We start from the raw sequence: 57671 nt of genomic DNA on the forward strand, positions 1-57671 counted from the left end.
CACGCCTTAATCTTTTCTCTTTACCCTTTTCTTCTGCAATAAAATTATTCTTATTCTCCTTGTAAACAACTCCTATACAAACATAGGATGACGTGTCGATGGGGAGTTGTGATGATGCGTCAGCAAAACAGCTTCGGGCGAAAGCGAGCAGAACGATGGTGGCCTTGAGCGGGGCAAGGGCATAGCAATACTTGCCCGAAGCGCAGGGGCCAGGTGCGAACGAAGTTGAGGCAAGATTTTGCAGCCCGTGGTTCTGCCTGCTTTGCGGGACAAATGCCTTGTGCGGCACAGAAGCCTTTTTGCTGACTTGATCTTTGGTTACTTTGTATCAAGACAAAGTAACAGCCCTCCGCGGCAATTGAGCGGACTACCGTTCATGAAAACACAACACTTTATCTGTTGTTCGTTAGCAATGGGCCGACCTTCGGTCTGTCAGGGCTCCTATTGGTATAGGGTTGGGTTATCCCTAATCATTACATATTATTAAAATACTAAAAACGCCCCCCTTTTAGGGTGAATTACTCTATAAAACCGAACATAAATATATTTTTGCAATATTAAATCCGATAAAAACTAATACTTTAGCTTTTATTATGCATGCATATCAATTAAACTATTAACATATGAAAACTCTTTACGCTGCTGTACTCATCAGCAGTATTGGCGCACTGGCCTTTAACAGCGCATCTGCGCAGCAAACCGCAGCACCGCAGGAAGATCCTGCAATGAAGATTTACCGCGAAACAACGCCAAAGATCAACGACCTGGTACATACCAAGCTTGATGTACGTTTCGATTACAAAAAACGCTATATGTATGGTAAGGAGTGGGTTACCTTAAAGCCGCATTTTTACGCTACCGACTCGTTACATTTAGATGCCCAGGGTATGGATATTAAAAATGTATCTATTGTAAAAGCGGGCAAAAATACTCCGCTTAAATTTACATACGATAGCTTAACCATTGCTATTAAGCTTGACAGGGTTTATCATAACAACGAAAGCTATACCGTTTATATTGATTATACATCAAAACCAAACGAGTTGAAAGCGCATGGCAGCGCCGCCATAACCGACGCTAAGGGGCTGTACTTTATTAACCCGGATGGTACTGAAAAAGATAAGCCAACCCAGATATGGACACAAGGCGAAACCCAGAGTTCATCGGCATGGTTCCCAACTATTGATAAGCCAAATCAAAAAACGACCGACGAGATCAGCATGACGGTTCCAAAAAAATATGTTACGCTGTCGAATGGTCGTTTAGCTTCGCAAAAGCTAAATGCCGATGGTACCCGTACCGATACCTGGAAAATGGAATTGCCGCACTCGCCATATTTATTTATGATGGCCGTTGGCGATTTTAAAATAACTAAGGATACCTGGAAAGGTAAAGAAGTGAGCTATTACCTTGAGCCTAAATACGCCCCTTACGCAAGGGATATTTTCGGCTTTACACCCGAGGTGATCGATTTTTATTCGAAAACCCTGGGTGTTGATTACCCATGGAACAAATACTCGCAGATTGTTGTGCGCGATTACGTAAGCGGCGCTATGGAAAATACCAGCGCTACCCTGCATGGCGATTACGTACAGGCTACCAAACGCGAACTGATAGATGCTTATTACAGCCAGGGCCGCAGCACTATTGTACACGAGCTGTTTCACCAGTGGTTTGGCGATTATGTTACTGCCGAAAGCTGGAGCAACCTTACCGTTAACGAATCGTTCGCTGATTTTAGCGAAACCCTTTGGGCCGAGCACAAATATGGTAAAGATGCCGGCGACGCGCACATTAACGGCGACAGGCAACAATACCTGAGCCAGCCTAACCTGAAAACCAAGGACCTGGTACGTTTTCATTACACCGATAAAGAAGAGGTATTTGACGCGGTTACCTACCAAAAAGGCGGCAGCATACTTTACATGCTGCGCAACTACCTGGGTAACGCGGCATTTTACAAAGGCTTAAATATTTATTTAAAAACAAACGCATTCAAAAACGGCGAAGCGCACCAGCTGCGTTTGGCAATGGAAGAGGCCAGCGGCCGCGACCTGAACTGGTTTTTTAACCAATGGTACTTCGGTGCAGGGCACCCTATTTTAAACATTACTTACAAATGGGATGACGCTACCAAAACGCAAACCGTTTACCTGAACCAAACACAGGATGGTAATGTATTTATTTTACCGCTGGCCATTGATGTTTACGCGGGTGGCAAAATGGACCGCCGCAAATTCTGGATGCGCAATAAGGTTGATAGCCTGGTTTTCCACTCGGCTACTAAGCCAAGCCTGGTGAATGTTGACGGCGACAAAATGCTGCTGGCTAAAAAAACAGACAATAAATCGCTTGACGAATTTGTTTTCCAATATTTTAACGCGCCGTTGTATTTAGACCGTTTTGAGGCTATTACCGCCGCCGCCAAACAACAATCAAACGCCGGGGCGCGAAAAGTGATCATTGCCGCCTTGAATGATAAGTACTACGAGCTGCAGATAAAAGCCATTAAAGCGGCTGATATGACCAACGACGATGTGCGCAACGCCGCCCAGCCAATATTAGTTAAACTGGCGCAAACCGACCCAAATACTTTAGTTAGGGCCGCTGCCATTAGTGTATTAGGTAAATTAAAGGCATCGGGACTTTCCAATTTGTTTAAAGAATCATTAAAAAGCCAGTCGTATGCGGTACAGGGCGCTGCTTTAACAGCATTAAGCCAGCTAAACCCTGCCGATGCGGTAGCTTTAGCCAAAACATACGAAAAAGACAGCGAAGGCGCTTTAACCCAGGCCATACTAATGGTATATGCAACCGGTGGCACCGATGCCCAGTACGATTATGTATACAACGCCTTTAACGAAGGTGCACCGCAAACTCAATTTAACATTATGTCGAAGTTTGCGGAATTTACCGGCCGTGTCAGCGATCCGGCTAAAGCACAAAAAGGCATTAAAGCTATTGCCGATTTTGGTGTTAAGTACAAAAAATATGGCATTGCCCCCCAGGTGGTGCAAATATTAAACGGCGTTAAAGAAAGCCGTGCCAAACTTAACGATACGGCATCGGTTGCCGCTATTGATAAGGCTGTTGCCGAATTAAAATAAACCGCGACAATAAATTAATTCTATTCAAAGCCCCTTCAAATAACGGAGGGGCTTTTTTTGTACCCCGTATTGTAGTATTATTGAATGATGAACGCAATAGTAGATATCATTAACCGCAAAACGCTGCGCGAATTGCTGGTTACATTGGATGCGGGTACGGCCCCCCTTTGGGGTAACATGACACCGCAGCAAATGATCGAGCATTTGATAGACCAGGTGCAGTACACGAACGGTACAAAAACACCAACCTGCGATGCATCTCCCGAGCAGGCGGCGGCTGCCAAACAGCGGGGAATATATACCCCCGAGCCAATACCCCGTAATGTAATATTGGGCAAGCTTCCAGATTCTCTTCTTTATCCGGATATGCGTACTGCTATCGATCAACTAATGGCCGAGCTCGAAAGCTTTGACAGCTTTTTTAAAAAGCCCGGCGTAACCGTGCTGCATGGCGGTTTTGGCCCGATGAATTATACCGAATGGCTGATATGGCATAACAAGCATTTCACCCATCATTTAACACAGTTCGGCTTAATTTCTTAGTGCCCGCTTTCGTCTTTCGGTTAAATATCTCCGCACCGGTGTATCATAAAATACCATTACCAGCCATGCCACACCTACCAGAACGATGATACCGGCTATAATAATAAGGGCTAACTGGCTGGTGCCGGGTTTGTGGCTGCTGTAATAGTTGCCGAACATCCATATCACGGCGTAATGGGTCATGTACAGCGGATAGGATATGTTACCCGAGAAGTTACACAGCGTTTTAAGCCCCGGCGACAGGGTAGCGCCCGCCCCTAATGCTACAATCAGCGGGAAATAAAAAAGCACCACCAATGGCTCGGTGATCCAAACCAAATTATTAAAAGGCATCACAAATGGCAATGCCAGCAATATGCTTAAAACGCCAAACCCCAGGTTAGATTTAATGATCCATTTTGAACGGTAAACAAGCAAGCCTGCCAAAAACGAATAAGAGATGCGGGCGCTGCCGTCCCAAAAGTTTGGGCCGCCCCACCCGCCCATGATATTGCCGGCGCGGTAAGTAACCAGGCAAAGCGCAACTGCCGATACTATTGTTAACACAAGCAGCCACCTGCGTGCTAAGCGGTAAAGTACCAGCGCATACACAATGTTGGCCACGTACTCCCAAAACAACGACCAGGCAGGGGCGTTAAAACTAAACAGGTTAAACGCGCGGTCGGCCACTACCGGGTAAGGGATAAGCAAAACAGAACTTATAAACACCAGCATGATCTTTCCGGCGCTGTATAATTCAAGATGGCCGCCGAAAGGGTCGAACAGGAAACTAAGCAGACCCAACACCGAACCCAGTATAACCAGCGGGTGCAGCCTGATAGCCCTCGACTTAAAAAACGCTATCGCGCCCATTTTACCAATACGGTCGTCATAGGCATAACCAATTACAAAGCCCGATAAGCAGAAAAAGAAATCGACCGCCAAAAAACCATGCGCCAAAAAATTTTGCGGAGGGAGGTAAACCATTTCCATAAAATGAAAAGCTACTACCGCCAGGGCCGCCAGCCCCCTTAACCCGTCAAGAATTTCGAAATGTTGTTTTGTTTTTAGTATACTGGGGGTTAGCTTTTCCATACAGCTTCAAGGATACCGAATTATAATTTTTTGAGCAAAAAAGCCTGCAACTTTCGCTGCAGGCTTACACTATTTAGTACTTATTGCAGAAATTAACGCCGGATTGCCGGCGGTTTCAGCTGGTAGTCATAAGGCGCTTCGGCCCCTAAAAGGTTCTTCACAAAATAGTCCCAACGGCGGCGCATCATATAGCCCGAGTACTGCCCGTAGCCATGCGCGCTGTTAGGAAATATCACCAGGTCGAAGCTTTTATTGGCTTTTTCAAGCGCCTCTACCACCAATAGGGTGTTGTATGGCGGTACATTGTTATCCATCATACCATGGGCAAGCATTAGCTTACCTTTAAGGTTTTTGGCGATGTTCTGGTTGGCCTGCGCATCGTAGTCGGCGTTTTCAACCAGGCCGTTATACCGCTCGGCCCAATCATCCTCGTAGTTACGGTTTTCGTGGTTGCCCGATTCCGAGATGCCCACCTTAAAGAAATCGGGATAACGGAACATAGCCGCCGCGGTAGCAAAGCCACCGCCCGAATGGCCCCATATACCAACTTTGGTAGTATCTATGGGGTATTGCGCGGCCAGTTGCCTGATGCCGGTTATCTGGTCGGGCAAGGTATTTTCGGCCATGTTGCCGTAATTCATATCATGAAAGCTTTTTGAACGCAGCGGGTTGCTGGTACCCTCTATCACAACCACAATAAAGCCAAGCTCGGCAAGCGCCTGGTGGTCGCCCCTGGAGGCCACGAATGACCAGCTGCCAACGCCCCCGCCCTGCGGGCCCGGATAAATGTAATCGATAACCGGGTACTTTTTGCCGGCATCCATTTTTGTTGGTGTAAATACAAGGCCGTAAATATCGGTAGTGCCGTCGTGCGCTTTAAGTTTAACCGGGATAGGCGGTTTCCAGCCTGTGGCAACCAGCCTGGAGATATCTGTTTTTTCGAGTGTTGCTATCAGCTTGCCCTTTATATCGCGCAGCACAGTAACAGGCGCCACATCGGGTTTAGAATAGCTGTCTAAAAAATAATTGTAATCGGGCGAAAAGTTTACAGTATGGTTACCATCTTCAGGGGTAAGCAGAGTTAAGCCCTTGCCGTTAAAGCCAATTTTATACAGGTGCGAAAAATATGGATTTCCCGGCTCGCGGCCACCTGCGGCAAAATAAAGCAAGCGGTTCTTCTCGTCAACCTTCAGCAGCTTGGTTACAACCCAATCGCCTTTGGTTATCTGGTTTTTTACTTTGCCGGTGGTAGCATCATAAAGGTATAAGTGCCCCCAGTTATCGCGTTCCGAAAACCAGATGATCTCTTTTGAGGCCGGCAAATACCGCCAGTTGATAGCACCCCAGCCAGATTCGTACTGCGTTTTAACGTTCTCTTCAAACACCTCGCGCACGGCGCCTGTACGGGCATCCGCTATACGGAACTTTTCGTTCTTGTGGTCGCGCGAGGTTGATACGAACGCGAACTCCGAACCATCATCCTTCCAGTCGGCGTCATCAAAAGTACCGCTGCTTGATATATCATCGCTCAGCGTTGCCCGGTGCGGGTCGGGCGGGATATTAAAACGGATAACCTTTGCATTGTCTACATCAACAATAACCCTTTGTATGGTAATGATCTCCTTATCGCCGGGCAGCGGATATTTCCAGGCCCTGAGGTTTGGCTTGCCCACATTGGTGGTAACCAAATACATATCGCTGGCGTTACGCTGGTCCTGCTGAAAGGTGGCCACCTTTTTTGAATCGGGCGACCACGATACAATAGGCCTGTCGCTCATTGTCCACCCCGCGTTATCTGTAGCATAGCCAAAATCCTTAACGCCATCGGTGGTAAGCTGGGTTTGCTTGTTGGTAGCAACATCGCGCACCCAAAGGTTATAATCTTTAATAAAAACGGCACGTTTACCATCAGGCGATAACACCTCGTTACCACCTCCACGCGCGGCGCGGCCGGTAAGCCTTTCGGCACGGGCAGGTTGCTCCGTCGATGTATCGGCACTTAACTGGTTGTTGGCAGGGTTGTAAGCCCACTTTTTGGCATCGGCAGTAAACAAAACCGATTTACCATCGGCCTTATAATTGATGGATTGAAAAGGCAGCCTGTTGGCATCATACGTTTTACCGGTTGCCGCTGATAAAGCACCAGCCAGCTTTTGCGCGTCGAAAGCAACGGTACGCGTTTTTTTAACCGGGTCAACTAATACGTATTCGCTGCCCTGGGCTGTATAAACCCGGTACCAGAACTTATCGCCCTGCAGCCAGTTTGGCCTTACGTTGGCGCGGTCTATAAAGGGCTCGGTGTTGTAGCTTAAAAAGCTTTCGGCATGCGCGTAATCCTTAGCGGTAAGCGGGGCATGCTGCTGGGCATTAGTGCCATAAGCCAATGCCAACGCTGTTACCGTTAGTAGGTATTTGTTCATATCAATAATATTGGTCAGTAAAATTTAAAGATACCAAGGTAAGGCAAATTACGAATTTATAAGGCAACCAAAAGTATAATGATTGTTACATACATTTTGGTATTTATAAGGTATGGCTTAACCCGGATATCATTTGCCGGCTGGCCCGAGCGAAAACTTAAAGCCTGCACTTACAGGCAGCGTCCGGCCGCCAATGTGTACCCGGTGCCGTTCGGCCTTGTTAACTTTTTCTTTATTGACGATGTACGACCGGTGTATACGCACGAATTTATCTGCGGGTAAAAGTTGCTGTACCTCGGCCATGGTAAGGCGCGAAAGCACCTGCCTGTCGCCGGTGAGTTTTAGCGTCATATAATTTCCGCCGCTTTCCAGGTAAAGCAAATCGTCAAAACTTACCCTCAGCTGCTCGTAACCCGATTTGATAAAAATGCTGGCAGGAGGATTGTCATTTTTTGATTCGCGATCAGCATTCAGCACTTCGCGTGCTTTGTTGCAGGCCTTTAAAAAGCGCGCGAAAGAGAATGGTTTAAGCAGGTAATCCACCGCGTCGAGCTCATAGCTAAGCACCGCATGTTCGGCATAGGCGGTTGTAAACACAACCAGGGGCTTTTGCCTCAGGCTTGCCAAGAGCTCCATGCCGTTAATATCGGGCATTTTTATGTCCAAAAATAAAAGATCTACCGGGTGTCCGGCCAAATGGTCAATCGCTTTAAAGGCGTTGGTAAAACTTTCCTGCAGATCAATAAAAGGCACCTTTTCTGCAAGGGAGCGGATCACCTCGAGCGCCAATGGTTCATCGTCAATTGCTACCGCCTTTATCATCATTTAAGTATCCTTCTATCTGCTTGTATAGTTCGTCCAGGTCGCTTGGCCGTTTGGCATCCGTTTTCACCAGGGCACCGTTTTTATCAAAAATAAAGTAAGTGGGATAATATTGTATTTTTTGGCCGGGTTTTAATTCATTCCAGAACGATTGAATATCCTTATTGCTTTTGCGCAGGTGCAGACCGGTTAACCCGTTTACCTTTATAAATTCGCGCCATTGGGCATCTTTAGCGTCGTCATCCATATCAAGGTACACAAAAACAACATCTTTACCTTCAAAGTGGGTTTTTAATGCAGCGTTATACTTCAACTCTTCTTTGCAGGGGCCGCACCAGGTTCCCCATATATCCAGGTAAACTATTTTACCCTTAAGCTTTTTTATCACTTCGTGGATGGATGTCATTTTTTCAAATCCATCCGCTATCACAATCTCCTTATTTGCTGCGTTTGCTGCCAATATCTTTTCCAGCTTATCTGCTTTAAGTTTAAAAGCGGGCAGGTAACCGCTGTGCGGATAATATTGCTGAAGCCCGGCAAGCAGCGGCCGGGCCTGCGGCAGGTCCTTACTTAAGAACTTCGTGTCTATGGCTTGGGCCAGCCAATGTTCGGCAATGGTTTTGTTAAACTCGTTTCTAACCAGTACCCAGTGTAAAAACGATTTTCCTTTTTGTTTGGCAATGCGGTTGCCGCTATCTATAGTTATATTATAATATTTTACAAAAGTTTGCGGGTTTTTAGCGGCATCATCCGGCAGGTCCTTAAAGGCGAGGGTTTCCAGGTAACTGATGTAGCTATTTGCAAATGCATAATATTTTGGCCCTGCAAGCAGTACCTTCGGCGCTAAAGGCGAGTCTTTGTAAATTTCAAGCACCAGGTCAAACACCTGTTTGCGCCCGGCCTTTAATACTCCTCTTGCAAAATCGTTCAGCGCTACAATTGTACTGCTCCTCACTTCTTGGCTGATCAGCTCTTTATCCGCGGCAGACAGATCACTTTGTTCAATGCGGTTCAGCTTTTCATCGCGCATAGCAAACCATTTTTGCAATACCTGCTGCTTTAGTTCGGGCAGGCTAAACCTTGCATAAACCGTATCCTTAAAAAAGAAAGGCGTCTCTTCAAGGCCAAGACCGTAAAGCAGCTTGTTTTCTTTTGCGGCGGTGCCCTTAAACCCGTTTATGGTAGTATCGGCCATGTCAATGGTTACATCGAGTGATTTACCCGGCGTAAGCAGCAACGTATGCTCTTTGCCGTTAATGTTAATGGTTGCAAACCGCTGCGTGCTGATGTTTATTGTTTTGCCAAAATAACCATTAGGGTTTGTACTAACGGGGGTGGTGTTTTCGGCATAATAACCATACACAAACGGCACGTTTATAAAAACCGAATCTGGCGGTGTACCGCCAATAACCTTACCGGTTATTTTGAACTGCGCGAAGATATGGGTTGCGAGCAAAAGCAGCAGCCCGGTTAATAACGATCTCATGACAAGTGAAGGGTTAAATGAATAAAAAAATCTTCTTTGGTTTCGCGTATTTGAAGCACATGTTTTTCGGGATAGAGCAACTTTAAACGCTGCTTTACATTGTTAAGCCCAATACCCGGTTGGTCGTTGTCCGGGTTGTTTTCTGTGCCGCCATGTCGGCTGTTATACACCTCCAGGGTTAGCTGATCTTGCTTGATTTGCAGGTTAATGGTGATGAACGACGGATTTTCAAAGCTGATACCATGCTTATACGCGTTCTCGATAAAGGGGATCAGCAGCATCGGCACAATTTGGAGTCGGCTGTCGCTATCCGCAATCTCTGTTTTTATGGTAACACCCTCTGACGATGCGATGCGGAGGTTTTGCAGATCGATATAATTGCGCAGGTATTCGATATCCCTGCTTAGCGGGATAGTTTCCCTCATGTTTTCGTGCAGCATAAAGCGCATCATATCGCCCAACTTTTGGATGCCTTCGCTGGTGCGGGCAGCGCCCTCTACCAGCGCGGTGCCATACAAGGCGTTAAGGGCATTGAACAGGAAATGCGGATTGATCTGCGACCGCAGTAGCTGCAGTGTGGCATCTGAAGTACCCAGGGCTGTTTTCAGGGCGGACAACTCTAAATATTTTTCCTGGTTTACAATATAAACCCGCCACGACACGATAACGGTAATTACCAATGGGATAAACCAATAGAACAGTACATATACATCTACCGAGAAAGATGGTACGGATTGCAGCAGGAAAGCGTTTTCGATAAAGCCGAGGAAGGCTGCAATACCCAGCAGTTGTAACGCGTAAACCACCCCGGCGTGCCGCCCGCCCTTACGGTAGCGCGGTATCATCAGATACAGGTTTAAAAAATAAATGCAGAAACAAAACGGCAATGCAAACAGGTAAAACGACCCGGCCGTATAAAAAAAGCCGGTAACGTTGGTTGCTATCAGCAGCAGTAAAATAAGCAGCCAGGTACCAACAAGCATAATTGCCTCGTGGGTTATTTGCGATGCGAGGGTTGGCCTGCGGCTATGAAGCCGGTATTGATATACAACACCGCGCCGTAACAGTAAATAAATACCGTAAACAAAAAAGGCTATCGCAGCTATGTCGAATCCCCTGCTTACAAACCTGGTAGCGGATAAGTCTGCATTACCATACTGCAGGTATATCCAGCTGCCCAGATAGCTTTGAACCGAAAAAATGATACCGGTAATAACAAAAACGACAAGCATGATGGTACCAGCGGCTAAGTAACGCTTTGCCCGCCAAAACCGTGGGATAACATAAAAATGAACAGCTAAAAAAGCGACATATAAAACAGCTATAGCTGCCAGGGCAGGCAGCAAAGTATAAAAGAGCATCTGGTTGCCGGTGTACCCGCTATCATCAGCAACATTGTATTGGCCAAGGCCCTGGTAAAGCCTGCTGAAGAAGATGATGGCAAAACAGGCGGTAGCTATCCAGAATTCTATTTTATTGTACTTCATCGTCGCGTTTATTTGATGCAAGATTAGTTAGCCGCCGTATATCCATAAAATAAATGTGACGAAGCACGCAAAATATGTGCTGGATAAGCCCCACGAGTGCTGAGCGCGAATGGTACTATACCGATAGACAGGATTATAATATTTTACGAAGCTGAACTGCTGCTTTGTGAGTGCCGGTCGCCAAAAACCAAGAGCACGGTTATAATGCCTATCACAAAATAGCTGATTACAAGCGGGAACACACTTTTCACCAGCAGTTGACTGATCACGGAGCCTAAGGTCGACCCTATAAAAAAGAAAATGGTGCCATAAACTGCTGAGGCCATCCCCGCCGTTTGGCCCATTGGCTCCATAGCCAGGGCGCTGCTATTAGGCTCAATGGCCAGGTTAAGCGACATTAATAGCGCTATTGCAATAAAAAAGACCAACATATCCGGCCGGCTTTTAGCCATCACCGTGATGATCAGTAACACGGTAGCCACCAGGAGATAAATGAACAGAAGTGCCCTAATGGTTCGCCTGGCTCCAAACCTGGACGACAAATAGGAGTTGAGGAAGGTGCAGCACGACATCAGGAAACCCATACTGGCAAATATTGCAGCAAAGGCTTTTGGTTTGCCATAAATCTCTCCAACTATATGCTCTGAACTTGCCACATACGAACTTAAAGCCGTAAAAAGCGCGGTAGTAATGGCAGTGTACCTTAAAAAAGCGCGGTTACTTAAAACCCTACGGATGGATTGAACAAGGCTTGCCCACCGTAGCGAGTTGCGCAGGTGGCGTGGCAGCGACTCCTCCAGTCTTAACGACCATAAAAACACAATAACAGCAAATAATGGCGGCGTTAGCATTACCATTTGCCAGGATGCTACAGACATAATAGCGATACCCAAAAAGGGCGCAAACACCGGCGTGCACAAAAAGATGGTAAAAATAAGTGACATGGTGCGCGCCATCTGGTCGCCAACAAACCGGTCGCGCACGCCCGCGATGGTCGTCATGAAAACCGATGAAGCACCTACGCCTGCTACAAAGCGTGCAGCGCACATGAGCGGTAAGGTGGGGGCAAAGGCTGCGGCTATCCCGCTAACGATATATAACGGAAACCCTATTCGAAGGATAGCCAAACGCCCGAAACGGTCTGAAAGCGGCCCGAAAATAATTTGAGCCACCTGCCCCATGAAAAAGAACGAGATAACCTGCGCTGTTGCGGTTGATTGCGGCGGCAAGCCAAAATGCCTGCGCAGCTCGCCAAACGCCGGCAGCATAATATCAATTCCCAGGGCTGTAAGCATCATGGTGCATGCGCACAGGGTGATAAACTCGGCAGGTTTCATTTTCATGTTGCCTGTAAATATATTATTATTATTAAATCCCCAAAAAGGCCCCGCCCCTCATGTTTTTATCCAAGTTTGAGCAGCTAACAGCATAATTGTACGCGCCGATTTAGTGAGGTGATTTTTTGTTTAACAGCACCTCCAGGTTTTTCAGCTTAGATTTCCAGAATTCATCGAAATAAGCCAGCCAGCTTTCCAGTTCCTTAAAGCCATCCTGTTTAAGCGTGCAATAACGCTCGCGGCCAATATCCGTCATCGAAATAAACCCCGAATTATGCAATATCTTCACATGTTTTGAAACCGCGGGGCGGCTCATATCAAAATGCTCGGCCAGGCTATTGATAGACAGGCTATCTGATGACAACAGCATCAGCATTTTGCGCCGGCTTGGGTCGCCTATCACCTGGAACACATCAAGCGCCGGTACTGCCATGTTCTACCGGGTTTAAAAGGTTATCAATATTTTGCAGTTTTTCCACCCATCCGTGCAACAGGCCGTTATAAAAGTCAAGGTTCTCCTTTTTAGCAAAGCCACGATGGTCCAGAAAAACCTGTGTGCCGTTTTCGCGGGACTCCAGTCGCCAGGTAACCACCGATTCCAGTGTGATCTTACCATTGCCCGGCCCGCTGCTCCAGGAGTAGCTTAGTTTTTTTTTCGGCACTATTTCTAATACCCTGCAATGAAAAATGCCGTCGAAGTCCAGGCTGGGTATGGGGCCTGTCCTGAACTGAAAGCTGCGGCCTACTACCGGCTCAAAGTCGTTCTTCATGAGCCATTGTGCCATAAGGTCGGGTTTGGTCAGATACTGCCAAACGGTAGCTGCCGGATGGGCATAAAAAAATTGATGTTGAATGATCTGTTCCATAATATTTTAGTTTTTGATTTATGTTTAGTTGATTGCTGCCAATGCTGTATCCAGCCGGCTTATTAACCGCCTGCCTATTTTGAGCCAGCCTTTGTTCATGATCAGGTAAGGTAAATAGTTCTTCAGCCCCCTGAAACCGCTATGCTCCAGGCGCAGGATGGTGCCATTATCCTTTGGTGTAAGCGTCCAGGTCACTACGGAATCGAGTGAGGGCTTATCCTTCGACATGCCGCCCTTCCACGAGTACACCAGCTTTTCGTTGGAGACAATTTCCAGCACTTCGCAATAGATTGTGCCGTCGAAACCTATCGGGATCTTAGGCTTGGTTATAAACCTAAACTTGTGTCCCTTTTCCAATTTAAAATCACTTGGCATTAGCCATTGTGCCAAAAGATCAGGCTCCGTCAGGTAGGTCCAAACATCAGCCGGTGCGTGGGCGAAGAAAAATTCATGTACGATAGCTCTTTCCATAATAGGTAACTTTAAAGTTACCCAAATGTATAGGTAACTTTTGAGTTACGCAAATATTTTTTAAAAATTACGCGTAAATGGGTCAGAAAAACCCGGAAAAAAGTCAGGAATTTTTAAGGATGCACCACCGCCCACCCATCGTATTGCCTCAGGATGATCTCGCCATTCCCGCTTGGCACAAATGAGATAAAGGGAAAAAGTTCGGCTTTATCTATCTTCCGTTCTCGGAGGGTGTTATTGCATTGGGCCAGTATAACTCCCTTGGCTTTCAGCGCCAATAGCAGGGGTTCGTAGGCGCTGTTTTTCATATAAACGGCCGTGCCGTCGCCAAAGGCTATCAGTTCGAGGTGCAGTTTGCCGGCAAGGCGGGGATCTTGCAGGGCATTGGCCATATTGCGGAGGGTACCCCTTATCCGTTTATCATCATTGGAGTTAATGATATACAGCGCGTTATAGCTTTTTAAGGTAGCCTTAGCGCCCGTAAATGTTGTATCCGTTTGCGCGAATACAGCTGATTGTGCAAAGCTAAGAACGATTACTATCGCTAAAATTAAACTATGTTTTTTCATATTTATTTGTGCTTATGGGCTGCCTTTATGGGTGCAAAGGGGCCGTATTTATGTTGTTTTTCGCTAAAGTTATCCGCGTAAGGGCCAAACGGAAAGTCAATGGGTTTGGTATGCAGGTTTTGCCAATCCTGGTGCTGGTCTTTATGAGGGCGCGGCTGTGAGTTTATAAATGCTGCCACGTTCCAGGCTTCTTCATCGGTAAGCCGGGGGTTTTGGTAAGTTGCCCCAAAGGGCATATTATTTTTTACAAACCCGGCCAGGTTGCTGATGCGGTACATTCCGGCGCCATCATTATAGCTGTGATTTCCCCATAACGGCGGATAGGTGTACGATATTTTGTCGGGTGACAGGGTGCCTTGGCCGTTTTTGCCATGGCATTTCTGGCATTTAGCTACAAATACCTGCCGGCCCTTAAGCGGGTCGGCTGCATCGTCCATAAAGGCAAGCCTTTCGGTAGCGCTGCCAAATAACTTTTGATCTTTTTTTACCCCCTGCCCTATCCACTTCAAATACGCCAGCATAGCTTTCACCTCTCTTTTGGTGGTATCTGGCGATGTACCACCCAGGCTGCGCTCAAAACAATCAACAATGCGCTGTGCTGGCGGCTGGTTCTTGCCCGACCGCTGGCTTATTTTGGGGTAGCCGGAAATGAAGCCCGCGTAATTATTGGCGAAAAGCCTGCTGCCGCCGTCCAGGTGGCAGTTTTGGCAATTCATGCCGTTCGAAATGCGGGCTATGCTTCCCTGCGGACCAAAATATTTAGCAGTATGCATTAATACTTCGCGGCCATAGCGGATCATTTCACCGGCATTCCCAGGCGGAATAGTGTTTACGGCGGGCGCTTCCCAGGCATCAGCAGGGATCGTACGCCGTGCAGTGCCGGCAACCGCACTTACTTTTACTGACGCGGTATCAACACCTCTTACTGCTTTACCCTGCCCATTATGGCTGTTAAAAAATGCGGCGTACGCGGCCCAACATACCATAATGGTTAGCGCTATTATCAAAATATATCGTATTCGTTTAGCCACTATTTCGCTCTGTTGGTTTGTATCAATTAACAAACGCTTTTAATTTACAGGCAATATCGCAAACTTCAGATCAGTATCCGTAATTATTTATGACAAAGCCCCATGCCGGAACAAAGGGCTTAAGGTATACCGGCTAATAAGCGGTATAAGGTTAAATATATCATCCAACAAATAGCACAATTACTGCGAAGCCAGCAGCGCAATTTTCAGCCCTTCATAGGCATCTTCAATACTGATGGCAAGCTTGTGATCCTTATCCTCTATCTTTTTGATAAGGTCGATTAAGATAGATTGTACGCATTTACCATAAACCTGCCCCTTGGTTTGCCGGATTTCAAAGGTACCTGATACCATTTCTTCTACATCGTAAGCTTCACCGCCGCAATATATCGCATCATCGTTAGTAGCGGCGGGTGCCTCTGCACCCCATCCCTCAGGCCGCGATACATCGCGCAGCTCAGATAAAGCGTTAGCCTGTGTTACCGTCCAGCCGGGAATGCTGCTCAGCTGTTCTTTAGTTTGCCCGTTAACCATTGCCTTAATCGTTCCCTTCATAGGCATCCAGCCCTCAATTTCAATCCGGGCAAGGTCATAAGCCAGGTGTATGGTGGTTTGCTCAAAAAGACCCGGGCCCGAAAAAGCGTGGTAATAGCTGGCAATAAGCCCCTGGTTGTATAATACCAGGGCAGCAACCCGGTCGCGTTGCTGCTCGTTACGGCTATGCGAGGTCCCATACACCTCGGTATATTGCTGGCCGGCCAGCGCATTAATAATGTCAAAAAAATGCACGCCATGCTCTACAAAAATACCGCCTGACAATTCTTCTTTCCAAAACCAGTGATCGCGTGGTAAAGCCGCGTCCTGCGCATAATTGTTAACAACCGCGTGCCTTAGCTTCCCAAAAGCGCCGCTTTCACCCAAAGCCATTAAACTACGGACAATAGGGTTATAGCGTATCATATGGTCAACTGTGATAACCATACCGGTTTCCTGCTGTGTATTTAAAATTTGCTGCGCTTCCTCATCAGTAGTTGCCACAGGTTTTTCGAGCAGTACATGTTTACCCGCTTTCATGGCCTCGCAAGCCATTTCGGCATGCAGGCCAGGCGGGGTAACAATGCTTACAATATCTACCTGCGGGTCGTTAACCAGGTCCTTCCAGTCGCGGTATGTGCTGCAATTTTCAAGGTCGGCAAATTTATCGTGCGGGTCGGCAACGGCAACCACTTCTACGTTCGCCAACTTAGCCCACCAATAGTGAAGGAACTTACCAAATCCGCCGTAGCCAATGATACCTATTTTGTACTTTTTCATGCTGTGTCAATTATTTCAATACCGTTTAATGGCTGTAAAACCATGCTGAAATAACAACACCCGAATTGGATAGTTTTAACTACAAGGTAAAAAAATATCGTTACACTAACTATTGTAAACATTGAAATCACCGGCTAATTTCCAAAAAAAGCCTGCTATCAGTAAGAGCAGGCTTTAAAATAATATAAAAAGCGTAAAAATTGCCGCTTTCTTGTTTGCAAATCGCTGTTATAAATTAGGGTCAAATTCCACGATCCATTCAATACCATACTTGTCCCTGAACATGCCGGCGTACGTACCCCAGGGGCCGTCACCGATTGGGCCTTCAATCGCTCCGCCTGCCGATAATCCGTTGAATATTTTATCGGCCTCTTCCCTGCTTTCTGCGCTTACCGCTATTTTAGACCTGTTCTCGTTCTCGTTTACCCGCCCCATAAACCCGGGTACATCGTTAGCCATTAACGCATTGTTTTTGCCTATGGGTAAAGCAATGTGCATTATTTTGTTAGCCTCACTTTCCGGAACCTGAAATTCGGCGCTTGCCAGGTCACTAAAGCGGATGATCTTTGTGAATTCGCCGCCAAAAACTGATCTGTAAAAAGTGAACGCTTCTTCGGCATTTCCGTTAAAGTTGATCCATGGGTTAATTGCTCTCATAATTTTTATTGTTTAAATGGTTATTTTTATTTGTGTTTTTATGATAAGGTGGCCAACAGTTCCTCCAGGTTTTTCAAGGTAATGGTGAAACCGATCTTGAAGCCTTCTAATAATTTTTCGAGCCGCTCAAACGATTCATTATAAATAACAATGTCTACTCTGGTAACTCCATTTTGTTCGCTGAAGTTATAATCCCAGTCAGATCCCGGCAGCTCGCGGTTTTCATCCTTATCCGAGAAGGCGTTGTACATTTTAAAATTGGACTTTGGTGTGATAGAGGTAAACTCTTGAACCGCCCAACGCTCCTGTCCGTCGGGGCTTATCATCGCGTAAAAGCGCCGGCCGCCTTCCTTAAAGTCCATATACTTGGTTTTGGCGCGCATTGGTGCAGGCGCACCCCATTGGTCAAGCAGTTCGGGTTTGGTAAAGGCATCCCATACCAATGATAACCCTGCGTTAAATTCTCTGGTGATGTATACCGTTTTGGCTGCCTTGTCAACGTTAAAATCAAATAGTAGATCGTTGCTCATTTTTTCTATTCTTTTATGGTTGTTAATAATTGGTCGAGTTGATTAAATTGAGTTTCCCAGCTTTGCCTGAACTGGGCTAACCAGTGGTCAAATTCCTGCATCTTTTTGGCATTAAAGTGATAATAAATCTCCCTGCCGCTTTGCTCCGGTTTAATCAGATCACATTCTTGCAGTACCTTAATATGCTTAGATACTGCCTGCCGGGTCATGTCAAATTTTTGGGCCATGGCATTTGGCGTCAACGCCTGAATGGCAACCAGCGTTAAAATTGCCCTTCGTGTCGGGTCGGCAATAGCTTGAAATATGTCCTGTTTCATATTTAAATTCTAAATAAGCAACCTGTTGGTTGCAAATATATATGCAACTTTTTAGTTGCGCAAATTTATTTGCATTTATTTTTTAATAGAGGATACGGGTATGAAGCAGATAGTTCCCAAAAAACAGCCCGATAAAAACCTGATTATCAGGCTATTGTATTTGAATTTGCGAAGAGGGAGGGATTACAGACAAAACTTAATATCATTTTGACCTTTTGCATTTGCTAAAGTGAATTACTGTAGAAATTCAAGCATTACACATTTTTGTAGTTCGATAAAATTCGTCTCAATTTGCTCTTCCCGAAGCATAAAAATTAAGTGGATGGGAAGATAATCAATATTGCTTAGCAATCGCCTGATTACATTTGGTTGCCATTCTTCATCATAAACTATCAGCAAATCTATGTCATTGGGGTTCGTGTTTGAACGTGTAGCCGAACCAAAAGCAAAAATGGACATAGGCTGGAGATTTCGCTCAAACTGACCACCTGATTCCGATTTAAAGTGACCACCCATTCCGGTTTCAAATTGACCAGGGTATTCCGGATGAAACTGACCACCTTTTTTTGCAGATATTCTATAAACACTGGCTGTCCGGATTTAAATGCCAAATGCAGTCGCCGTATGAACGAGCTGATTAGAAGCCTCATTGTATATGCAAAGTTGCACTATAAGGCCTCTATTAATGCGGTAAACGGCCATCACTAGGGAGGGATATCCGGCAATTACCTTACGTATAAAGCTTCGAAAAAAATAAAGAGGTTATAGCTGGAGCAACACCAGGCTAAATAGAAATTGGTAAATAATTATCTTTGTTTATGCTGCTAAACCATAGGCTGCATTTCTTTGCCAGCAAACAGGTGGTCAGTTTTGCCACGGAACAGAGTGTAACATATCTCCGAAACGCCCAGTAAGACTATTGCCGACCCCGCGTGTGGCACGGGTGGCTTCTTTTTGGCCGCTTATGACTTCATTGCCGACACGAAAAATTATGAGCTTGATAAAGAGCAAAAGCAATTTTTAAAATACGATACCTTCTTCGGTAACGAGATAGTAGCCGGCACCCGAAGGATGGCCCTTATGAACTTGTTTCTGCATAACATTGGTGATACAGATAGCGATAACAATATTTCCCCTGCTGATGCACTGATAGCTCAAAGCAATACCACTTACGATTATGTTTTAGCTAACCCGCCATTCGGTAAGAAGAGTAGTCAAACGTTCACCAACGAAGAGGGAGAACAAGAGAAAGAAGACCTTACTTATAACCGCCAGGATTTCTTTGCTACTACAAGTAATAAGCAGTTGAACTTTGTGCAGCATATCCGCACCATGCTAAAAACCACCGGCATGGCTGCAGTAGTATTACCCGACAACGTTTTGTTTGAAGGCGGGGCCGGAGAACTCGTAAGAAAGAAGATTTTAGAAACCACCGACCTGCATACCATTCTGCGTTTACCTACCGGCATATTCTACGCTAATGGTGTAAAGGCAAACGTGATATTCTTTGATGCCAAGCCATCGGCAAAAGACCCATGGACAAAAGAGATCTGGTACTACGATTACCGTACCAATGTACACCACACCCTTAAAAAGAACCCGCTAAAGCTGGAAGACCTGCAAGATTTTATTGATTGCTACCAACCGAACAACCGCCACACCCGTAAAGAAACCTACAACGCCGAAACCAACCCCGAAGGACGCTGGAGAAAGTTCAGCTACGATGAGATTGTCGGTCGCGATAAAACCAGTTTAGATATTACCTGGCTTAAAGATAAATCACTTGCTGATTTGGACAACCTACCGGATCCTGACGTTTTAGCCTTAGATATCATGGAAAACCTGGAAGCTGGGCTGGAGAACTTTAGGTCGATCATTAAGCAGTTGAGGTAAATGCAGTTTCAGTGGGTATTTGTTACTTAATTTGAAGATTATCATTTAAAAAATTATCCAATATTCCTACAGAATGGCATGGTAAATAGCATGAAAATTATCATCATGCTAAATTCCAACATAATTAAAGCGTTTACCCTTTTAGGTATTGCACTTACATCACTAAATGCATCGGCTCAAACTAAAACCGGATTGCACATCTTAAAAAAACATTCTATTACAAGCAGTGGTGGTTGGGATTATGTTACTGTTGATGCCGCTGAGAAAAAAATCTATGTATCTCATGGTACACAGGTTAATATTTTAAGTACTGCCACAGGTGATTCTATTGGCGTTATCCCAAACACAAATGGTGTGCACGGTATAGCCTTGGTTAAAGGTTTAAACAAAGGCTATACAAGTAATGGACGCGATAACAGTTGCACCATCTTCGATTTAAAAACCAATGTCGTGGTTGGTAAAATTGCCGTAGGTACTAACCCCGACGCCATATTTTATGATGAATTCTCTAAAAAGGTTTACGCATTTAATGGCCGTAGCAGCGACGCTTCAGTTATCGACCCGGCTACCGATAAGGTTGTTGCAACCATCCCACTTGGCGGTAAACCGGAGACCGGCGTGTCTGATGGCAAGGGTAAGATCTTTGTAAACTCCGAAACTACCAACGAGGTTGTGGTTATTAACGCTAATAACTACAAAGTTATAGCCCGTTATAAAATAAACGAAGGTCATGAACCGTCGGGCTTGGCTATTGACAAGGTTACCAACCGTTTGTTTATAGGCTGCGGAGGCAATGCCATGCTTGTTGTAATGGATGCCGCCAACGGTAAAAACTTGGCGAAGTTTAAAATAGGCGATTGTGACGGTGTTGCTTTTGACCCGGCTTTGAAACTGGCTTACACATCAAACGGAGACGGCAATATATCGGTTATCAAAGAGGTAAATGCCAATAAATTTGTTTTTATAGAGAATATTCCGACTGAAAAAAGCGCCCGCACTATAGGTATAGACGTGCTTACCCATCACCTGTTTTTACCTGCCGCGCAAATGGAGGCTACACTGCCGACAGCAGCAAACGCAAACCCGCGCCCGCATATGATAGCCGGCTCATTTCACATAATCGAGATCGGTAAATAAATATCCCTAACATCTGTACATTGAAGAAAATTATCTATCTTTTACTTTGCTTTGCAGGTTTAAGTGCCTCAGCACAAGTAACCGACACTACTAAGAAAATAAATATTGCGGACACCTTAAAAAAAGACCTTTTTACCGCACCCGATACCGTTAAGCATTTACGAAGTAAAAGTTGGGCTTTGGTGCCGCCATCAGTGCTGGTGGCATATGGCGCAAGCAATTTCTTTTTTAAGCCGGTAAGGCGCCTTGATGTAAGCATCAATAATGATATCATGGAAGATGCGCCAAACTTTAAACATCACCCCGAAAACTTTTTCCAGTTTACCCCGGTAGTTTTGGTTTATGGGCTGAACCTGGTAGGCGTGCATGGTAAAAATACGTTTATAGATCGTACAATGATCTTCGCTATGGCCGAAGTGATGATGAGCTTAACAACTTTCGGTATTAAAAAGGTAAGTCACAGGCTTCGTCCGGATGGCTCTGACTATTATTCGTTTCCATCTGGCCATACCGCAAACGCGTTTTTGGGTGCAGAATTTATGGCGCAGGAGTTGGGCGATAAATCTTTAGCTTACAGCGCTATAGGTTACAGCTTCGCAACTGCTACCGGCATCCTCCGCATGTACAACCGCGACCATTGGTTTAGTGATGTTGTTGCCGGCGCGGGTTTCGGTATCCTCTCTACAAAAGCTGCTTATCTGCTTTATCCGTACATACGTAACCGCTTGTTTAAAGCGGGCCGCGAGAAAGAAGATAATCGGGACGTACCTGCTGAATTAAAGAAAGAGCCTAAGACAAGTTCAATTCTGTTACCATCTTACAGCCAGGGTTATTTAGGAATGCAGTTTTCAATGCAGTTTTAATCTATTCTTACTATTTGACGAATACATGGTCGCGGTAAAATATCCGCAGCATACTTGGCAGGACTATCAGCAATAACGGTAGTGCCGCTAAAAAGCCGCCTATAACCGCAATTGCCAACGGCTGGTGCAACTGCGCGCCTGCACCAATACCTAACGCCAATGGCATTAATGCTATAATTGCACCCAAGGCCGTCATTAATTTGGGACGAAGGCGGGTTGATATGGAGTAAACAATTGCATCGTCCACATTGCTGGTTTTAGCGCTTTCGCGGAACTGCCAAAAGGTGAAGATGGCGTTTTCACCAATGATACCCACTATCATAATAAGACCGGTATAGCTACCCACATTAAGTGGTGTATTGGTGAGGAATAGCGCCAGCAAACTACCGCCAATACCTAAAACCGCTACAACCAGTACCAGCAACGCTATCCTAAATTGCTTAAACAGGAACAATATCACTGCAAATACCAACAAACTTGCGGTAACCAGTATCATTAAAAGCTCTTTAAAGCTTTGCTGTTGCTCGGCATAGGCACCGCCGTATTCCACGTGGTAGCCGGGGGGCAGGTTTATTTTTTCGGCTATGCCTTTTTGTACGGCCGGGATAACGCTGCCCAGATCGCTGTTATCTAAGCGGGCGCTTATAACGCCCATGGCCTGCAAGTTCTCGCGTTCTATCTCTGCATCGCCGGTGCGCAAGTTTATGTTTGCCAATTGGGTAATAGGAAGCAGCCTGCCATCGGGCAAAAATAAGTTGAGGCGTTTTATACCTGCCACATCCAGTACACGGTTACCCGGATAAACCATGCGAATGGGTGACTGTTGCTCTCGCTCGAAAAGGTTGCCAATGATATTGCCTTCCAACGCCGATTGTACCTGTGTTTGCAGCGCCGCCGGGGTAATGTTATATTGTGCCAGTTTGGTGTAATCGGGCACCACATCCACGGACGGCCCGGCGATCACGATACCATCGAATACATCGGCCGTGCCTTTAACATTGGCTGTTATGTCGGCTATTTGTTTTGACAAGGCCTGCAGTTTTGCTTGGTCGTCGCCAAAAACTTTTATCTCGATGGGTTGGGTAGAGGTCATTAAGTCGCCCAACATATCGCCAATCACCTGGCCAAAATCGACACGTAAAGCAGGCTGTGTTTCCTCGATATGGGTACGCAGATCGCTGATAACTTCTTCGGATGTTTTGCTATGGCCTTTTTTTAACTGAATAAGGTAGTCGCCTGTATTAGGTTCGGTAATAAAGAAACCCATTTGTGTACCTGTACGGCGGGAGTATGCAGCAACGTCGGGATTTTTGATAATAACCTTCTCTATCTCGCGCAGCATGCGGTCGGTTTCTTCAAGCGAAGTACCCGAAGGGGAGGTGTAATCCAACACAATACTGCCTTCATCCATATCAGGGAGAAAACCGGTTTCTAACCTGCCAGGAATGAATATAATAACAACAACAAGCGTTACTATCAAAATAATACTCACCACCGGGCGCAGGATAAAGAACGATACCCACCGCTGCCTTTTTACCTCGTGTGCCTCTTCCTTTTTGCCAACAGTATTTAGTTCAGAGTTTTTGGTAAGCAACAGGTAAATAACCGGGAGGCCTATCCAGGTTACAAAAAAGGATGATAAAAGGGTGATAATCATCGTATCGGTCATCACTTTAAAGTAGGCGCCGGCCACACCCGTCATCAGCAAAAAAGGTATAAAAATAACAATGGTACTCACCGATGAGCCCACCATCGCAGGGAATAAATAGTTAATAGCTTTTTGCAAAAGCGTTACTGTTGGCTCTTCAGGATGTTCCTCATGCGTGCGGTGAATTTGCTCTACTACTACAATAGCATCGTCAATAATTAAACCTATGGCTGCAGCAATAGCGCCCAACGTCATGATGTTCAGCGTATAACCAACCGCGTATAAAACAATGAGGGTTAGCCCAAGTGTAACCGGGATAGTTATTAAGATAGTAGCGCTCGCTTTTATCGACCGCAGAAAAATTATGGCTACAATTATAGCTAAGGCTAAACCTATCCATAAACTATCGCTCACGCTTTTTACCGACTCATTCACAAAATCGGCTTGTACATAATAAGGTTTTATAGATACACCTTTTGGCAATACCTTTTGCAATTCGGCCACCTTAGTCGTCATGGCGGCAGAAAGATCCACCAGGTTGGAGTTGGGTTGTTTGATAACTGCAATCAACACGCCCTCGTGCCCATTGGTGTTTATCTTAGTGTATTCGATGCCCGGGTTTATCTGGATCTCGGCTACATCTTTAAGCTGGATTACGCGCTTTCGATTGTTGCTCACCACCAGGTTTTGCAATTGTTCGCTGGTGTTTATGCTGGCATCGGTAACGGTTAGGTACAGCATTTTAAAATCAGACAGATACCCGTTTGATTTGATGAACGCCGTTTGTGCCAGTGCATTAGTGATCATCTCCGGCGTAAGGCCAAGCGTGCTCATTTTTTGGCGGTTAAGCACCAGCCAATATTCTTTTGTTTTACCGCCGATAACCCGGATCTCCGACACGCCGTCAACCTGCGAAAGAAACGGTTTTACGGTATAGGTTGCCAGTTGCTTTAACTCAATAGGCGAGAGGTTATGGCTTTCCAGCGTGTACCCGCTAACCGGCAGGATAGATGGGTTCATCTTCTCTACCGTTACGTTTGCCTCGGGTGGCAGCTGGTTTTTTATCTGCGCTATGCGCGATTCGATACGTTGCTGGCTCAGGTCGATATCGGCATCCCAGTTCATATAGGCCGAGATCTCACAGCTACCGCGGCTGGTAGTACTACGCACGTAATGCAGGTCGGGCACTTGCTTAACCGCGTTCTCTAATGGTTTTGTCACAGTTACCATCATCTTATTAACGGGCTGCAAACCGGCATCAGCAATGATCTTGATCTTAGGGAAAGTAATTTCGGGGAATAGGGATGTTTGCAGCCTTGAATATCCAAAGCCACCACCCAGCAGCATGATAAAGAGCATCAAACTGATAGGCTTTTTATGGGTGATGAAAAAGTTATTCAGCTTGTCCATTAATTTACAATTTTAATCTTGGCAGTATCTGCTAAACCATAATTGCCGGTCACTGCCACGCGATCCGATGGATTAAATGTTGGGGATAGAATCTCGATCCTGCCACCCGACTCAATACCTTTTTTAACAGTGGTTTTTATTGCCGTGGTGTCGTTTATCAATTTCATTACCCAAAACTCGTTTTGCGTTTCGTTAGACAGTACTGCCGATTTTGGTAGGGATGGCGCGCTGCTTTTTGCTGTTTTAATAATGAGTGCTTTAGCGACCAGATTTTCAGGAATAGGATGTGTGTTATTTACTTTAATAACAATGCCCTGCGTTTGCGAAAGGGTATCAACCGATGGCATCAGCGAAGCAATATGGCCGGCAAGTTTTTCGCCATCTGGAAGGGTGAGCGTAAGGTTTTGGTTGTTGGCGATAACGCGGCGCAATTCATAAGGCAGCTGCAGTACAAAGGCAAAGCTCTCGCGGTCGCTGATAATGGCCAGCTGCTCGCCGTCCTGTACATAATCGCCAACCTGGTGCAGTAACTGAGTAACAAAACCACTGCGCGATGCCCGGATGTTATTTATGCCTGAGAATTTAAATGTAGTATCCAGTACGTTAATAGTATTGCCGATGCTTTGCGCTTCCTTGGTTTTAAGGGTGAACATGAGCTGCCCTTTTTCTACATAGTGGCCTGGCTGAATATTTACTTTTTGAATGTAGCCGATTGCGTTCGCACTTACATAATTCTTTTGCAGGAACGATGAGGTAGCATTTAATTCAATTGTATCTGCCAGTGCACTGTTGCCAATGGTAGTAACCGTAACAGGTGTATGCGATTCTATAGCCGCTTCTTCATCAGCTGGCTTTGCGCCTCTGCAGGAGTAAAGTACCGTCATTATCAAACAGCAAAGAAACAGTGCTAATGGCTTGCAATATCGTGTCATATTATCGGCTCCAGTAGTTAAGTTGGTTAATGAGTTGGAGCCTGCTTATGGTATTTTGTGTAAGCAGGTTTTTTATAGTAAGGTAATTGTTGACTGCTAATATCAGGTCGGCAATTTTAAGGTCGCCGGTTTGCAGCAGTTTGGTATCCACTTTTATTAAGCTTTCGGAATATTTGAACTGGTCATTTATCTCAGCTATCAATTTATCATATTCGTTTATCTGCTGGTTAAGCTGGTTTACCTGCTGGATATATTGATTATTAAAAAAAGCTTTGTAGCTGCGGCTGGTTTCCTGCTCAAGTGTAAGTTTTTTGTACAGCAGCTTGCGCTGGCCGCCATCATACAAAGGCATGCTAACGGTAAAACCCACGCTGGTGCCAAAGTTTTTATAAAACTGCGCGGTAAGGTCGGAGTTATAACCACCATCTGCAAAAACGTTTAATCTTGGGCGGTAACTGTAATCTATAAGTTTGCGGCTATTGGCTAGGCGAATGCTGTCTAACTGGAATTGTTTAAAAAATATACTGGTGCTGCGGTCTGTATTGGCAATCGCCCGCTGTAGTTCGGGTTTGGTAATCTCAAAAATGTTGGTATCGGCTACGCCGGATAAGTAATTGAGCGTGGCATATTCTGTTTTATATTGGAGGCGTGTTTGTGAGAGCTGCAATTGGGCTTGTTTTAGGGTCACCAGAAAAGTTAGGTAGTCGCTTTGGCGATACACGTTGCTGCGGGTAAGGCGTTTGAGCAGGTCTTCTTCTTTACTCAACAGGTCAACCACTTCCTGGTTAAAGCGTTGCTGCTGCAGGCTGCCGTAAGCGGTTATATACTGGCTGATGATGGTACCGCGGAGGTCTTGTTCAGATAATCTGATGCTATTACGTAGCGAGTCGCTTTGAATGCCGAGCGATGCAAACTGTGCGTTTAAATAACCTTTGCCAATAAAAGCCATACTTACAGTTACCAGTCCGTTTAACGATTGCCCGTTGGTAATAGCCGATGAATAACCATATCCACGAATAACAGGCGCATATAAACCCGCGCTGCTGGCAGTAACCTGTGGTTTAAAGCCTGCTTTAATACGTACGCTATCTAATTGAGCTGATAAGATCTGGTTGTTAAGATCTTTGATAAGCGGACTGTTATTTACCGCCTGTTGCAAATAATCGTCCAAAGTTTTGGTTTGCGCGAAACAGGTTGTGCCGATTAAAAGAAGTAAAAACAGGTTGATAAAATATCTCATTCAAATATGGGCCACAGGTTATTAAGTTAAATTTTCAATTGTAAATTTCCCAACCAATTCTGTAAACATTTTGTGGGAAAAGCAGATGTTAAAAATGCTGCTGATAATTACCAGCAGCATTTTAACCGGCCACAATCCCCCGATGAATGGTCTGGGTTTAATATTAGTCTTGCGCTACTTTTATGAACTTGCCTGTGCTGTCAAAAAGCAAATCTTTACCTTTAACCTCGGCTTCATAATTTACTTCACCCGTAGTGGTTTTGGTGATCTTTGCCGCTTCTTTTATAGCTGCGCCCTTGTAGTTTTGTTTAACGTAGGTAACAATACCTGCAGGCAAGGCGGCGGTTTTTATCTCCATTTCAGATTCTGTCTGCTTACCATCTGCCTTGAATACTGCCGACATTTCGTTGGCGCGCTGTTTAAACCCTGCTTCAAAATCGCCCTTTTCTTTTTCCCATTTAACGGTTTTTACACCAGGGTATGCTTTTTCAAAAGATGCCTTTACCGCTGCTGGTACCTGGGTTGAATTGATGTGCTGGGCCATAGTTGCTACGCCTGTTGCTATTAAAATAGCCGCTGTTGTTTTGATGAATTTCATGTTTAGTAATTTTTGCACTAAACTACCCACCTAATCTGTGCTCAATTTGGAGTAAAACTGTAGGGAATTAGGATAATTAAAATACAACCGAAAAAGCGTGTGTTTTGCTATGTTGCTTATGGCTTAAAGTAAAGCCGTAATTATCACAGATCTGCTTGCAAAGTGTTAAACCAAGGCCTATCCCTTCAGATTCATCCGATTTGTGAAACCGTTTAAGCACCTGATCAAAATTGAATACGTTCTTACCGGTATTGCTTACAGTTAATTTTGCCGTGTCGAGCACTACTGATAAACTACCGCCAGTGTAATTGTGTCTGATAGCATTACTCAGCAGGTTGTTCACCAAAATTTCCATAAGCGACCTATTGGCATTTAGCTGTTTATTACCGAGGCTGATATTTAGCGTGATATCCAATTGCTGTATCATCTCCTCGTGCTGATAGATGCCATGCTCCAATATTTCCTTTACGTCAATTAGTTGGCTATCCTGTATCAGGCCGTTCTCTATCTTGGCTAATAGCAACATGGATTTATTCAGTCGCGTTAAGCGGGTTACCGTACAATAAATATCGTTCAGTAAATTACTTTGTTTATCGGTAAACTCATCGGTTTGCACCAGGGTGTCCAGTTTGGAGTTGATGACCGAGATAGGGGTCATTAACTCGTGCGAAGCATTTTCAGTAAAGGCCTTCAGGTTATCATAATCGCTTTTTACCCGATCGGCCATGCTGATAACCGCCTGGTCAAGTTCAGCAAACTCCTCAATATTTGAAGGGGTAGAATGAATATTAGCGTGATTAGCCAAACTAAATTCTTTCAGCTGCAGGAGTATTTTGTAAAAAGGCTTCCAAATACTTTTCAATATAACCCGGTTCAGAAGGAGTAAGATAGCAAGCAGGCTTACGATCACCCCAATAGTGATCAAAAAGATGATTTGAATGAGATCCTCGGTTTCTACCTTGCTTTGTATTACCAGTATACTGTAATTATGCCCTGCTAATTTTACCGAACTGATCAGCGCACGACCGGCCTCTAAATCCTTTTCGTCCGAGTCATGGTAGGTGGTGTCTAAAAAGCGTCGCTTTATTTTCTTTTGTCCCGACGGGGTAAACACTATTTGCTGATGGTTGCTTTCGTAAACATCAGGCAAGCGGTGATTTTTGCTTACATAGCTAAACACCTCATTCTCTTCCAACACCAGGTCTTTATCTATTTGACCCGTTAAAATATGGCTGATGGTGTAATAATAAACAATGCCGGTAACCAGCATGATCACAATAGTTACACCAACGTTAATACGATTGTATTTTTCAAATAAGTTCATCCATCGGTAAATTTATAGCCCATGCCATAAGCCGCCTGTATGTAGTCGCCCGCGCCGGCCTCAACCAATTTTTTGCGGATATTTTTAATATGCGAGTAGATGAAATCAAAATTATCGGCAATATCAATATTATCACCCCAAAGATGCTCGGCAATGGCACTTTTAGATACCACTTTTCCTTTATTGGCAATGAAGTATATTAGCAGCGAATATTCCTTACGGGTAAATTTAACCACCGCCTCATTCACCTTTACCGCTTTGGCATCCAGGTCGATATTAATTTCATTAAATTTAATTTGGCTGCTTCCGTTAAATGATCTTCGCCTCACAATGGCCGTAACCCGCGATTTCAATTCAGACAAATGAAATGGCTTTGTCAGATAATCATCGGCACCCAGGTCAAGCCCGGTGAGGCGGTCATCCAATGAATTTTTAGCTGAGATAATGAGCACACCGTCATTATGATTATGCTCTTTTAAATGCTTTAAAATATCAAGACCGTTGCCATGCGGCAACGTAAGGTCGAGTATAACGCAATCATAACGGTATACGCTGACTTTAGCCAGGGCGGACGTAAAGTCGTTCGCGGTTTCGCAAACGCTGTCGCCACCGGTAAAGTACGACTCAATGCTATCGCGCAGGCCGGTTTCATCTTCTACTATCAGTATCTTCACTTTATAAAAATAGTACTTATAGTGGGAGAAATTCTGTAGCACTTACCATATTAAACTAATAACTTATCAATATTGGCAACCTTTAGTTCCTGCAAGGCGGTTGGCTATTAACTACACTTAGAAGATTCGTCAGCCTGACTAATCTGGTTGTGTAACGTTATTATGAAATTTTTTGCAATTTAAAAAATCTATTGGTGGAATCTGAAGACTGAGAAATTTCAATCATAAATGTAACAAACAAATCAAACTCGCTACCATATTTGCTACCAATAAATTTAACCCAATATAAAAAGCGCCATTCAGTTATATATAAGGCATTTTTTGATTTGGGTTTGCGGAGAGGGAGGGATTCGAACCCTCGATACACTTTTGGCATATACACACTTTCCAGGCGTGCTCTTTCGACCACTCAGACACCTCTCCGTATTTTTGAGGAGTGCAAATGTAAAAATAAACCTGCACAAAAAAAGCGGGACCTTACGGCCCCGCTTTAAAACGAAAACTTTAACTCACAAAAACTAAACTTATATGCAGTTATTACTAACTTATAATAATAGAGTGTGAAACAGGGTTAAGGTTTAATCGGCGTAAAAGTATTTGCGGTTTATGCATATATATTTTTTTAAGCTTATGTTTGCTGCGGATTGCCGGTACAGGTGATTATATAAAGCGTGTTTTGTTTTAATGCTGAACATCAACGAAATTAAAAAACCTATTGCTGCAGAAATTGATGTGTTTGAAGAGAAATTCAAAACATCAATGAAAACGCCTATAGCCCTTCTGGATCGCATCCTTTATTATGTTGTTAAAAGTAAGGGGAAAAAGATACGGCCCATGTTCGTGTTTTTTTCGGCGAGCATATGCGGCGGCATTAACGAGGCTACGCATCGGGGCGCAGTATTGGTAGAGCTGCTGCATACCGCAACCCTGATGCACGACGATGTGGTTGATAACTCTTACCAGCGACGCGGCTTTTTTTCGATAAATGCCTTATGGAAAAATAAGATAGCCGTTTTAGTGGGCGATTACCTGCTGAGCAAGGGCTTGCTGCTGTCTGTAGATAACGGCGACTTTGGATTGTTAAAGATAGTTTCTGAAGCGGTTAAACAGATGAGCGAAGGTGAATTGCTGCAGATAGAAAAGGTGCGCAAAATGGATATCAGCGAAACGGTTTATTACGAGGTTATCCGCCAGAAAACCGCTTCGCTGATCGCTTCATGCTGCGCATGCGGGGCGGCATCCGCCAATGCTGATGATGCCACGATTGAAAAGATGCGCCTGTTTGGCGAAAAAATAGGCATCGCTTTCCAGATAAAGGATGATATGTTTGATTTTGGTACCAACGACGTGGGCAAACCGCTGGGCATAGATATCAAAGAAAAAAAGGTGACCCTGCCGCTGATATACGCGCTTAACAATAGCGATGGAACGGAAAAAAAGCGCATGATAGGCCTGGTGAAAAATCATAACGACGACCCGAAAAAGATAGCCGAGATCATCAGTTTTGTAAAGGCAAAAGGCGGACTTGAATATGCCGGCACACAAATGAAAAAATACCAGGAAGAGGCTTTTGCAATACTTAACACCTTCCCCCCCGGCGAGGCACGCACCGGCCTGGAGCAACTGGTACGCTTTACTACCGAACGTAATAAATAGAGCGTAGTTTTTACTTTACTTTTACCCTCTTTGCCCAGCAGAGAGGGTCGACGAGCGCAGCGTAGTCGGGGTGAGTAAACTAACCGATGCTATACAGAACTTTCCTAAAACTTATTAACTTCGTAACATGCACTCCTTTGATTTCAGCAGCCTTAAGGTAACGCCATTTGCCATCCTGGATATAATTCTGCTGGCAATTATTATTTACCAGTTGTATAACCTGATAAGGGGCACCATCGCTGCTAATATCTTCATCGGGCTGGCCATTATATACATACTGTATTTTATCGTACCCGAATCAAAAATGCCGCTGCTGGCAGGTATACTTAAAAAGGTAGCAGATGTAGGCATTATAGCGGTTATTGTATTATTTCAACAGGAGATACGCCGCTTTTTACTGTTGGTAGGTAAAAACGCGTCGTTGCAGCGTAACAAAGCCTGGTGGCGCTACTTTTTTGGCAAGGCCGAAACTGAGAAGAATAATTACGCTCGTATAAAACCTATTATTGATGCCTGTAAAAGCATGAAACAAACCCGCACCGGGGCGTTGATAGTTTTCGCCAAGTATTACGACGAGCAGTTTTACCAGAACAGCTGCGAGGTGCTTGATGCCAGGATATCAAAACGGGTGTTAGAGAGCATATTTCAAAAGAACAGCCCCCTGCACGATGGTGCCGTGGTGATTTCAGAAAACAAGATAAAATCGGCCAGTTGTATACTGCCCGTGACAGAAAAGGCCGACCTGCCCGCGCAGTTTGGGTTGCGCCATCGCGCCGGTATTGGCGTTACCGAAGCCAACGATGCTACCGCAATTATCGTATCAGAAGAAACCGGCGAAATATCCTACGCGAAACAAGGCCGGATAAAAATGGATATCAGCTTTGCCGAGCTTGAAAAACTGCTGAATAAGGACTTTTAAGCCCTTTCCAGCTGCTCTAATTTCCCGGTATACCTATAAGCCATATACAAAGGAATGATACCGATTACCCCGAAAGAGCAATCTACCAATTGCCAGGACAACGGGATATGCCGGATAGGCCCTGCAATAAATGCCAGCGGGAAAATGAGCACGCAGGCGATCATACCAAATTGAAGCACCCATATATTTCGGACAGGATTGCGCAGCGGACCAATGAACGCTATCGCGATAACAATGTGGGCAAAGGCCAGCCAGTCGGTACCGTAACTGAGGTAAGGGTATTGCGCGTTAGTGGTTTTTACCGCCGCGTAAATGGTGGTAAGCCAGTGCTGCATTCTGGGCGAGAAAACATCAAGGTTATCCATCGCGATAGTCAGTTCGCTCTCAATAGGGAATGCGGTTATCCCGCTCAGCACCAAGCCGGTTATCAGGAGGATAAGCCAGTATTTGATGCGCTTTTTTAATTGTGTTTGGGTAAGGTTCATGGCGTTATAATCTGATACTCAATATATCTTTAATGGCGTGTTCTACCCTGGCAAACTGGAACTGGAAACCGGCATCGAGCAGGCGTTTGGGCACCACCCAGCGGCTTTTTAATATCAATTCGGTTTCGGTGCCGATAAGGGCGGCGCCTATTTCCAGCATCCACGCGGGCGCAGGTAAGCCAAATGGTATGCCGCAGGCTTGGCGCAGGGCTTTCATAAAATCGGCATTTTTTAAAGGGTTGGGGGCGGTACAGTTGATAGGCCCACTTATTTCGGGGTGGTGCAGCAGCCATTCGGTACATTTCACCACATCCTGTTCATGTACCCATGATACGTACTGCTGCCCGTCGCCCTGGTGGCCGCCCATGCCGGTTTTAACCAGGTTAATTAAGCGGGGAAAAGCGCCTTCGTTGTGGCTTAGCACTATGCTTATCCGCAAAGCCACCTTACGGGTATGCGGCGTTGGTATATCAAAAAAAGCATTTTCCCATTTTTTACAAACATCGATAGAAAAGCCATAACCGATCTCCCCGGTTTCTTCGTCCTGCGGGCGGTCTTCAGCATGGCGGTATATAGTAGCCGATGCCGCGTTTATCCAAAGCTTGGGCGGGTTAATCAGTCCATCAATAACCTTTCCGAGCAACCGGGTAGGCTCCACCCTCGAGCGGATGATCTCTTCGCGGTTTTGTTTGGTGTAACGGCAGTTAACGTTTTTGCCGCAAAGGTTTACCACCAGATCGGCGCCTTCCAGTTCCTTAGCCCAATCGCCAGGCGTACGGCCATCCCAAACCAAGGTTTTAATATTTCCGTTATCCGGTTGGCGCTTCCTGCTAAGTACAATAACCTCTTCGGCTACATCTTTATAATGGTCGGCAAGGGCCTTGCCCAACTGCCCGCTGCCGCCTGCCAATATTATTTTATAATATTTCATGATCAATAAGTGTTAAATGAATAAAATAACCGCTAAAACAAACGCCCTGTAAAAAGCCCAGGTGATGGTAAGCGTCCACCCTATGTTTAATATTTTGCTCCTGCGGATATGCTCTAAAAACATCAGCCCGGCTACCAGCATAAAATACCCCGCGTAAAATATGGGGTGCTGCCCTATCAGGCCGGCCAGCAGCAACAAGGGCATCAATAATAAGCCGCCTCCAAAAGAAATGGTCATCATATTACCCAGGTAATCCCATTTCTTTTCGTTGGCTATCAAACTGATAATTATCCCCTGGAAAATTACCTGACCGCCGCATATCAGGCCTTCGCGGTACAGGCTGCCCACCGGCATAATGCCTTGCAGCAAACCTGCGTAAAGGGTTAATATGTACGAAGTAACCGCCCAGGTAAATACCAAATAGGCTAGCCGGTATCTTAACAAGAACGTTGGCTGCAGGGCAAAGCCATCGCCGGCGGTTGGTATAATAACCCCGCGGTTGTATGATACAAAGGCGTAGGCCTTGCCCATTAACCAAACAAACGGCGCGAAGCCAAACAACGGCCTGAATACCGGCATTGCGTTCGCCAGTATTTTGAACAGGCTTTTTATACCATAAGTTACTTCGCCGGTTTTATTATTTACCAGCGCTATCTCGTTCACCGCGCGCTGCCTGTTTACCATTGGACAGTTTTGCGGCCCTAATTGCTGGTATGCCGCCCGGCCATGTGCGTCAAGCAAACGCGTTTTTACAAAGGCTTTGGTGTACAGGTTGCACATGGGGCATTCGGCATCGTAAAGTATGGTGTGGTCGTTCAGGGTTTTCATTATTATAATATTTGAATTTTCAGTAATTTTTGAAATATTTTCTCAAAAAAAATGCTACTTGAACATTTTAAAAATAGATCCCCAAAACCAGTTCTCTTCAGCTTTTAACATGGTATCCAAAGTTCTATCTACGTTTTTAGCCATCCTGTTTATATCGGTTACGGATTTATTAAAGGTTGCAAAGTTCACGTCTTTGCTATCCCCCTTAACCTTTACCAGCTCGTCTAATATTTTCATAACGGGCTCCAACTCGCGTTTGCGGCGCTCTTTGGCTACCTGGCGGGCTATGTTCCAGGTATCTTTATCCGCAAAAAAGTATTCTTTACGTTCGCCGGCCTTGTGCCGTTTTTCAACCAGTCCCCAGCCTATCAGTTCGCGCAGGGTCATGTTGGCATTACCGCGCGATATGCTCAGGCTTTCCATGATCTCTTCGGTGGTTAGTTCCGTTGGGGTTACCAGCAGCAAGGCATGTACCTGCGCCATGGTGCGGTTTATGCCCCACTCGGAGCCCAGCTTGCCCCACGCTTCGATAAATTTCTGTTTTGCTTCAGGTAATTCCATGCACAAATATAAGTATGTTTTCAAACTTTCAAAACTTTTTGAAAGTTTATTTAAAATATTGTTTCAGGTTCCCACTAAATAATTTTTATCTTCCGCTGCATACCTCCATATTTACGATAAATGAATATTTTAGTGACAGGCGCTACCGGGTTTATTGGCCGGAAACTTTGTTTTGAGCTTGCTCAAACGGGCCATCATGTAAAAGCGCTTTGCCGGAATACGGAGCACCCCTACCTGATGAGACATCCGAATATTGAACCCGTAAAAGGTGATATATTGCTGCCCGATACGCTAAACAAAGCGATGGAAAGCTGCACACAGGTATACCATACTGCTGCTATGGCCAAAATGTGGTGCCGCAATCAGCATGATTTTCTGGAAACGAATGTTACCGGCACCCGCAACGTACTGCTTGCCGCGCAGCAGGCAGGTATAGCGCGGGTGGTTTACACTTCAACCTGCGGCGTTTGGGGGCCGACCTTAAAATATCCTTTGACCGAAGATGAGCCGCGCATTGTGGGCTTCCCTATAGCATACGAGCGCACGAAGTACCTGGCCGAACTGGAAGTGAATAAATTTGTTGAACAGGGTATGGATGTGGTTACCGTTAATCCGTCACGGGTGTTTGGCGAGGGGCCTATTACCGACAGCAACACCGTAAGCAAAATGATTAGCGGGTATTTAAAAGGTAAATGGCGTATTATCCCCGGCGATGGCGGGCAGGTATCCAACTATGCCTACCTTGATGATGTGGTGAACGGGCATATAGCGGCTATGGAAAAAGGCCTTACCGGCAACCGCTACATTTTGGGTGGCGAAGATATAAGCTTTGATCAGTTTTTTAGCACGCTGGCAGAAGTATCTGGCGTGCAACGAAAGATGTTAAAACTGCCGCAAAAATTAATAAAATTTTATAGCCATCTCGAAGCGTTGAAAACCAGGCTAACGGGCCTTGCCCCTGTTTTTTTACCCGAGTTTGCCGACCGCCTTCTCTTTAACCAAAAGTACAGCAGCCAAAAAGCGGCAGAACAATTGGGATATACCATAACCCCTTTTGATGAAGCCATGCGTCGTACCGTTAACTATTTAAAAGCACACTGATGCCGCAATTAACCGCCATAGTAACCGGGGCCAGCGAGGGGTTGGGCAAAGCATTCGCCATTGAACTGGCTAAACGGAATATTAACCTGGTATTGGCAGCCCTACCGGGTCCCGGGCTTGATAACCTGGCAAAATACCTGGTAAAAAATTTTGAGATTAGGGCCGATGTTTTAGAAACGGACTTGACCAATACGGATAGCTGCCACCAAATTTTTACGTATTTAACAGAACATCGCATAACCGCCCACATGCTTATCAATAACGCTGGTATTGGCAATTGGGATTGGTTTACCGATAAAGGCACCGCCTTTTACAAAAAACAAATAGATCTTAATATCACCGCGCCTGTTTTGCTCACGCGATTGTTTTTGGATCAGGTGGATGTCACTATTACATCTTACATTTTAAATGTAGGCAGCATGGGTGGCAAGTTTATAGTACCGCGTAAGCAGGTTTATGGTGCAAGCAAGGCCTTTATCAGTTATTTTACAAAATGTATGCAGCTGGAACTTGCAGGTACTAATGTTAAGATGAGTTTGCTTAGCCCGGGTGGGATAAACACCAAGCCGGAACTGCTCGTGTTAAATCAACAGCTTAAAGGTATTGCCAAAGCCACCATATTTGAAGCGGAGGATATTGCCCGTATCGCTATCGACGGTTTGTTTAAAGGCAAGCAAGAGATAGTACCCGGTGCTGCCAATAAATTTTTAGTCGCCCTGAACAGCTTACTGCCGCAGTTTATCAAGAACGCTATTATTAAACGAAAGTTAAAGGGGCACGGGTAATTTTTATGCCAAGGGGTGATAAGTAATAATTGCGAATTGAACCCTTCGTTCGCTTATACCGACAAATCATTTTCCATACCAAACAAAACACAAAAATCCTACCTTTAACATATATGCTGCCGTTATTGATATCCAAGCAAATCCGCGAAGCCGACGCTTACACCATCGCTAATGAGCCAATAAGTTCTGTCGACCTGATGGAACGCGCATCAAAAGCTTTTGTAGGATGGTTCGTCAATCATTTTCAGGACAGGAAGCAAAAAATAGCCGTTTATTGCGGCACCGGCAACAACGGCGGCGACGGACTGGCCATCGCCCGCATCCTGGGGCATCACGGTTATAACCATATAGACGTAAAGATATGCCGCTTTAGCGATAACGCCAGCGATGATTTTACCACGAACCTGAAGCGGTTAAAAACCTCAAAAATCCCTATAAAAGAATTAAAAAAGGGTTTTAAGACCTTTAAAGACAGCGCTGATCTGATTATAGATGCCATGTTAGGCACAGGCCTTAACAAGCCACTGGCAGGCGACTACAAAACGCTTGTGGAACACCTTAACAGCCTGGGAAAAACAGTGGTTGCAGTTGATGTGCCAACGGGTTTATTTACAGACGCCGAATTACCTGAAGGTGCCGCGGTCCTTAAAACCGACCTGGTGATCACCTTTCAGCAACCGAAGATAACCTTCCTGCTGCCCGAGAGCGGCCCCTACATTAACTGCTGCGAAGTAGTAAAAATTGGATTAAGCGAAGATTTTATAAACACAGCCGACACCCCATATTATTACGTCGAGGAAAAAGACGCAAGGCAGCTGATAAAACCGCGCAGTCGGTTCAGCAACAAGGGCACATACGGGCATGCCCTGATCATTGCCGGTAAGGACGAGACCATGGGAGCGGCACTGCTGGCCTCATCAGCATGTGCGCACGCGGGCAGCGGGCTAACAACCGCCTGTATACCCCTAAGCGGATTGGTAGCCCTGAACAGCTCGATGCCCGAAATAATGGCTTTGATACGCGGGGAAGAAAAAACGCCTGATATTGATGGGGACAAATTTAATGCCATTGGCATCGGCCCCGGTTTAGGTAAAGAAACAGGCACTTTAAAACTGCTAAAAACTGTTATAAAAAATTATAAAAACCCGGTGGTGATTGACGCAGATGCGCTTAATGTACTGGCAGAGCATCAAAACCTGCTAAAAAAGCTGCCAGCCGGGAGCATTTTAACGCCCCATATGAAAGAGTTCGACCGTTTGTTTGGCAAGCATACCAATTGGTGGCAGCGGCTGCAAACCGCCAAAGCAAAGGCCAAGGCGTTGGGCATTTATATTATCCTAAAAAATGATTACACCATAACAGCTACGCCGAAAGGGCAGCTTTATTTTAACTCTACAAGCAACGCGGCTATGGCAACCGGCGGCATGGGCGATGTGCTAACCGGTATCATAACCTCGTTATTAGCGCAAAAATACCCGCCGCGGGATGCCTGTATATTGGGGGTATATGTTCATGGTAAGGCGGGCGACGAACTGGCGCTGCCACACCGTATGAACGTGGCGTTACCAAGCCGCATTATTGCCCAGTTGCCGGTTACCATGGCAAAATTAAAGGCATAAAAAAAGCGAATGTAAGTATTGAACATTCGCCTTTTTAAACTATTAACTGATCTTATAAAGAACTAAATACTTCTAACTAATTGTATATATATGACGTGCGCCACATATAATAGTTACAATAACAACGCGAAATATTTAATTGTTTGATAATTGATACAGTTTTTAACAAAACTTTAACATACGGCAGTTTTTCCCGGATTAAAAAGTGCCTATAACCACCATCTCGTCCATAGTAGGATTTATGCTGCCGCCCATGGGTTCTAAGGTTACCGCAAAGCCCTGAGCAGAAGCTATCGCCTTCATTTCTTTTACCCCGGCGGTATCTGCATCAGGTGCATCAAATACCCCCATATCTACCGGTTTGCCGTTAACCAGCGCCCATAGCTGGTATTGGTGTTGTTTATCGTTCTTAGGCAGCTTTACACTCTGAACATCAACCATTACCTTTTTGCTCACGGCGTTCCAGGCCAGTATCATGGCGGCTGTTGGTGTTTTAGCGGTGCCCTTTAATTTTAGCACTTTGTACGATGGGTCGCGGTACATATCCAGCTGGTTATCCATTAAACTAACCTGGTTGGCAAAATGCTGTTTATCCAAACGTAAAGCGGCGATCTGAGCATTTGAATCCTGCAGCTGGCTGTATAGGTTTACCAGGCCATAAATGCTTATCAGCAACAGGGTAAGGCACGCCGCAAAGGCGTACTTGTAAAAGCTGTTTACGCGTGCGGCGGGTAATTGTGGTACATTGTCATCGTCACGGTGCGTAACGCTTTTGGTAAAAGTATTGTCGTCGCCAAGGTTTACAACCATGCTATTTAAAACCCGGTTACGCAGATTTTCAGAAGGTTCAACGGCCTGCGCGCGGGCATAAAGTTCAAGCGATGTTTCTATTGCATTGATCTCGGCCGTTATTTCGGGGTATTTTGAGGCCATACCTTCAACCTGCAACTTTTCTTCCGCGCTCATATCGCCCAGAACGTAAAGTTCCAAAATTCCCGATTCGATATATGCCTTAACGTCTTCCACGCTTAATTAAAATGTTTTCTGAGTTGAAGTATCCCCATCCGCAACCTCGTTTTAACAGTGCCCAATGGTATGCCAAGTTCTTCGGCCGCTTCAACATGGGTATAACCTTTAAAATATACCAGGTCCAGTATTGATCTTTGTTCGGGTTTCAAGGTGGTTACTAACTCCTTAATACCCAATAACTCGGGCTTGTAAACTGTATTTTTCTGTTCATCAACGAAAGTTACGTTATTTTCAAGCTCATGGTTTTTGCTTTGATTTTTAAAATCCTTTGATCGTACTTTATCGATAGCCAGGTTTCGCGCGATATTTACCATCCATGTAAATAAGCGCCCTTTATCGCTGCTGTAACCGCCGAACGAACGCCAAATTTTTACAAAGGTTTCCTGCAAAACGTCTTCGGCGATAGCTTCGTCGGTGATGATCCTGGAAATAACGCCGAATAAAGAAGAAGAGTACATATCATATAAAGCCTCAACCGCAATTTTCTCGCGGTTGCGCAAAGCAAGTACTAATTCTTCCTCAGATAACGATATTTTGCGTTGGGGGCTCAATGTGATGAAGATAAACAGGAAATATCACATTTCAAACAGATGTTTTTCGGCATGGTAAGATGAGCGCACCAGCGGCCCGCTTTCTACATACCTGAAGCCCTTTTTCAACCCCCATTCTTTATAATTCGCAAACTGGTCGGGGTGTATCCAATCAATAACCGGGTGATGGTTACGTGTTGGTTGTAAATACTGGCCCAGCGTAAGGATATGTACACCTGCTTCCAACAGGTCGTCCATCGCTTCAAGCACATCTTCTTCACGTTCGCCCAGGCCAAGCATAATGCCCGATTTGGTGCGCACGCCGGCAGCCGACGTTCTTTTTAGTGCCTCAAGGCTACGGTCGTACTTAGCTTGTATGCGTACTTCGCGTGTCAAGCGGCGTACGGTCTCTAAATTATGCGATACCACTTCGGGCCGGGTTGCCAGCACACGGTCAAGATTGTCCCATATCCCACGGAAATCCGGCAGTAAGGTTTCAAGTGTGGTTTGCGGGCTTTCGCGACGGATAGCATTGATGGTTTCGGCCCAGATGATAGAGCCGCCATCCTTAAGGTCGTCGCGGTCAACCGAGGTAATTACGCAATGTTTTACCTGCATCAGCTTAACCGAGTTTGCTACACGGTTTGGCTCATCCATATCAACAGCCAATGGCCTGCCGGTTGCAACCGCGCAGAACGAACAGGACCGGGTACAGATATTGCCCAGTATCATAAAGGTGGCAGTACCTGCTCCCCAGCATTCGCCCATGTTTGGGCAATTACCGCTTTCGCAAATAGTGTGCAGCTTATGTTCGTCAACCAAACCACGCACGTGGGCGTATTCCTTCCCTACCGGAAGCCTAACCCTTAACCAATCGGGCTTACGCTGCGGCTGGCTGGCGGGAACTACAGGCAAATCTATCATGGTACAAAATTAGTTAAAAATGTTATAAATGTTGTAAGGGTTGAAATGGTTACAGTGGTTTGACTTTTAAACCAAACCGCACAAAAAATCCGCAGCATAACTCGTGCGGATAATCTCGTTTGTCCCTCTTCTTCCGCCGTTGTTGGTGTGTCACGATAACTTCCGGAAATTTCGATTTGCCTCCGCGCGATTTTACTCACCCGGTCTTTGCTACGCTCGACCACCCTCTCTTCGCTGCGCGGAAAGAGGGTTTTACTTTTTGTTTCTCATCCTCTTTGCGAAGCAGAGAGGGTCGCGCACGAAGTGCCCGGAGTGATTTATTATGAAGCGGCAGGTTCCGGCGCCGATTTTACTCACCCGGTCTTTGCTACGCTCGACCACCCTCTCTTCGCAGCGCGGAAAGAGGGTTTTACTTTTTTTCGCCGTTGTTGGTGTTGTCACCAACAACTTTTAGGACGGTAAACTTATGGGCACTGGATGCATGGTGCTTGTTGGTGACAACACCAACAAGGGCTAAAACGAAAAAGACATCGTGGCGATAAATAAAAATCCGCAGGATAAACCTGCGGATCATATTTTTTGCCTATAAATCCTTAATTTGATTACACCAATACGCTCATAGCCTCATCCACCGAGATAGAGCCGTGCGATTGATCCAATATACATTCGCCGTCCTTTATAAGCAGCATCTGCGGCGACTCGTGGTACACACTAAAATCCTGCGCTATTTTGTTTGACAGTTCGCGATATTTGATCAGGTCTAAAAAGTAAAGCGGCATATCAGCCGGCAAGTTCTGCCAGTCCATTTCAAAGCGCCTTTTTGCCATCATACTGATAGAGCAGCGGGTGCTATGCTTAAAAATCAGGCTATAACCCTGCTGTTGTTTAATATTTTCCAGCTGATCAGCCGTTTCCAACGATATCCATTCCATACAACAAAAATAAAGTAATGCGCCTGTTCAAACGTAAAAACAGTGTAAAACCGCTTTTAGTTTTTAGCTAAAGGCAATAAAATGACAAATGAATGTTAACGGTGGTTGGGGTACGAACCGTATGCAGGGCATAATTTGTTTGAGCACGAGGCCATTGTGCCTAATGCCAACGTGATAACTGCAATGTATAATATCTTTTTCATCTGCTTTAAACTTACTATTTATACGGGTTTAACCAATTAAAGTTTCGTTCAGTTTAGCCATCTTAATGGCTGTTACCGCGGCCTCATCGCCTTTGTTACCATGTTTACCGCCGGCCCTGTCAATGGCTTGCTGCTGGTTATCAGTGGTTAATACCCCAAATATAACAGGTTTTGAATATTTTATGGCAACATTGGTTACACCATTTGCAACAGCGGCGCAAATAAAATCAAAATGGCGGGTTTCGCCCTGTATTACGCAGCCCAGGGTTATTACGGCGTCGAGTTTTTTGTTTTTAAGCAACAATTCGGCGCCCGTGGTTAATTCAAAACTGCCGGGAACCGGATACGAGTGAATATTTTCGGGCCTGGCGCCATATTTTACAAGGCTGTTGTAAGCGCCCCGGTATAGCGCGTTGGTAATTTCGGCGTTCCACTCGGCAACTACAATACCAAAGCTATAGCCTTCGGCCGACGGTATTTCGCCCGCGGTTGAAAAATCAGACAGGTTTTTTAGTTGCGTAGCCATGGTTTGATTTCGGATTTTAGATATACAATTTCGGATTTGCTGTTAACTAAAAAGTCCGATTCCTAATTTATCCGGTGAATATAGTTACTCATAGGATAAATCCGAAATCGAACTTTCGAAATCCGATAATAGGTTAATTAATTACTTCGCTTCGGCGCGGGCTATATATTCGTCAATATTTTGTGCTTCCGCGCTGTCAAAATAATCAGTTTTGATCTTTTTATAAGTATCAACAGCCGACTTGTAATCTTTCTTTGCTTCGTAAACCAAGCCAAGCTTCTTTAGATAAAAAGGCGAAAGAAATTTATTGCTTGCTTTATCGGCGGCTTTTTTAAAGTAGGTTTCGGCTTTATCGTAATCTTTCAGTTCAACGTAAGCGTCGCCGGTACTGCCCAGCGCTTCGGCGGCCACCATGTTGTCGTCGCCGCGGTAGTTGGTCAGGTTATCAATAGCCTGGCGGTATTCGCCTTTGTTTAAATAAGCGGTACCTAAATAAAAATAGGCAAGGTTAGCAACTTTTGTGTTGCTGTAGTCAGTTATTATCTTTTTGAAGCCGGGGTAACCGTTATCGCCATTAATGGCTTTATCCCAGTCCTTATTAGCCCAAAAATCCTGCGCTACATGCATTTGGTTTGCTGCGGTAACTTCCCTTGGTGCAAGGTATAATTTAAGGTATGCTACGTAAATAACAATCATTACAACAATAGCTGCTGCAATAAATATTAAGCTTTTTTGGTTCTCCTGAACAAAACTACCGCCTTTTACAACATTGTTTTTAGTTGCAGTAGTATTCGACTTCACCTCGGTTGCTGACATCTGTATTTTAAAATTAAGTGTGCAAAAATACGGTTTTCAATCCTTTTAGCAAATTTAAATTTTGAGGTTGTTAAGGAGAAAGGACTGAATGACAAAAGATAAAGGAAGGCTACTCTTACAAATGCGATACTTTGCATCCCTACCCTGATAAATAGCAATACCAATGAACAAATAAACCAATGAACTAATGAACTAAACAACTAAATTTGCTTTCCGCTTATGTACCTGCAGCAACTCTCGTTTATCAACTTTAAAAATTACGCCGAAGCCGAGGTTTCGCTGGCCGAGGGCGTTAACGCATTTGTAGGTAATAATGGCGCAGGAAAAACCAATCTGCTTGATGCGGTGCACTACCTGTCGCTTTGCAAGAGCTATTTTAATCCTATCGATAGCCAGCAGATAAAGCAGGGTGCCGATTTTTTTATGATCAACGGCATCTTTAAAAAGAACGGCCACAAAGAAGTTGTTGCCTGCGGGGTTAAGCGCAACCAGAAAAAGCAATTTAAACGAAATAAAAAAGACTATCAGCGCCTGGCCGATCATATCGGGCTGCTGCCGCTGGTAATGATATCGCCTTATGATATCAGCATTATTATAGAGGGCAGCGAGGAACGCCGCAAATTTATAGACAATGTAATATCGCAAACCGACCATAATTATCTTGATGAACTGATCGCCTATAATAAGGTTTTGGTTAACCGTAACTCGCTGCTGAAGCAAATTGCAGATACCGGCCGGTACGACCCTGAACTGCTTGCTGTGTTTGATGAGCAGTTAACCGCATCCGGGAAACGCATATTTGAAAAACGCCGGGCTTTTATGGAGGTATTCACCGGGATATTTAACCGGCATTACCAGTTCATAAGCGAGGATGCCGAGCAGGTAGAACTGGTGTATGAATCGCAGTTATTGCGCGACGATTTTACCGCACTGCTTAATAAAGCCATAGAGCGTGACAGGGCGCTTGAACGTACCACAACCGGCATACATAAGGACGACCTGCTGTTTAATATTCACGGTATGGCCATGAAAAAATTTGGTTCGCAGGGGCAGCAAAAGTCCTTTTTGATAGCACTTAAGCTTGCCCAGTACACCTTCCTTACCCAAAAAAACGGCTTTAAGCCCCTGCTGCTGTTGGATGATATTTTTGACAAGCTTGATGATAACCGCATTACCAAACTAATGCAAATGGTATCTAACAACGATTTTGGGCAGGTATTGATAACCGATACCAGTACAAGCCGTGTAAAAGGAATATTTGATAGTATAAAGGTAAGCGTTAAACTATTTAAAGTAACGGAGGGTAGCATTGATGCGTAAGGCTAACGATAAATCGCTTAAAGAGGCCATTGAGCAAATGCTGAACGTTTACAAAATAAAGCGACGTTTTGACGAAACCGCCATAGTAAGCGCCTGGCCGCAACTGGTAGGCAAATCTGTTGCTAACCGTACAAAAGAACTGTTTATACGGGATAAGAAATTGTTTTTGCGGATAGAGTCGTCGGTAATTAAAAATGAGCTGGTAATGATGCGTAACCAGATAATTCAAAAAATTAATGATGATGCAAAAACGGAGCTGGTTACAGAGATCGTGTTCCTGTAAATTATCGTCCGCGCGAAAGGCGTAAACGGTGGCTCACCTTGCGGAAGCTATCGTCCATTATTTGCGAGAAGGCAAGCAGAAAAATACCGGGGAATATAAACGCGAATTGTGCTTCGGGATGGTTCCTGAAAATATCCATTGAAGTAACAATGATAGTAACCATTATTACTGAATAAATAAGATATTTAAATAGCGATTTCATTGGAACCCGTTAATTAGCTGCGCATTATGCGCTTAAAGGTAAAGATAGTTTAATACTTTAATTAAACAATAAAAAATATTAAAAAAGCCATTTGTGCATTACGATTATAATGTACAAATGGCTTTTCTTGCTCATGCAGGCGGTTAAAACCTTTCGAAGGCCGAGAAAAAGAAGTTAGCCTCGATTTCGGCGTTCTCGTCAGAGTCTGACCCATGCACCGCGTTGGCATCAATTGATTTGGCAAACAGGTTGCGTATAGTGCCTTTTTCAGCCTTAGCAGGGTCGGTGGCGCCAATCAGCTTGCGGAAATCTTCTATCGCGTTATCCTTTTCAAGTATAGCCGCTACAATAGGGCCCGATGACATAAAGTTAACCAGGTCTTTAAAAAAGCCGCGCTCGGCGTGTACCGCGTAAAACTCGCCGGCCTTTGCCTCTGATAACGAAGTGTATTTAAGCGCAGTTATTTTAAAGCCCGCTTTGGTTATCTGATCTAAAATAGCGCCTATATGCCCGTTAGCTACTGCATCGGGCTTTATCATTGTAAAAGTTTTGTTATTTGCCATTGTAATATGCTTTGTATTTAAAGAGGCGCAAAAGTAGCGTTTTATAACTGAAACTTAAAGCTTTTGCTATAAATATGATACACGTATTTAATTAATTTACTTAGCTTTGCAGCTCTTTAAAAATTGATGTTGGATTTAGCTTCGCTTACTGAACTTTTAAGTCAGCCACGTAAAATAGTAATTACTACCCATCATAAGCCCGATGGCGATGCCATGGGCTCATCGTTAGGGCTGTATAATTACTTTATACAGCAAGGCCATCATACCAGGGTAATTACCCCGACAGACTACCCTGACTTTTTAACATGGATGCCGGGTAACGGAGAGGTGATCATTTACACAGAGAACACAGAACTGTCAGCAAGGCTTATTGCCGATGCGGAACTTATTTTTTGTGTGGATTTTAACAGCCTTACCCGTATCAACGATATGGGGGTGCTGGTGGGCAACAGCGGCGCCTGTAAAGTGATGATTGACCATCACCTTGAACCCGAAGACTTTGACGATTACCGCCACTGGGATATCAATGCCTGTGCTGCCGCCCAGCTGGTTTATACTTTTATTACCGATAAGCTGCAAAATAAAGCGCTTATAAATAAGGATGTGGCTACCTGCCTGTACACCGGTATCATGACCGATTCGGCATCTTTCCGCTTGCCAAATACAACATCAGCCGTACACCGCATTGTTGCCGACCTGATAGATGCAGGCGCGAATAACTCGCGTATACACGAGCTGGTCTACAACAGCGCCTCAGAGAACCGATTACGCTTTTTGGGCCATTGCCTTGCCAATTGTTTAGAAATACTGCCCGAATACAACACCGCTATAATAGCCGTTAATAAAAACGATATTGCAATGTTTAACGTAAATACCGGTGATACCGAAGGCATTGTTAACTATGCCTTATCAATTGCCAGGATACATTTAGCGGCGTTTATTGTAGAGCGTGCCGATAAGGTTAAAATATCGTTACGCTCAAAAGCGGAGTTTCCGGCTAACGAGATATGTAAAAAGTATTTTAACGGGGGCGGCCACCGTAACGCCGCAGGCGGCCAGTCTGACGAACCGCTTGAGGCGACCATCGCAAAATTTAAATCGATATTACCAGAATATAAAACCCTTTTAATACAATAGAATTAAACAAACAAATGAGAAAGAACTTAACGATCATAGCCATTGCAGCATTAGGGCTTGCAAGCTGTAAAGGTGGGTTTAAGCAAACCGAAGGCGGCCTATTGTACAATATCCGTACAGATAAATCTGGCCCAACCGTTAAACCGGGCGATTTTATCAGCCTTAACCTAACCTTAAAAAACGAAGGCGACTCAGTATTGGGCAGCACTTACGAACAAGGCCGCCCTGCACCGCAAATAGTTGAAAAAACAACCCGCAAGGGCGATGTAACATCGGTTTTCCCGTTACTGAGCGAAGGCGACAGCGTTACCGTAAAGGTTAACATCGATTCAACCTTTAAAAAGGGTGGCCCAAGGCCTCCGGGTTTAAAAGGAAAATACATCATCTACGAAATTAAAGTTGAAAAGGTAATTGCAAGAGGCAACACAACCGAAGCCGTTTTTAACGCGCACATTACCGATTACTTTAAGGCACAGGCCGATCAGATGAAAAAACAAGAACCGGCCAAGATTAAAAAATACGTTGAAGAAAAAAAGCTGAACGTTAAAACCACCCCTTCGGGTTTACAGTACCAGATCACCCAGCAGGGATCGGGCCCGATGCTGGTTGTTGGCGACACCGCTGTAGTAAACTATACCGGATCGTTAGTTGACGGGAAAGTTTTTGATACCAGCATTAAAGAAGAGGCGATGAAAAACAAAAGAATATTTAACCCCAACCGTAAATACGAGCCCTTTAAGTTCCCTGTAGGTGCTGGTGCCGTTATCCGTGGTTGGGACGAAGGTTTCCAGCTGTTGAACAAAGGCAGTAAAGCCACCTTTGTTATCCCGTCTGAACTGGGTTGGGGCGAACAAGGCTCGCAAGGTATGATACCTGCCTTTGCACCTGTTATTTTCACTGTAGAGGTTTTAGATATTATTAAGCCAAACCCTAACGCGCCAAAGCCTGTTCAACCAACAGTGCCGGCACTTAGATAATTTTATAAAAAATTTATAGCCTTCCGGGATACATCCGGGAGGCTTTTTTATGTCATGAAACCATTACAAGCTGCAGCTCAAAAAAAACTATTTGAACATAGCGTGTGATAGCTTCATCGCCAAAAAAAAACAATAATCCTGATGAAAAATACTTTTTATTTAGCTTTTTTATTGTCGTTGTTCAGCATTGCTGCCCGCGCACAGTACAAACAAACCACCTCTGGCTTACAGTACCAGATCATTAGCAATACCCCGGGCGAAAAGATAAAACAAAACGACATTATTACCTTCCAGGCTGTACAATGCACCGATAAAGATTCGGTATTGTTTAGCACCTATCAGCAGGGCCAGCCGGTAAAGGCGCAAGTGCGCCCGTCTGCCAACGTAGCCGACCTGATGGATATATTCCCGCTATTGGCTGTTAATGATAGCGCCGTTGTTAAGGTACCGGTTGACTCGGTATTTAAGGGCCACGAAACAGAAATGCCACCGATATTTAAAAAAGGCGGCAACATTGTTTTTAAGCTGAAAATATTACAGGTGCAAACTTTAGAAGAAGCTATGGCCGAGCGCAATGCCGCTATGGCAAAGATGAAAGCCGAAGGCGAAAAACTGAAAGCTGCCGAGGCAGCTAAACTGGTAGGCTACATTAACAGCAACAAAATAGTAGCTAAAACCACCCCATCCGGTTTAAGGTACGTTATTAAACAGGCAGGCAATAAGCCTAAACCGCTTAAAGGCGATACGATTTATGTAAACTATACCGGCCGCACCCTTGAAGGTAAGATGTTTGACAGCAGCATTGAAGCCGATGCGAAAGCCGGCGGTTTAAACCAGCCCGGGCGCCCTTACGAGCCTATTAGCTTTGCATTAGGTACCGGCAGGGTTATACCAGGCTGGGACGAGGCTTTCCTGCTGATGAACGAAGGCTCAAAGGCAAAACTGATCATCCCTTCCGCGCTGGCTTATGGCGAGTATGGCTCGGGTGCCGACATCCCCCCTTATGCACCTTTAGTGTTTGATGTAGAACTTGTAAAAGTAGTAAGGGTAAAGCATCCCGCCACAATACCTGCTGCCAAAGCGCCGTTAAAGAAAAAAACAGCGGCGAAAAAGCGGACAGCAGTTAAAAAGAAAAATTAATTTTAATTGAAAAGCCTTCTGCAAAGAAGGCTTTTTTAATTTTGTGCCATGGTGTTAACCGATACACATACCCATTTATATTACGAAACTGATACTGACAAGCGGGCGCAAATGATGCAGCGTTGCCTGGAAAATAATATTGGGCGCTTGTTTTTGCCCAATGTAGATTCGGCGTCGGTACCTATGATGTTCGATCTGGTGAAAACTTACCCCGATGCCTGTTACCCCATGCTCGGCCTGCACCCGTGCTCGGTAAAGGATGAGTGGGAAGAGGAACTGGCGGCAATACAACCGGCCTTGCATCAGCATAAAATATATGCTATTGGCGAAATCGGGATAGACCTTTACTGGGACAAAACCTTTTTAACCCAACAGGTACAGGCTTTTAAATTGCAGATACAATGGGCTAAAACTTTAAAACTGCCCATAGTGATACATTGCCGGGATGCCTTTGATGAAGTTTACCAGGTATTGCGTAACGAGCACGACGAAAACCTGCGCGGTATATTCCACTGCTTTACAGGTACGCTTGAGCAGGCAAATAAAATTATCGATCTGGGCTTTTACCTTGGTATTGGCGGCGTGGTCACCTATAAAAATGCCGGGTTGGATAAGATATTACCGCAAATTGACCTGAAGCATGTGGTTTTAGAAACCGATTCTCCGTACCTTACGCCTGTTCCGTACCGGGGTAAACCCAATGAAAGCGCTTACCTGATCTATGTGGCGCAAAAGGTGGCGGAACTGTATCAGATATCCGTTGAAGATGTGGCCCGCATAACCACCGAAAATTCAGAAAAGATATTTGGTGTTTAGATCAAAGATTATATTAATAGCATAAACCTGACCCAAAATGAGCCAGATACTGATCATCTATACCGGTGGTACAATAGGTATGATGAGCGACCCTGTTACAAAAACGTTGGTACCCATCAACTTTGAGCAGATAATGGATAATGTACCCGAACTGGAAAAGCTTAATTGCAAGATTAAGGTGCACTCGTTCGAGCATATTATCGACTCATCAAACATGAACCCCGTTATATGGGCCGAACTTGCCGCGCTTATAGAAGCCAATTACGATACTGTTGATGGCTTTGTGATACTGCATGGTTCTGATACCATGGCATTTACCGCCTCGGCCCTAAGTTTTATGCTGCAAAATTTGAACAAGCCGGTAATTTTTACAGGATCGCAGTTACCTATCAGCGCGGTACGTACCGATGCCAAAGAAAACCTGATGACGGCCATTGAAATTGCCAAGGCGAAAAAGAACGACAAGGCACGCGTACCCGAAGTTTGCATTTATTTTGATTACAAACTGTTTCGGGGTAACCGCGCGTTCAAATATAACTCATCAAAATTCGAGGCCTTCCGCTCGCCCAATTACCCTATATTGGCCGAATCGGGCGTGCACCTGCGTTTCAGCATAAACGATATCCGCCCGCCGGGCGAGGGCCCGCTTAACGTTCATAACAAGTTGGTGAGCGATGTTGCTGTACTAAAACTGTACCCGGGGATCAGTCCGAAGGTAGTAGAGACCATTTTGAGTGCAGACGTACGCGGCATAGTAATGGAGACCTTTGGCGCGGGTAACACTACTACCGACCAGTGGTTTATCGATCTGCTTGAAGCCGCCATCGATAGCGGGAAAGTGATCCTGGATATTTCGCAATGCAAGGTAGGTACGGTTGAACTGGGACGATACGAAACCAGCAAGCAGTTAAAAGATATTGGCGTAGCCAACGGTTATGATATGACCTATGAAGCTGCCGTTACCAAAATGATGTACCTGCTGGGCGAGATAGACGACCCTAAAGAGGTAAAGCGCTGCCTGGAGAAGGATCTGAGAGGCGAATTAACGGAATCGTAGGCCGTTTAATAACGCAGCCACGTCATCCCTACACCACTACGTCATTGCGAGGAACGAAGCAATCTTCTTCAGGACAGTGGGCGATGTGCGATTGGATTAAGGTACTTCCCGTCATTGCGAGGAACGAAGCAATCTCTTTAGGACAATTAAACATGTAATATGGTTATGCAAAGAGGCGGTTGTGTGTACATCATGACTAACAAGCAAAATGTAGTTTTTTACACTGGGGTAACCTCCGATTTGATGGGTAGGGTTTGGGACCATAAAAACAAAACCTACCCTGACAGTTTTACTTCAAGATATAATTGCCATAAACTCGTTTATCACTACTTCTACTCGCATATTGAAGAAGCGATTGCGGCTGAAAAACTGATTAAAGGCGGAAGTCGCCAAAGCAAGATAGATTTAGTCAATTCTATAAATCCCGGATGGAACGATTTATATAATGATCTGCTAAATGAATAATTAGCACGCGGTAAGTGCTTAAAGAGATTGCTTCGTTCCTCGCAATGACGGTATTATTTGATTGAATTTGGCGTCAACTAACCCACTCCGTCACATCATTGCGAGGTACGAAGCAATCTTCTTTAGAACAATTAAATTATACGATATGGTTATGCAAAGAGGCGGTTGATAGCTGCGTTCTTTGCAATGGCGGTCCTGTCTTGCTTTCGGTATTTGTGTATTAATTTTTGTCGAACCGTTGGTGACACTGTTTTGTCAGTACCTAAAAATTAAAACGCCTGATTATCAAGCGTTCACGTGTGTTCACGGTGTTCACGTGGCGCGAACGTGAACACTAAGGACCCCAAGCAGGGCCGGGTAGCCCTCTAAAATATCCTCTGCCGTATCACCGCCATAAAACCCTCCCTGAACTTTTCGCTTACGGGGATCTGCTTATCACCGATGTAAACGTGGTTATCCTGTATCTTGCTTAAGCGTTTGGTATTTACAATGTATGAATTATGCACCCGCACAAAAGGCTGGGGCAGCTGCATTTCTACCTCTTTTAAACGGCGGTATATCAGCAGTTCTTCGGTCGCCGTAACCAGGCGCACATATTCCTTTTCACCCTCAAAGTACAATACCTCGTCCAGCAATATTTTACGCAGCGTTTTGCCCGATTTTACAAAAAAGTAATCATCCTCCGGCTTGTTCTCGCTTTTTTCTATCACCGTATGTTTGCTAAAAGCGGCCTCAATTTTCTGTGTGGCGGCCAAAAAGCGTTTAAGCGTTATGGGTTTCAGCAAATAATCAATGGTTTGGAAGGCGTAGCTATCAGCAGCGTGCTCTGCGTAAGCGGTGGTAAAAACAATTTTCGTTTCTTTAGGCAGCAATCCGGCCAGTTCCATGCCTGTTAGGTGGGGCATGTTGATGTCCAGAAAAATAAAATCTACCGTATGTTTCTTTAAAAATTCTATCGCCTCCAGCGCGTTGTAGCATTTGCCAAAAAGCTGCCATTGCGTGGTTTGCCCTATCAGCACTTCCAGCAGGCTAACCGCGTTTGGCTCGTCGTCGATAATGATGCAGCTTAAGTTCATGCCAGCGGGATATTTAATTGCGCAATGTAAATATCGCCTTTATTTTCAACCCGCAGCTCAAAATCCGTTTGGTAAAGCAGCACTAACCGTTTCCGTAAATTCTGAATACCAAACCCCGTGGATAAAGCAGTTAACGGCTTATCCGGAATGGTGTTGGTAGTGGTAAACTGCAGCCGGCCATTTCGCTGTAGCAATGTTATATTTACCTTATTATGGCTGCTGCTTTTATCGATACCATGCTTAAAAATATTTTCGACAAAGGTCATCAGCAGCATGGGCGGCAGGGTTAACGACATGTCGCAATCTTTGGTAAAGGTGATATCTACATCGTAACGGATGCGGATATTTTCAAGCGCGATATAATTTTCAAGAAATTGAACTTCGTTCGCAAGACTAACCTCCTGCCTGGGGCTTTCATCAACAAAATAGCGCATAATGTCCGACAGCTTCTCGATCAGTGCTGCCGTTCGCGGCGATTCAAGATAAGCTTCGTAATAGATATTATTCAGGGTATTAAACAAAAAGTGTGGCTGCACCTGCGATTTCAGGAGGTTTAATTCGGCCTGCGTTTTTTGGATAAGGATATCTTCTGATTGTTGTTTTAACTTGAAATAGGCAAGCGCTATCCTGAAAATAAAACTGAGCATAAATATCAGCAGCCCCGCTATAACAAAGCTCATGATGGCTTCAAATTTCATCTTGGTGGGGTGCCCCATGGCAAAAAACGCGTTGTATATATATAATGACAGATAGGCACGCAGCGCACCGGTTACCAGCAGTAATACAATAACCGCCAAAATATAAAGCGCTAACCTGCCTGTTTGATATAATTTCGGGAAAAGCCACAAAATGTTGCCATAAATTATAGCCGCATAAAAAAGCGTATTTATCAGCGCAAAAACAGTCGACTGCCCTACGCCATCCATGGGCAGCAGCGAAAACAGCACAATAAAAAATACGAAGATCCAAACCATCCACTGCTGTTGCCGGATGTTTGGCTTCCATTTAAACAATTGCATGTTTAAAAGTACAAAGCTTTTTGATAGATGTGTACCCGTTTAAACCATATGCCATGTTTATTAAACCATCGCCGGTAAAGTTTAAATGAAACGGACATCGGGATGAATAAACAAGCGATTGCGCATTTATTGAATAAATCGCCCTGCCTGCTAAATAAATATTAGCTTATATTGAAATAGTTTGAGCTGATGCCGTGTAAGATGCAGTTTTAAGGTAATTATGAAAACCGTAAACATACAAACCATGAGATCACTATCACCTATAAGCGCCGCTTTGACAGCCGCACTTGTCACATTGTTTTTTTCGGCTCAACCCAGACGTGCGCTTGCGCAAGTAGATACCATCCGCCTGAAAGACCACCGCCTTAACACTGCGACACTGAAGCCCGGCATGCGCCAGTACCTGGTGTACTTTCAAATGCCCAAAAGCCCTAAAACGTTAAGGTATTGGCTTTGGCTGCGCGATACAAAAATAGAAACCCGCAATGGCGAAAAGGTATTTGTCACTACACAACACTGGTATGGCAGCGATACCATGAGCTACCGTACGGGATATTCGGTAAACAGGGTAAAAGATTTTTCGCCGGTTTACCATAGTGAAACTGTTGGAGGTAAACTTGGTGCTTACAACTGGGATGCTGATAAAATAAAGGGGGCGGATACAGTAACATTAAATACCAAAAAAGATTTCGCTCTGAACTTTACTGAGGCCAATTTTAACTGGAACCTGGATATAGAAACATTTGAAATGCTGCCTCTCGCTGCCGGTAAAACCTTCGCCATAAATTTTTACGATGCCGGTTTTGGCAAACCTGAGTATATTATATACAAAGTTACCGGCAGTGAAGTGATAAGCACTTTGGATAACCAAAAAGTTGACTGCTGGAAACTGGTGAACGAAGCCGAACACAATGGTCAAAAATCGGTAGAAACATTTTGGATCAGCAAAAAGAACCACGAATTTTTAAAAGAAGAGGATAGCTTTGGCGGCATGTACCGTTACAAGGTTAAGATGCCCGGCGCTGCCGCTAACCTGCTACAGAGGTTTGCAGGGAGATAACTACTGAGTTTGTCATGCTAAAGGATAACGGGGAATTGATCCACGCATTTCGAATCGGCCATAAAAGGTTTGATATCCTTTAGTATGACAAATTTTATTACTTCACCCCCATTTCCTTTTTCAAAAACTGGCCGGTAAAGCTGTCTTTAACTTTGCATAAACCCTCGGGGGTACCACTGAACAGGATTTTACCGCCGCCAGAGCCGCCTTCAGGGCCAAGATCGATAACATGGTCAACAACCTTTATCACATCCAGGTTATGCTCTATCACCAGCACGGTGTTGCCTTTATCAACCAATTGGTTAATAACGCCAAGCAAAACATTAATATCCTCGAAATGCAGGCCGGTTGTTGGTTCATCCAGTATGTAAAAAGTATTACCTGTATCCTTTTTGCTCAGTTCGGTAGCAAGTTTTACACGCTGTGCCTCGCCGCCCGATAGGGTGGTTGACGATTGCCCCAAGGTGATATAGCCTAACCCCACATCAAACAAGGTTTTCACTTTGCGATAGATGGATGGGATATGCTCAAAAAATGGAGTGGCATCTTCAATGCTCATATCCAGCACATCGCTGATGGATTTGCCACGATACCGTACTTCCAGCGTTTCGCGGTTATAACGCCTGCCGCCGCATTCTTCGCATGGCACCTGCACATCGGGTAAAAAGTTCATCTCGATAACCTTTTGGCCTGCGCCCTGGCAGGTTTCGCAGCGGCCCCCTTTTACGTTGAACGAGAAACGGCCCGGCTTGTACCCCCTTATCCTTGACTCCGGCAGCGCAACAAACAGGTTACGTATATCCGAGAAAACGCCGGTGTAAGTAGCGGGGTTCGATCGCGGTGTACGGCCAATGGGTGTCTGGTCTATTTCGATAACTTTATCAATATGCTCCAGCCCTTCAATTTTATCGTATGGCAGCGGATGCTTTTTAGCACGGAAGAAATGGTGGTTCAATATCGGGTACAGGGTTTCGGTTATCAAACTTGATTTACCGCTGCCCGATACCCCGGTTACACCGATCAGTTTACCCAATGGGAAATCAACGGATACCTTCTTTAAATTATGCCCCGTAGCCTTTTTAAGACTTAACGTTTTACCGTTACCTTCCCGGCGCTTTTTGGGTATAGCGATCTCTTTTTCGCCGTTTATGTACGATGTGGTTAACGTATGCTTAGCCATTAATTCGGCAGGTGTGCCCTCGGCTACAATAGTACCGCCATGTACCCCTGCAGCCGGGCCCATGTCAATTACGTGGTCGGCTTCCAGTATCATATCTTTATCGTGCTCCACCACCAAAACAGTGTTACCCAGGTCGCGCAGGTTTTTAAGGGCGTTTATCAGGCGTTCGTTATCGCGCTGGTGCAAGCCGATGCTTGGTTCGTCCAATATATACATCACGTTCATCAGCTGCGACCCTATCTGCGTAGCCAGCCTGATACGCTGCGCTTCGCCGCCCGATAAGGTTTTGGCGGTGCGGTCTAAAGTTAAATAGCTGAGGCCGACATCCAGCAAAAAGCCGATGCGCGCACGGATCTCTTTCAGTATTTCTTTAGCGATAACATTCTGGCGCTCGTTCAGCCTTTCTTCTAAACCGGTGTACCACTTATCCAGCGTGGTAATATCCATGCAGGCTAACTCAAAAATATTCTTTTCGTCAACCTTAAAATGGAGCGATTCTTTTTTGAGCCTTGCACCATCGCAAACCGGGCAGGTACGCAGTACACGGTAGTTTTCCATATCGTCCATACCCTCGTCGTTGCGGCGTTCCTGCTGCTCTTCCAGCATGCGGATGATACCGTCAAAGGTTATCTGGTAGCTTTGAACGTTCCATTTATTATACTCAACCGCCACAGTTATCATATCGGGCGATCCGTTCAGGATAATGTCCAGCTGCTCGCGGGTTAGTTTTTCTATGGGGGTGCTCAGGCTAAACTCATATTTTTTAGCCAGGGCTTTCAGCACCTGGAAGATCCAGGTCTCGCGGTACTCGCCTATCGGCGCTAATCCACCGTTAATAATACTCAGTTTAGGGTTTGGCACTACCGATGCCTCGTCAACTTCGAAAATATAGCCTAAGCCGTTACACTTTTCGCAGGCGCCATAGGGCGAGTTGAACGAGAAGGTGTTTGGCTGCGGTTCGTCATACGAGATGCCCGACACCGGGTCCATCAGGTATTTACTGAAGTACGATACATTGTTATCCTTATCCGCGATACGGATAATGCCCTTAGCAATTTTAAGTGCCGATTGCACCGAGGTGTATAACCTTTTGCTATCAGCCTCGCTCACCACCAGGCGGTCAACCACAATATCAATGTCGTGTATCTTATAACGGTCTACCTGCATTTTGGCTTCCACATCGGCAATAGCGCCATCAATGTAAACCTTTAGGTAGCCCTGCTTGCGTATTTGCTCAAAAAGCTCGCGGTAATGGCCTTTACGGGCCTTTACCACCGGCGCCAGTATATTTACCGGCTGCCCGTCAAACTTTTCTAAAATGGTTTTCAGGATCTGCTCCTCGCTCATGCGCTCCATTTTCTCGCCGGTAGTGTATGAGTAAGCTTCGCCGGCCCGGGCAAAAAGCAAGCGCATAAAATCGTATATCTCAGTAATGGTACCAACGGTACTGCGGGGGTTTTTGCTGGTAGTTTTTTGCTCGATGGCTATCACCGGACTAAGCCCCGATACCTTATCCACATCAGGCCGTTCCATACCGCCCATAAACTGGCGCGAGTAAGCCGAAAATGTTTCCATGTACCGGCGCTGCCCCTCGGCATAAATGGTGTCAAACGCTAACGACGACTTACCGCTGCCGCTAAGCCCGGTTATTACAACCAGCTTATTGCGCGGAAAGGAAACATCGATATTTTTTAAATTATGTACCCGGGCACCATAAACTTCAACTTCACTTTGCTCGCCCAGGTCTAATGTTTTTTCGCTCATATATTCTTCAGAAAACA

At 45.0% G+C, this 57671-nt stretch carries 58 protein-coding genes and 1 tRNA gene; 19 read left to right on the top strand and 40 right to left on the bottom strand.

Going from position 1 to position 57671, the window contains the following annotated elements; translation table 11 throughout:
- The coding region (locus tag HDC91_RS19870; RefSeq protein WP_221262182.1) for a hypothetical protein at positions 1-289 on the bottom strand (289 nt) is incomplete at its 3' end.
- Between the two features lie 334 nt (positions 290-623).
- On the opposite strand from HDC91_RS19870, the gene HDC91_RS12280 reads away from it, so the two are divergent.
- The gene (locus HDC91_RS12280) at positions 624-3107 is read left to right on the top strand and encodes a M1 family aminopeptidase (protein ID WP_183552575.1); all 2484 of its coding nucleotides are present in this window, start codon (positions 624-626) and stop codon (positions 3105-3107) included.
- 84 nt (positions 3108-3191) lie between these two features.
- Complete coding sequence (locus tag HDC91_RS12285; protein ID WP_183552577.1) at positions 3192-3650, top strand: hypothetical protein; 459 nt, start codon at positions 3192-3194, stop codon at positions 3648-3650.
- Here HDC91_RS12285 and HDC91_RS12290 read toward each other — a convergent pair.
- The 16 genes from HDC91_RS12290 to HDC91_RS20185 form a co-directional block, all read right to left on the bottom strand.
- Complete coding sequence (locus tag HDC91_RS12290) at positions 3639-4724, bottom strand: acyltransferase (RefSeq protein WP_183552579.1); 1086 nt, start codon at positions 4722-4724, stop codon at positions 3639-3641. The genes HDC91_RS12285 and HDC91_RS12290 overlap by 12 nt on opposite strands.
- 92 nt (positions 4725-4816) lie before the next feature.
- The gene (locus tag HDC91_RS12295; RefSeq protein WP_183552581.1) at positions 4817-7144 is read right to left on the bottom strand and encodes a DPP IV N-terminal domain-containing protein; all 2328 of its coding nucleotides are present in this window, start codon (positions 7142-7144) and stop codon (positions 4817-4819) included.
- Positions 7145-7273: 129 nt separating this feature from the next.
- Positions 7274-7969 carry a LytTR family DNA-binding domain-containing protein gene (locus HDC91_RS12300; protein WP_255476721.1) on the bottom strand — a complete coding sequence of 232 codons (696 nt, stop codon included), beginning with the start codon at positions 7967-7969 and terminating at the stop codon, positions 7274-7276.
- On the bottom strand, positions 7944-9452 hold the full coding sequence (locus HDC91_RS12305) for a TlpA disulfide reductase family protein (RefSeq protein ID WP_183552583.1): 1509 nt from the start codon (positions 9450-9452) through the stop codon (positions 7944-7946). Before HDC91_RS12305 ends, HDC91_RS12300 begins: the two co-directional genes overlap by 26 nt.
- Entirely contained in the window at positions 9449-10939 is a 1491-nt protein-coding gene (locus tag HDC91_RS12310; protein ID WP_183552585.1) for a sensor histidine kinase, read from the bottom strand. Before HDC91_RS12310 ends, HDC91_RS12305 begins: the two co-directional genes overlap by 4 nt.
- Positions 10940-11082: 143 nt before the next feature.
- Positions 11083-12282, bottom strand: coding sequence for an MFS transporter (locus HDC91_RS12315; protein ID WP_183552587.1), 1200 nt, complete (start codon positions 12280-12282; stop codon positions 11083-11085).
- A 103-nt stretch (positions 12283-12385) separates the two neighbouring features.
- Positions 12386-12709, bottom strand: a complete 324-nt coding sequence (locus tag HDC91_RS12320) for a helix-turn-helix transcriptional regulator (RefSeq protein WP_183552589.1) — start codon at positions 12707-12709, stop codon at positions 12386-12388.
- Positions 12690-13142 (bottom strand): SRPBCC domain-containing protein, encoded by a 453-nt coding sequence (locus tag HDC91_RS12325; protein ID WP_183552591.1) that lies wholly within the window; start codon positions 13140-13142, stop codon positions 12690-12692. The genes HDC91_RS12320 and HDC91_RS12325 overlap by 20 nt, the downstream gene beginning before the upstream one ends.
- A 24-nt stretch (positions 13143-13166) precedes the next feature.
- Positions 13167-13613 (bottom strand): SRPBCC domain-containing protein, encoded by a 447-nt coding sequence (locus tag HDC91_RS12330; protein WP_183552593.1) that lies wholly within the window; start codon positions 13611-13613, stop codon positions 13167-13169.
- 113 nt (positions 13614-13726) lie between these two features.
- Positions 13727-14182, bottom strand: coding sequence for a DsrE family protein (locus HDC91_RS12335; RefSeq protein WP_183552595.1), 456 nt, complete (start codon positions 14180-14182; stop codon positions 13727-13729).
- 2 nt (positions 14183-14184) lie between these two features.
- Positions 14185-15213: a c-type cytochrome gene (locus HDC91_RS12340; protein ID WP_370576829.1), complete on the bottom strand. Its 1029-nt coding sequence runs from the start codon at positions 15211-15213 to the stop codon at positions 14185-14187.
- 180 nt (positions 15214-15393) lie between these two features.
- Positions 15394-16527: a Gfo/Idh/MocA family protein gene (locus tag HDC91_RS12345; protein ID WP_183552597.1), complete on the bottom strand. Its 1134-nt coding sequence runs from the start codon at positions 16525-16527 to the stop codon at positions 15394-15396.
- 228 nt (positions 16528-16755) lie between these two features.
- Positions 16756-17184, bottom strand: a complete 429-nt coding sequence (locus HDC91_RS12350) for a VOC family protein (protein ID WP_183552599.1) — start codon at positions 17182-17184, stop codon at positions 16756-16758.
- A 38-nt stretch (positions 17185-17222) separates the two neighbouring features.
- A complete protein-coding gene (locus HDC91_RS12355) occupies positions 17223-17714 on the bottom strand; it encodes an SRPBCC domain-containing protein (RefSeq protein WP_183552601.1) in 492 nt (163 codons plus the stop codon).
- Between the two features lie 5 nt (positions 17715-17719).
- Complete coding sequence (locus HDC91_RS12360) at positions 17720-18031, bottom strand: helix-turn-helix transcriptional regulator (RefSeq protein ID WP_183552603.1); 312 nt, start codon at positions 18029-18031, stop codon at positions 17720-17722.
- A 234-nt stretch (positions 18032-18265) separates the two neighbouring features.
- The gene (locus HDC91_RS20185) at positions 18266-18547 is read right to left on the bottom strand and encodes a nucleotidyltransferase domain-containing protein (protein WP_183552605.1); all 282 of its coding nucleotides are present in this window, start codon (positions 18545-18547) and stop codon (positions 18266-18268) included.
- 378 nt (positions 18548-18925) lie between these two features.
- Here HDC91_RS20185 and HDC91_RS12370 point away from each other — a divergent pair, with 378 nt between their 5' ends.
- The 3 genes from HDC91_RS12370 (at position 18926) to HDC91_RS12380 (ending at position 21924) form a co-directional block, all read left to right on the top strand.
- Positions 18926-19924, top strand: a complete 999-nt coding sequence (locus HDC91_RS12370) for an N-6 DNA methylase (protein WP_183553478.1) — start codon at positions 18926-18928, stop codon at positions 19922-19924.
- Positions 19925-20014: 90 nt separating this feature from the next.
- Positions 20015-21061, top strand: a complete 1047-nt coding sequence (locus tag HDC91_RS12375) for a YncE family protein (protein WP_221262183.1) — start codon at positions 20015-20017, stop codon at positions 21059-21061.
- Positions 21062-21081: 20 nt separating this feature from the next.
- On the top strand, positions 21082-21924 hold the full coding sequence (locus tag HDC91_RS12380) for a phosphatase PAP2 family protein (RefSeq protein WP_183552607.1): 843 nt from the start codon (positions 21082-21084) through the stop codon (positions 21922-21924).
- A 10-nt stretch (positions 21925-21934) separates the two neighbouring features.
- On the opposite strand, the gene HDC91_RS12385 is transcribed toward HDC91_RS12380, so the two are convergent.
- The 7 genes from HDC91_RS12385 to HDC91_RS12415 all read right to left on the bottom strand — a co-directional run bounded on the left by HDC91_RS12385 (position 21935) and on the right by HDC91_RS12415 (position 30173).
- The gene (locus HDC91_RS12385; protein WP_183552609.1) at positions 21935-24982 is read right to left on the bottom strand and encodes an efflux RND transporter permease subunit; all 3048 of its coding nucleotides are present in this window, start codon (positions 24980-24982) and stop codon (positions 21935-21937) included.
- The gene (locus HDC91_RS12390; RefSeq protein WP_221262184.1) at positions 24982-25866 is read right to left on the bottom strand and encodes an efflux RND transporter periplasmic adaptor subunit; all 885 of its coding nucleotides are present in this window, start codon (positions 25864-25866) and stop codon (positions 24982-24984) included. Before HDC91_RS12390 ends, HDC91_RS12385 begins: the two co-directional genes overlap by 1 nt.
- A gap of 49 nt (positions 25867-25915) precedes the next feature.
- Entirely contained in the window at positions 25916-27154 is a 1239-nt protein-coding gene (locus HDC91_RS12395) for a TolC family protein (protein WP_183552613.1), read from the bottom strand.
- A 163-nt stretch (positions 27155-27317) separates the two neighbouring features.
- A complete protein-coding gene (locus tag HDC91_RS12400) occupies positions 27318-27752 on the bottom strand; it encodes a PepSY-like domain-containing protein (RefSeq protein WP_183552615.1) in 435 nt (144 codons plus the stop codon).
- A 76-nt stretch (positions 27753-27828) separates the two neighbouring features.
- Positions 27829-29076 carry a HAMP domain-containing sensor histidine kinase gene (locus HDC91_RS12405; RefSeq protein WP_183552617.1) on the bottom strand — a complete coding sequence of 416 codons (1248 nt, stop codon included), beginning with the start codon at positions 29074-29076 and terminating at the stop codon, positions 27829-27831.
- Positions 29073-29750, bottom strand: a complete 678-nt coding sequence (locus tag HDC91_RS12410; protein WP_183552619.1) for a response regulator transcription factor — start codon at positions 29748-29750, stop codon at positions 29073-29075. The genes HDC91_RS12405 and HDC91_RS12410 overlap by 4 nt, the downstream gene beginning before the upstream one ends.
- A gap of 335 nt (positions 29751-30085) precedes the next feature.
- Positions 30086-30173 (bottom strand) — tRNA-Ser (locus tag HDC91_RS12415).
- A gap of 261 nt (positions 30174-30434) precedes the next feature.
- Between HDC91_RS12415 and HDC91_RS12420 the strand changes: the two genes are divergently transcribed.
- On the top strand, positions 30435-31406 hold the full coding sequence (locus tag HDC91_RS12420) for a polyprenyl synthetase family protein (RefSeq protein ID WP_183552621.1): 972 nt from the start codon (positions 30435-30437) through the stop codon (positions 31404-31406).
- Positions 31407-31533: 127 nt separating this feature from the next.
- The gene (cdaA, locus tag HDC91_RS12425; RefSeq protein ID WP_162430739.1) at positions 31534-32325 is read left to right on the top strand and encodes a diadenylate cyclase CdaA; all 792 of its coding nucleotides are present in this window, start codon (positions 31534-31536) and stop codon (positions 32323-32325) included.
- Here the strand turns inward: cdaA and HDC91_RS12430 are convergent.
- Genes HDC91_RS12430 through HDC91_RS12445 form a run of 4 tightly spaced genes read right to left on the bottom strand, consistent with a single transcriptional unit; the run spans position 32322 to position 35130 of the window.
- Positions 32322-32810, bottom strand: a complete 489-nt coding sequence (locus tag HDC91_RS12430; RefSeq protein WP_183552623.1) for a hypothetical protein — start codon at positions 32808-32810, stop codon at positions 32322-32324. The genes cdaA and HDC91_RS12430 overlap by 4 nt on opposite strands.
- A 4-nt stretch (positions 32811-32814) precedes the next feature.
- Positions 32815-33741, bottom strand: a complete 927-nt coding sequence (locus HDC91_RS12435) for a TIGR01777 family oxidoreductase (RefSeq protein WP_183552625.1) — start codon at positions 33739-33741, stop codon at positions 32815-32817.
- A gap of 12 nt (positions 33742-33753) precedes the next feature.
- Entirely contained in the window at positions 33754-34569 is an 816-nt protein-coding gene (locus HDC91_RS12440) for a DUF393 domain-containing protein (RefSeq protein WP_183552627.1), read from the bottom strand.
- Between the two features lie 54 nt (positions 34570-34623).
- Positions 34624-35130, bottom strand: coding sequence for a GbsR/MarR family transcriptional regulator (locus HDC91_RS12445; RefSeq protein WP_183552629.1), 507 nt, complete (start codon positions 35128-35130; stop codon positions 34624-34626).
- Positions 35131-35250: 120 nt separating this feature from the next.
- Here HDC91_RS12445 and HDC91_RS12450 point away from each other — a divergent pair, with 120 nt between their 5' ends.
- The 3 genes from HDC91_RS12450 to HDC91_RS12460 all read left to right on the top strand — a co-directional run bounded on the left by HDC91_RS12450 (position 35251) and on the right by HDC91_RS12460 (position 38635).
- On the top strand, positions 35251-36231 hold the full coding sequence (locus HDC91_RS12450; protein ID WP_183552631.1) for an SDR family oxidoreductase: 981 nt from the start codon (positions 35251-35253) through the stop codon (positions 36229-36231).
- On the top strand, positions 36231-37016 hold the full coding sequence (locus HDC91_RS12455; RefSeq protein WP_183552633.1) for an SDR family oxidoreductase: 786 nt from the start codon (positions 36231-36233) through the stop codon (positions 37014-37016). Before HDC91_RS12450 ends, HDC91_RS12455 begins: the two co-directional genes overlap by 1 nt.
- Positions 37017-37129: 113 nt before the next feature.
- Positions 37130-38635, top strand: a complete 1506-nt coding sequence (locus HDC91_RS12460; RefSeq protein ID WP_183552635.1) for an NAD(P)H-hydrate dehydratase — start codon at positions 37130-37132, stop codon at positions 38633-38635.
- A gap of 198 nt (positions 38636-38833) precedes the next feature.
- Here HDC91_RS12460 and HDC91_RS12465 read toward each other — a convergent pair whose 3' ends face one another.
- From HDC91_RS12465 to HDC91_RS12495, 7 genes are all read right to left on the bottom strand, one after another.
- Positions 38834-39661 (bottom strand): anti-sigma factor, encoded by an 828-nt coding sequence (locus HDC91_RS12465; protein ID WP_183552637.1) that lies wholly within the window; start codon positions 39659-39661, stop codon positions 38834-38836.
- 2 nt (positions 39662-39663) lie between these two features.
- Positions 39664-40215, bottom strand: a complete 552-nt coding sequence (locus HDC91_RS12470) for an RNA polymerase sigma factor (RefSeq protein WP_183552639.1) — start codon at positions 40213-40215, stop codon at positions 39664-39666.
- A gap of 24 nt (positions 40216-40239) precedes the next feature.
- Positions 40240-41118, bottom strand: coding sequence for a lipoyl synthase (gene lipA, locus HDC91_RS12475; protein ID WP_183552641.1), 879 nt, complete (start codon positions 41116-41118; stop codon positions 40240-40242).
- A 409-nt stretch (positions 41119-41527) separates the two neighbouring features.
- A complete protein-coding gene (locus tag HDC91_RS12480; protein ID WP_183552643.1) occupies positions 41528-41692 on the bottom strand; it encodes a hypothetical protein in 165 nt (54 codons plus the stop codon).
- A 28-nt stretch (positions 41693-41720) separates the two neighbouring features.
- Positions 41721-42050, bottom strand: a complete 330-nt coding sequence (gene ytxJ / locus HDC91_RS12485; protein WP_183552645.1) for a bacillithiol system redox-active protein YtxJ — start codon at positions 42048-42050, stop codon at positions 41721-41723.
- Positions 42051-42281: 231 nt separating this feature from the next.
- Positions 42282-42779, bottom strand: coding sequence for a 6,7-dimethyl-8-ribityllumazine synthase (ribH, locus tag HDC91_RS12490; RefSeq protein ID WP_183552647.1), 498 nt, complete (start codon positions 42777-42779; stop codon positions 42282-42284).
- Positions 42780-42920: 141 nt separating this feature from the next.
- Positions 42921-43595 carry a tol-pal system YbgF family protein gene (locus HDC91_RS12495; RefSeq protein WP_162430727.1) on the bottom strand — a complete coding sequence of 225 codons (675 nt, stop codon included), beginning with the start codon at positions 43593-43595 and terminating at the stop codon, positions 42921-42923.
- A 219-nt stretch (positions 43596-43814) separates the two neighbouring features.
- Between HDC91_RS12495 and HDC91_RS12500 the strand changes: the two genes are divergently transcribed.
- Positions 43815-44915, top strand: a complete 1101-nt coding sequence (locus HDC91_RS12500; RefSeq protein ID WP_183552649.1) for a DNA replication/repair protein RecF — start codon at positions 43815-43817, stop codon at positions 44913-44915.
- Positions 44908-45198: a DUF721 domain-containing protein gene (locus HDC91_RS12505; RefSeq protein WP_162430725.1), complete on the top strand. Its 291-nt coding sequence runs from the start codon at positions 44908-44910 to the stop codon at positions 45196-45198. The genes HDC91_RS12500 and HDC91_RS12505 overlap by 8 nt, the downstream gene beginning before the upstream one ends.
- Position 45199: 1 nt before the next feature.
- On the opposite strand, the gene HDC91_RS12510 is transcribed toward HDC91_RS12505, so the two are convergent.
- Positions 45200-45400 (bottom strand): hypothetical protein, encoded by a 201-nt coding sequence (locus HDC91_RS12510; RefSeq protein WP_183552651.1) that lies wholly within the window; start codon positions 45398-45400, stop codon positions 45200-45202.
- Between the two features lie 143 nt (positions 45401-45543).
- Positions 45544-45963, bottom strand: a complete 420-nt coding sequence (locus HDC91_RS12515) for a nucleoside-diphosphate kinase (protein WP_162430723.1) — start codon at positions 45961-45963, stop codon at positions 45544-45546.
- Between the two features lie 126 nt (positions 45964-46089).
- On the opposite strand from HDC91_RS12515, the gene HDC91_RS12520 reads away from it, so the two are divergent.
- From HDC91_RS12520 to HDC91_RS12545, 6 genes are all read left to right on the top strand, one after another.
- The gene (locus tag HDC91_RS12520; RefSeq protein ID WP_183552652.1) at positions 46090-47100 is read left to right on the top strand and encodes a bifunctional oligoribonuclease/PAP phosphatase NrnA; all 1011 of its coding nucleotides are present in this window, start codon (positions 46090-46092) and stop codon (positions 47098-47100) included.
- A 14-nt stretch (positions 47101-47114) separates the two neighbouring features.
- Complete coding sequence (locus tag HDC91_RS12525; RefSeq protein ID WP_183552654.1) at positions 47115-48077, top strand: FKBP-type peptidyl-prolyl cis-trans isomerase; 963 nt, start codon at positions 47115-47117, stop codon at positions 48075-48077.
- A gap of 141 nt (positions 48078-48218) precedes the next feature.
- Positions 48219-49217, top strand: coding sequence for an FKBP-type peptidyl-prolyl cis-trans isomerase (locus HDC91_RS12530; RefSeq protein ID WP_183552656.1), 999 nt, complete (start codon positions 48219-48221; stop codon positions 49215-49217).
- 48 nt (positions 49218-49265) lie between these two features.
- The gene (locus HDC91_RS12535) at positions 49266-50033 is read left to right on the top strand and encodes a TatD family hydrolase (protein WP_183552658.1); all 768 of its coding nucleotides are present in this window, start codon (positions 49266-49268) and stop codon (positions 50031-50033) included.
- Between the two features lie 37 nt (positions 50034-50070).
- The gene (locus HDC91_RS12540; protein WP_162430718.1) at positions 50071-51090 is read left to right on the top strand and encodes an asparaginase; all 1020 of its coding nucleotides are present in this window, start codon (positions 50071-50073) and stop codon (positions 51088-51090) included.
- A gap of 165 nt (positions 51091-51255) precedes the next feature.
- Positions 51256-51555 carry a GIY-YIG nuclease family protein gene (locus HDC91_RS12545; protein WP_183553482.1) on the top strand — a complete coding sequence of 100 codons (300 nt, stop codon included), beginning with the start codon at positions 51256-51258 and terminating at the stop codon, positions 51553-51555.
- A gap of 365 nt (positions 51556-51920) precedes the next feature.
- Here the strand turns inward: HDC91_RS12545 and HDC91_RS12550 are convergent, their stop codons facing one another.
- Positions 51921-52631, bottom strand: a complete 711-nt coding sequence (locus HDC91_RS12550; RefSeq protein WP_183552660.1) for a LytTR family DNA-binding domain-containing protein — start codon at positions 52629-52631, stop codon at positions 51921-51923.
- Positions 52628-53650, bottom strand: coding sequence for a sensor histidine kinase (locus tag HDC91_RS12555; protein ID WP_183552662.1), 1023 nt, complete (start codon positions 53648-53650; stop codon positions 52628-52630). The genes HDC91_RS12550 and HDC91_RS12555 overlap by 4 nt, the downstream gene beginning before the upstream one ends.
- Positions 53651-53894: 244 nt before the next feature.
- Between HDC91_RS12555 and HDC91_RS12560 the strand changes: the two genes are divergently transcribed.
- On the top strand, positions 53895-54710 hold the full coding sequence (locus HDC91_RS12560) for a hypothetical protein (RefSeq protein ID WP_183552664.1): 816 nt from the start codon (positions 53895-53897) through the stop codon (positions 54708-54710).
- Positions 54711-54807: 97 nt separating this feature from the next.
- On the opposite strand, the gene uvrA is transcribed toward HDC91_RS12560, so the two are convergent.
- Complete coding sequence (uvrA, locus tag HDC91_RS12565; RefSeq protein ID WP_183552666.1) at positions 54808-57654, bottom strand: excinuclease ABC subunit UvrA; 2847 nt, start codon at positions 57652-57654, stop codon at positions 54808-54810.
- Between the last annotated feature and the right edge of the window lie 17 nt (positions 57655-57671).

The sequence above is a fragment of the Mucilaginibacter sp. AK015 genome, assembly GCF_014200785.1.
In the GTDB taxonomy this organism is placed as follows: Bacteria; Bacteroidota; Bacteroidia; order Sphingobacteriales; family Sphingobacteriaceae; genus Mucilaginibacter.

Excerpts from the sequence above, each read along its gene's own strand:
- HDC91_RS12355 (WP_183552601.1), bottom strand. The coding sequence starts at position 17,714 with ATGAGCAACGATCTACTATTTGATTTTAACGTTGACAAGGCAGCCAAA.
- HDC91_RS12345 (WP_183552597.1), bottom strand. The coding sequence starts at position 16,527 with ATGAAAAAGTACAAAATAGGTATCATTGGCTACGGCGGATTTGGTAAG.
- HDC91_RS12495 (WP_162430727.1), bottom strand. The coding sequence starts at position 43,595 with ATGTCAGCAACCGAGGTGAAGTCGAATACTACTGCAACTAAAAACAAT.
- HDC91_RS12505 (WP_162430725.1), top strand. The coding sequence starts at position 44,908 with ATGCGTAAGGCTAACGATAAATCGCTTAAAGAGGCCATTGAGCAAATG.
- HDC91_RS12545 (WP_183553482.1), top strand. The coding sequence starts at position 51,256 with ATGCAAAGAGGCGGTTGTGTGTACATCATGACTAACAAGCAAAATGTA.
- HDC91_RS12455 (WP_183552633.1), top strand. The coding sequence starts at position 36,231 with ATGCCGCAATTAACCGCCATAGTAACCGGGGCCAGCGAGGGGTTGGGC.
- cdaA (WP_162430739.1), top strand. The coding sequence starts at position 31,534 with ATGCACTCCTTTGATTTCAGCAGCCTTAAGGTAACGCCATTTGCCATC.
- HDC91_RS12395 (WP_183552613.1), bottom strand. The coding sequence starts at position 27,154 with ATGAGATATTTTATCAACCTGTTTTTACTTCTTTTAATCGGCACAACC.
- HDC91_RS12300 (WP_255476721.1), bottom strand. The coding sequence starts at position 7,969 with ATGATGATAAAGGCGGTAGCAATTGACGATGAACCATTGGCGCTCGAG.
- HDC91_RS12450 (WP_183552631.1), top strand. The coding sequence starts at position 35,251 with ATGAATATTTTAGTGACAGGCGCTACCGGGTTTATTGGCCGGAAACTT.
- HDC91_RS12305 (WP_183552583.1), bottom strand. The coding sequence starts at position 9,452 with ATGAGATCGTTATTAACCGGGCTGCTGCTTTTGCTCGCAACCCATATC.
- HDC91_RS12560 (WP_183552664.1), top strand. The coding sequence starts at position 53,895 with ATGAGATCACTATCACCTATAAGCGCCGCTTTGACAGCCGCACTTGTC.
- HDC91_RS12360 (WP_183552603.1), bottom strand. The coding sequence starts at position 18,031 with ATGAAACAGGACATATTTCAAGCTATTGCCGACCCGACACGAAGGGCA.
- HDC91_RS12285 (WP_183552577.1), top strand. The coding sequence starts at position 3,192 with ATGATGAACGCAATAGTAGATATCATTAACCGCAAAACGCTGCGCGAA.
- HDC91_RS12435 (WP_183552625.1), bottom strand. The coding sequence starts at position 33,741 with ATGAAATATTATAAAATAATATTGGCAGGCGGCAGCGGGCAGTTGGGC.
- HDC91_RS12515 (WP_162430723.1), bottom strand. The coding sequence starts at position 45,963 with ATGGCAAATAACAAAACTTTTACAATGATAAAGCCCGATGCAGTAGCT.
- HDC91_RS12280 (WP_183552575.1), top strand. The coding sequence starts at position 624 with ATGAAAACTCTTTACGCTGCTGTACTCATCAGCAGTATTGGCGCACTG.
- HDC91_RS20185 (WP_183552605.1), bottom strand. The coding sequence starts at position 18,547 with ATGGGTGGTCACTTTAAATCGGAATCAGGTGGTCAGTTTGAGCGAAAT.
- HDC91_RS12400 (WP_183552615.1), bottom strand. The coding sequence starts at position 27,752 with ATGAAATTCATCAAAACAACAGCGGCTATTTTAATAGCAACAGGCGTA.
- uvrA (WP_183552666.1), bottom strand. The coding sequence starts at position 57,654 with ATGAGCGAAAAAACATTAGACCTGGGCGAGCAAAGTGAAGTTGAAGTT.
- HDC91_RS12555 (WP_183552662.1), bottom strand. The coding sequence starts at position 53,650 with ATGCAATTGTTTAAATGGAAGCCAAACATCCGGCAACAGCAGTGGATG.
- HDC91_RS12420 (WP_183552621.1), top strand. The coding sequence starts at position 30,435 with ATGCTGAACATCAACGAAATTAAAAAACCTATTGCTGCAGAAATTGAT.
- HDC91_RS12335 (WP_183552595.1), bottom strand. The coding sequence starts at position 14,182 with ATGAAAAAACATAGTTTAATTTTAGCGATAGTAATCGTTCTTAGCTTT.
- HDC91_RS12540 (WP_162430718.1), top strand. The coding sequence starts at position 50,071 with ATGAGCCAGATACTGATCATCTATACCGGTGGTACAATAGGTATGATG.
- HDC91_RS12480 (WP_183552643.1), bottom strand. The coding sequence starts at position 41,692 with ATGATCCGCAGGTTTATCCTGCGGATTTTTATTTATCGCCACGATGTC.
- HDC91_RS12330 (WP_183552593.1), bottom strand. The coding sequence starts at position 13,613 with ATGGAAAGAGCTATCGTACATGAATTTTTCTTCGCCCACGCACCGGCT.
- HDC91_RS12440 (WP_183552627.1), bottom strand. The coding sequence starts at position 34,569 with ATGAAAACCCTGAACGACCACACCATACTTTACGATGCCGAATGCCCC.
- HDC91_RS12550 (WP_183552660.1), bottom strand. The coding sequence starts at position 52,631 with ATGAACTTAAGCTGCATCATTATCGACGACGAGCCAAACGCGGTTAGC.
- HDC91_RS12405 (WP_183552617.1), bottom strand. The coding sequence starts at position 29,076 with ATGAACTTATTTGAAAAATACAATCGTATTAACGTTGGTGTAACTATT.
- HDC91_RS12520 (WP_183552652.1), top strand. The coding sequence starts at position 46,090 with ATGTTGGATTTAGCTTCGCTTACTGAACTTTTAAGTCAGCCACGTAAA.
- HDC91_RS12375 (WP_221262183.1), top strand. The coding sequence starts at position 20,015 with ATGAAAATTATCATCATGCTAAATTCCAACATAATTAAAGCGTTTACC.
- HDC91_RS12385 (WP_183552609.1), bottom strand. The coding sequence starts at position 24,982 with ATGGACAAGCTGAATAACTTTTTCATCACCCATAAAAAGCCTATCAGT.
- HDC91_RS12530 (WP_183552656.1), top strand. The coding sequence starts at position 48,219 with ATGAAAAATACTTTTTATTTAGCTTTTTTATTGTCGTTGTTCAGCATT.
- HDC91_RS12430 (WP_183552623.1), bottom strand. The coding sequence starts at position 32,810 with ATGAACCTTACCCAAACACAATTAAAAAAGCGCATCAAATACTGGCTT.
- HDC91_RS12445 (WP_183552629.1), bottom strand. The coding sequence starts at position 35,130 with ATGGAATTACCTGAAGCAAAACAGAAATTTATCGAAGCGTGGGGCAAG.
- HDC91_RS12315 (WP_183552587.1), bottom strand. The coding sequence starts at position 12,282 with ATGAAAATGAAACCTGCCGAGTTTATCACCCTGTGCGCATGCACCATG.
- HDC91_RS12460 (WP_183552635.1), top strand. The coding sequence starts at position 37,130 with ATGCTGCCGTTATTGATATCCAAGCAAATCCGCGAAGCCGACGCTTAC.
- HDC91_RS12390 (WP_221262184.1), bottom strand. The coding sequence starts at position 25,866 with ATGACGGTACTTTACTCCTGCAGAGGCGCAAAGCCAGCTGATGAAGAA.
- HDC91_RS12535 (WP_183552658.1), top strand. The coding sequence starts at position 49,266 with ATGGTGTTAACCGATACACATACCCATTTATATTACGAAACTGATACT.
- HDC91_RS12325 (WP_183552591.1), bottom strand. The coding sequence starts at position 13,142 with ATGGAACAGATCATTCAACATCAATTTTTTTATGCCCATCCGGCAGCT.
- HDC91_RS12350 (WP_183552599.1), bottom strand. The coding sequence starts at position 17,184 with ATGAGAGCAATTAACCCATGGATCAACTTTAACGGAAATGCCGAAGAA.
- HDC91_RS12525 (WP_183552654.1), top strand. The coding sequence starts at position 47,115 with ATGAGAAAGAACTTAACGATCATAGCCATTGCAGCATTAGGGCTTGCA.
- ytxJ (WP_183552645.1), bottom strand. The coding sequence starts at position 42,050 with ATGGAATGGATATCGTTGGAAACGGCTGATCAGCTGGAAAATATTAAA.
- HDC91_RS12295 (WP_183552581.1), bottom strand. The coding sequence starts at position 7,144 with ATGAACAAATACCTACTAACGGTAACAGCGTTGGCATTGGCTTATGGC.
- lipA (WP_183552641.1), bottom strand. The coding sequence starts at position 41,118 with ATGATAGATTTGCCTGTAGTTCCCGCCAGCCAGCCGCAGCGTAAGCCC.
- HDC91_RS12500 (WP_183552649.1), top strand. The coding sequence starts at position 43,815 with ATGTACCTGCAGCAACTCTCGTTTATCAACTTTAAAAATTACGCCGAA.
- HDC91_RS12310 (WP_183552585.1), bottom strand. The coding sequence starts at position 10,939 with ATGAAGTACAATAAAATAGAATTCTGGATAGCTACCGCCTGTTTTGCC.
- HDC91_RS12510 (WP_183552651.1), bottom strand. The coding sequence starts at position 45,400 with ATGAAATCGCTATTTAAATATCTTATTTATTCAGTAATAATGGTTACT.
- HDC91_RS12320 (WP_183552589.1), bottom strand. The coding sequence starts at position 12,709 with ATGGCAGTACCGGCGCTTGATGTGTTCCAGGTGATAGGCGACCCAAGC.
- HDC91_RS12290 (WP_183552579.1), bottom strand. The coding sequence starts at position 4,724 with ATGGAAAAGCTAACCCCCAGTATACTAAAAACAAAACAACATTTCGAA.
- ribH (WP_183552647.1), bottom strand. The coding sequence starts at position 42,779 with ATGGCTACGCAACTAAAAAACCTGTCTGATTTTTCAACCGCGGGCGAA.